Origin of the sequence: Reyranella humidisoli (assembly GCF_019039055.1) — a bacterium.
Lineage (GTDB): Bacteria > Pseudomonadota > Alphaproteobacteria > Reyranellales > Reyranellaceae > Reyranella > Reyranella humidisoli.
On sequence record NZ_JAHOPB010000001.1, the window covers coordinates 1,007,941 to 1,063,070 of the forward strand.

Below are 55,130 nucleotides of genomic sequence, written 5' to 3' on the forward strand. Positions count from 1 at the left end.
CTGGCGGGTGATCACGATCTCTCGCCAGCCCTTCAGTGCGCTGTGCCCCTGGCCGAGCGGCGGCGAGAACCATGTCCAGCTAGACCTCGCCGATCCCGTCGACATCGGCCGCGGCATCGAGCAGATCCGCTCGCGCCTGGCCGGCGGCCGGCTCGATGCGCTGGTGAACAACGCCGCCATCTCGCCCAAGGGCAAGGGCGGCGAGCGGCTCGGCGCGATGGACACGCCGTTCGACCTGTGGCGGCAGGTCTTCAACGTCAATTTCTTCGCGCCCGTCGCGCTGGCGCGCGGCCTGGTCACCGAGTTGTCGACGGCGCAGGGTTGCGTCGTCAACGTCACCTCGATCGCTGGAAGCCGCGTCCATCCCTTCGCAGGATCGGCCTATGCCACGTCCAAGGCAGCACTCGCCGCGCTGACCCGCGAGATGAGCCACGATTTCGGGCCGCGCGGCATTCGCGTCAACGCGATCGCCCCAGGCGAGATCGACACGGCGATCCTGTCGCCCGGCACCGAGAAGATCGTCGAGGAGCAGATTCCGATGCGACGGCTCGGCACGCCCGACGAGGTCGCCGACGTGATTCACTTCCTTTGCGAGAAGGGATCGAGTTACGTTTCCGGGGCCGAGATCCAGATCAACGGCGGCCAGCACGTCTGAGATTCCTCCCCATTCAAATGGGGAGGTGTCGACGTCATACGGCGACGGAGGGGTCATGAGCCGCAGCAGGTTGCCCCTGCCCCCTCCGTCGCGGATTACCGCGCCACCTCCCCATTCGAATGGGGAGGCAGTAAAAGTAACAGGGAGACCGTCATGGACACGATGACCAACCTCAAGGGCGAGACCGGCCGCGACGCGCGCCGCCGCATCCGCGCAGGCGCCGCCCGCCTGCCGACCTCCGGCATGGCGCCGGGCTATGTCCAGGGCAACCTCGCGATCCTGCCCAAGGCGCTCGCCGCCGACTTCGCACGCTTTTGCATGCTCAACCCCAAGCCCTGCCCCCTGCTGGGACAGTCCGAGCCGGGAGACTGGAGGCTGCCGACGCTGGGCGAGGATCTCGATATCCGTACCGACATCCCGCTCTATCGCATCTGGAAGAACGGCGAGATGGTCGAGGAAGTGACCGACCTCAAGGGCGTGTGGCGCGACGACCTCGTCTCCTTCGTGCTGGGCTGCTCCTTCTCCTTCGAGGAAGCGCTGATCGAGAACGGCCTCGAGCTGCGGCACCAGAGCTGCAACAGCAACGTGCCGATGTTCCGCACCAACATCGAATGCGCGCCCGCCGGTCCCTTCCACGGGCCGATGGTCGTCTCGATGCGTCCGTTCAAGCCGGCCGACGCGATCCGCGCCGTGCAGGTGACGACGCGCTTCCCCTCGGTCCACGGCGCGCCGGTGCATCTCGGCAAGCCCGAGATGATCGGCATCAAGGACATCGGCAAGCCCGACTATGGCGACGCGGTGCCGGTGCGCGACGACGAATATCCCGTGTTCTGGGCCTGTGGCGTCACCCCGCAATCGGTCGTGGCGACCGTGAAGCCGGAGTTCTGCATCACTCACGCGCCGGGCTACATGCTGATCACCGATCTGCTCAACTCGCGCCTGGCCGTCCTCTGACGATGGCGCGCCTGGAATTCGAGGGCCACGCCAAGGGCGCGGTCGAGCAGGTCTCCGTCGACATCGACAATCTCGTCATCGCCGGCTGGACCGGGCGCGACGTGACCGCGCTCAACCATCACATCGAGGAGCTGAAGGCGATCGGCGTACAGCCGCCTTCGCGGGTGCCGATCTACTATCGTGCCTCCGCGCAGATGCTGACGCAGGCCGATCGCATCCAGGTACTGGGCGAGGACAGTTCGGGCGAAGTCGAGCCCGTCCTGGTCGGCGCCGCCGACCGTCTCTGGGTCACGGTCGGGGCCGACCATACCGATCGCAAGGTCGAGAGCTACGGCATCGCCGTTTCGAAGCAGATGTGCGCCAAGCCGATCGGCCGCACCGCCTGGCGTTTCGAGGAGGTCGAGCCGCACTGGGACCAGCTGATCCTGCGCAGCTTCGTGCAGGAAGGCGGCAGGAAAATTCTGTATCAGGAAGGTCCGCTGGCCCGGATTCGCGACCCTCGCGAGCTGATCTTCGGATGGAAGGACAACAAGCGCCTGCCCATGGGCAGCGTGATGTTCTGCGGCACCATGCCGGCAATCGGCGCCATCCGGCCCTCCTCGCGCTTCGAGATGGAGCTCGACGACCCGGTGCTCGGCCGCAAGATCACCCACGCCTACGACATCGAGACCCTGCCGGTCATCGCCTGAGGCAGGCTTTGCGCTTTTTAAGGAAGGCGAAGGATCCCTCACTATGTTCGGGATGACACCGCTTTTTGTATCGACGCACTGCGCAAACCCAAGCAGTCGTGTCATCCCGAACATAGTGAGGGATCCTTGCTCATATGCGACCGTCCTCCCGCGGACGCGGGAGGGATACAAATACGACGCATGGCTTTGATGCAGGTCCGGCCTTGCGTGAAAGGCGCCGGTAAACGTACGTTCAGCTCCTTCGGGAGGAACAAGTGACCACGATCAAGGGCGCCTACGACGGCATTACCGTTCTCGACTTCACGCAGGGCATTGCGGGGCCGCACGCCTCCATGCTGCTCGCGCTGCACGGCGCCGACGTCATCAAGGTCGAGCCGCCCGAAGGCGACTGGGGCCGCGCGCTGGGCGAACTGAAGGGCGATCACTGCGCCCATTCCGTCGCCTTCAACCGCGGCAAGCGCTCGATCGCGCTGGACCTCAAGTCGGCCGACGGCATCGCCGTTGCCAGGAAGATCGCCGCCAAGGCGCATGTGGTGATGGAAAGCTTCCGCCCCGGCGTGATCTCGCGGCTCGGCTTCGGCTACGACGACATCAAGAAGATCAATCCGAGCGTCGTGTATTGCTCGGTGTCGGGCTTCGGCCAGACCGGCCCCTACAGCAAGCGTCCGACCGTGGACGGGCTGATTCAGGCGTTCAGCGGCATGATGGTGATGAACAAGATGCCCGATGGCACGCCGTGGCGTCAGGGCATGATCGCCGTCGACGTGACGACCGGCCTCTACACCTTCCAGGCGCTGTCGACCGCGCTGATGCGCCAGTTCCGCTACAACGAAGGTTGCTTCATCGATTCGAGCCTGATGCGCGCCGCAGCCGCCTTCCAGGGCGCCAAGCTGATGGAATGGGTGTTCTCCAAGGGCGCACCGCCGGTGCTCTACATGCCGGCCGGCAGCTACAAGACGTCGAACGGCTACATCATGGTGAGCGCCATGCGGCCGCACCATTTCCGGCTGCTGTTCGAGCTGATCGGCCGCCAGGACATCGCCGACGACCCCGACCTGCAGAGCCACGAGAACCGAATCAAGAATGCGCCGAAGATCATCAAGGCGCTGAACGAGACGATGCCGACCAAGACGACCGAGGAGTGGATCGCGATCCTGCAGCCCAAGGACGTGTTCTGCGAGCGGGTGAACAACTACTCCGACTATCTCGACCATCCGCACGTCAAGGAATCGGGCGCGATCGACTGGATCGAGCAGGACGGATTCGGCCGCATGCCGGTCGCCAACATCGCGGGCCTGCCGCCCGCGTCGGAACACGCGCCGCAGCAGCACGCCCCGCATATCGGCGAGGACGGGCCGGACATCCTGAGCGAGCTGGGCTACGCCGCGTCCGACATCGACGCGATGTTCGCGCGCGGTGGCGTGCGGGCGCCGTTGCCCGCGGTCAAGGCAGCGGACTGAGCGCGAAGCGCTCGACGTCGCGACGGCTGCGCAGCCGCACGACGCGTTTCTCCGCGGCGAGCGCTTCGCATTCCTGCGCGAAGCGCTCGCGATTTCGGTGATGCGTCTTCAGCGCATAGAGCAGGATCGAGTTGCGGCTGAGAAAGGCGTTGCCGAGCGTCTCGCGATTGCCGGTGCCCCACAGTTCCTCGCGGGTCACGGCGCGCTTCACCGTCCGCCGCAGCAGGCGCCCCATGACGACAGGCAGTGGCAGATCGAGCCAGACCAGCGTGTCGGCCGGACGCCACACCAGGTCGCGCACCTGGCCATAGTTGCCGACGACGATCCAGCCGTCCTCGCAGGTCTCGCACTCGACGCGATGGCGGAACAGCTCGGCCGGCGCCGGCTGCCAGTCGCGCCCCCAGAACAGGGCGTCGAGCTCGACCACGCGCAGGCCGGTGCGGTCGGCGAGCCGTTCGGCCAGCCAACTCTTGCCCGATCCTGTCGTTCCGAACACGACCACCCTCTGCATGGTCGAAGTCTAGCGGTCGCGACCACCGTCTAGCAGGGACGCTTTTCGCCACACCCTGCCAACGTCGGGGCTGTTGCCGCGCGGCGGCGGATCGGAGACAGTCGCCCATGCATATCGGACTTATCGCCGGCATCGGACCGGCCGCCACCGACTTCTACTATCGAGGCCTGATCGAACGGCACGTCGCGGCCGGCACTCGGCTCGACCTCACCATGGCGCATGCCGACGTGCGCGAGATGAGCCGTAATCTCGTGGCCAAGAATCCCAGCAAACAGGCGGAGATTTTCGCCGGACTCGTCGGTCGCATGAAGGCCGCTGGCGCGCAGGCCGCCGCCATCACCTCCATGGGCGGCCATTTCTGCGTGAACGAGCTGATGGCGATCTCGCCGCTTCCCATCCTCAACGCCATCCCCGCGGTCGACGCATCGCTGGCCAAGGGGAAGTTCAGGAAGATTGGCATCCTGGGCACGCGCACCGTGATGGAGACGAAGCTCTACGGCGGCATTCCGTCGGTCGAGGTCGTGCCGACCGAAGCGCTCGACCTGGTTCATGACAACTACGTTGCGATGGCCACCGTCGGCCATGTCACCGAAGCGCAGCGGCGTGTCTTCTTCGACGCCGGCCGCGAGCTTTGTTCGCGCGGCGCCGAGGCCATCATGCTGGGCGGCACCGACCTGTTCCTGGCTTTCGCCGGCCACGAGCCCGGCTTCCCCGTGATCGATTGCGCCGACATTCATGTCGACGCGATCTACGCCAAATCGGCCGCCTGAGGGCCGGGAGCATTCAGATGCCCGACGACAATCGCCTACGCCGCTTTGCCGTGCTGATCGATGCCGACAACACCTCGCCGCGCATCGCCGCGGGACTCTTCGAGGAGATCGCCAAGTTCGGCGAAGCGAGCGTGCGGCGCATCTACGGCGACTTCTCGAGCACGCGCCTCAGGTCGTGGGCCGAGATCCTCCAGAAATACGCGATCGATCCCTACCAGCAGTTCGCCTACACGTCGGGCAAGAACGCGTCTGACATCGCCCTCGTGATCGACGCGATGGACCTGCTGCACAGCCGCCGCTTCGACGGCTTCTGCCTCGTCTCTTCCGACAGCGACTTCACCCGCTTGGCCTCCCGCCTGCGCGAGGAGGGCGCCGACGTCTATGGCTTCGGCGCGCAGAAGACACCCGAAAGCTTCCGCCAGGCGTGCCGCCGCTTCATCTATACCGAGAACCTCCTGCCCGAGGCCGCAGTAACGACACCCGAGGAAGGAAGGGCGCCAAACTCCCTGCAATCGACCAGTGCCGCTATTCCGTTCCTGACGAAGGCGATTGCGCAGATGGAGACGGAGGATGGTTGGGTCAGTCTCGGCGCGGTCGGCCAGCGGCTCGCCAATATCGCCTCCGATTTCGACCCGCGCACCTACGGCTTCCGCAAGCTCAGCGACCTGATCCGCAAGACCGGCGCCTTCGACATGGAGCAGCCCGACGGACGGACCGTGCGCATTCGCGCCAAGCCGGTTCAGGCGCCCAAGGAAGGTACCGGACGGAGCACGGGACGAGGCCGCGGACGTCGCAGAGGCACCACTGTCGCCACCCCTCGGTCACAATCGGAGTAATCTCCGAAGATTCGCATCGCTGGGCCATTTCGCTCGTTGCTTTTGCCAGCGACGGCACCTAAGGCCGAAGGGCGGTTAGCCGACGCCCGCACCCTCTCTCAAGGAAATCCACTCGTTTGAGCACCCTTCCGGAAGCCGCCGGGCCGCGCGCGCAGATGGCGAAAGCCGCTCGCGCCTGGACCCAGGTCCTGGCCCGCTATCGCCAGCCCAGCAACAGCCGCAGCATCTTCGAAATCGCCGTGACGGTCGTGCCGCTCGTCGCCCTGTGGGCGCTGGCCTGGGCGACGCTCGACATCGGCTACTGGCTGGCCCTGCCGCTGGCCATCGCCGCCGGCGCCTTCATGGTGCGGCTGTTCGCGATCCAGCACGATTGCGGGCACGGCGCGTTCTTCAGCAAACGCTCGGCCAACGACTGGATCGGCCGCATCGCCAGCGTCCTGACGCTGACCCCCTACGAGGTCTGGCGGCGCATGCATGCGACTCATCACGCCAGCACCGGCAATCTCGACAAGCGCGGTTTCGGCGATGTCGACACGCTGACGGTCGAGGAGTATCGCGCGCGCTCGTTCTGGGGCCGGTTGCGCTATCGCCTTTATCGCCATCCGCTGATCATGTTCGGTCTCGGGCCCGCCTATCTGTTCATCGTGCAGCATCGCCTGCCGATCGGCCTGATGCGCGACGGGTGGCGGCCCTGGGTCAGCACCATGGCGAACAACCTGGCGATCGTGCTGGTCGCCGGCCTCCTGATCTGGCTGGTCGGCATAAAGGCCTTCCTGCTGATCCACCTGCCGGTCCTGCTGCTCTCCGCCTCCGTCGGCGTCTGGCTGTTCTTCGTCCAGCACCAGTTCGAGCACACGAAATGGGACAGCGATCCGGACTGGAACCTGCATGAGGCGGCGCTGCACGGCAGCTCGCACTACGACCTGCCTGCCTTCCTGCGCTGGTTCACCGCCAACATCGGCATTCACCACGTTCATCATCTCAGCAGCCGCATCCCCTACTACCGGCTGCCAAATGTGTTGCGCGACTACCCCGAACTGCGGGACGTCGGGCGGCTGACCCTGATCCAGAGCTTCCGCTGCGTACGCCTCGTCCTGTGGGACGAGACCCAGCGTCGCCTCGTGTCGTTCCGCGAGGCTCGCGCGTCAGCCCGCTGACGCGCGGCTCTTCAACAGGTTCGCCGCCGCGGGGTCGTGCGGACGTCGGTTGAGGCCTCGATGATGTAGTCCTTACCGGGTGGACCGTAATTAAGTGTAGGTCCTGAGCGTACCGGTGACCGACGACAGGTCGACGCCATCGCTCATCACCTTGCCCTTGTCGAACACCGAGTCGAGGAACTCGGTGAAGGACCCCTTGGGGAAGACGAGCCCCCTGTCGGTCGCGAGGTTGGTGTTGAAGACCGTGTGATCGCGATCGATGAAGTAGATGTTCTCGACACCGTACTTTGTCGCCATCGCGTTCAGCTGTTCGACCGTCAGGTCGGCCGGCCGAGGCTCGCCACGTCGGCGTCGATCTGCGGCAGCACCTGCGCCATGGCCGCGGTGTTGCGCTTGTTCTCGCTGCGCAACATCGTCTCGAAGACGTCGAAGCGTTCGCCGAGGCTTGTCTCGATGCGACGCAGGTCCTCGTCCTGCAGGCCCGACACCAGCCTGTACATGGCCAGCGACGCCACGAGCGTCGCGCCGAGGCTCACGGCCACCAGCACCGTGAGCAGGAACAGACCGACCTTTCGCTTCATCGAAAGCCGGTCCTTTCAGCCGATCAGGTGTTCTGCCACAGCCGCGTCGTGTAGGCGCCCTCGACGTTGGCGTCGATCTGGGCTGCGACGGCATCGCTCTCGCCGATGCGCGGGGCGATGATCTTGCCGAACGAGATGCGCCCAGGCGCCGGCCACGCCTTGGGGTCCCACAGCTTGGCGCGCACGATCGAGCGGGCACAGTGGAAGTAGCAATGCTTGATGTGGACGCGGGTCGCCAGCAGCGCCGGCTTGCCCAGCGAGCTCAGAGAGGCGACGAGTTCGGCATCGTCGTGGATTTCCGCGGTGCCGGATATGCGCAGCGTCTCGCCGGTCGCGGGGACCAGGGCGATGATGCCGATCTTCCCGGTCGCGATGATGTTGTTCAGGCCGAAGGCCAGGTTGTTGCCGACACGCTCCGGGATCAGCAGTGTCTTCGGATCCTCGATCCGGATGAAGCCCGGCTCGTCACCCTTCGGCGACACTTCGATGGTGCCATCCGCCGAGGCCGTGCTGACCAGAGCAAAGGGGCAGCGCTTGAGGAAATCGATCGACTGCTCGTCGAGCGCGTCGAGGATCTTGGCGTGTGTGGCCGGCCGCGGCTCGGCGATAGTCCGCCGAAGTTCTTCCTTCGTGGTGATGCGAGCCATTGAGGCAACTCCTTCAAGACGCGTTCCGCGGCACCATCCGTCACTTGCGAACGACTTGCAACCATGCCTGCGGCAAGGATTCTCCAGCCTCGGCAGTATGATCAAGGATCCTTCGCGGCGCTCAGGATGACACCGATTTTTTTATGGACGCACAGCCCTAGTACAAGAAACGGTGTCATCCCGAACGAAGTGAGGGATCCTTCTCTTCCCCCGGTGACTAGGCGAAGTGCGGCGCCACTTCCTGCATGAAGCGCTGCATCTGCTCCTTCACCATCGCGTGCGGCTTCTGGCCATAGTTGAAGTAGAGGATGACCTCGGCGACGCCGGCCGCCTCCACCTGCTTCAGCGTGTCGACGATGTGCTGCGGGCTGCCGCACAGGATCGACTTGTCGGTGAGCTTCTCCGGCCGCATGTCGCGAAGAATGTTCACGATGTCGACGAAGTACTTGTAGGTCGGCGGCACCTTCTCGCCCGACGAGGACGGAAACGCCGCGATCAGCGCGTCCTGGAAATAGCGCACCAGCGCTTCCTTGCCGTAGTTCTCCTCCTCCGGCGTCGAGGCGATGTGCACGAAGTAGGAGCACATGGCCCGCCGCATCGGCCGCTTGAAGCCGGTCTCGCAGGTTTCGCGATAGACCCGCACCGCATCGGCAAGGGAGCCGTAGACCATCGCAGCCGCAAACGGCGCGTAGATCACGTTCCAGTCGTTCTTCGCCGCGAGTTCCATCGACGGCCGCGAGAAGCAGGCCACATAGGGCCGGAGCGGGCTCTGCGCCGGCTTAGGTCGCACCTCGACGTCGTCGAATTGATAGAACCTGCCCTTGTGGGACCACTTGCCGGGCTCGGTCCAGGCGCGCCACACGATCTCCAGCCCCTCGGCGAACAGCTCGGCCGAATCGTCGAAGGGCATCTGGAACGGATCGTACTCCTTGCGGTCGTAGCCGCGCCCGGCAGCGAAATCGACCCGGCCACCCGACAGGAGATCGAGCGTCGCCCATTCCTCCGCGACGTGCAGCGGATGATGCACCGGCAGCAGCGTCACCGCCGGCGCCAGGCGCAGCTTCGTCGTGGCACCCGCCAGTTGCGCCAGCATCGCCAGAGGCGAGGCGTTGACGCCCAGCAGGTTGAAATGATGCTCGCCGATCCAGGCCGAGTTCAGCCCGACCTTCTCCGCCCATATCGCCTCGGCATAGATGTCCTTGATGAAGGACTCCGCCGAACGCGGATTGTTGGGATAGCGATTGTCGGACAGCGTGAAATAGCCAAACTGCATAGCGCTTCTCCGCCTTGTCTTACGTCGGTCGATCAGGTCCGACGCGGTTCCGGAACCTGCTCTTCGAGGGACCGTCGTCTGGGTGAAGTTCAAACAAGAGAAAGCTGAAGGAACTCCTCTCCCGGGTGGCTAAGAGCTGTCGGGATGGAGGCGCCGCTCGAGCAACTCGGCGACATGCCGGCCCAGGCGAACCAGATAGCTGCGGGTCTCGCGCTCCGCCGTCGCACCGTCGCCGGCAACGACCGCCGCAACGAACGCGGCGTGTCCCGCCTTGACGAAAGGCGGCAGGTCGCGATGGCCGAAGGCCACCCTGATGAGGAAGTCGCTCTGGTCCCAGAAAGACTCGGCGATTCCAATGCTCGGACGCGAGCGTGCCAGGTCGTGCAGCAGTTCGTACCGGCGACGATTGCGCTGCCTCAGTTCCATGAACCGGGCAGCCGGGCCGTCCGGGAGTCCGTCCGGCGACGCCAGGGCTGCGCATCGGCGCTCGAAGTGGGCGGCATCGGCGGCCGAGCGCCGCTCCGCGGCGAGACGGGCGATGACCCCCTCGGTGGCGCCGAAGATCTCGTAGAGGTCCTTCACTTCGGCCGGAACGGGGCGGACCACGCGGCAGCCGACCTGGGGCAGGATTTCGAGGAGTCCCTCCACCGTCAGACGGCGGATTGCGTCTGTCACCGGCGCGCGACTGATCGAGAGGACACGGCCCACCGCTTCCGACGAGATCTGGTCGCCCGGATCCAGCCCGCCACCGAGCAGCAACCCCTTCAGGTAGGCATAGGCCAGATCGTGAAGCCGCGGCGTGCCCCGCCACAAGGCTTCAGGGGCATCCGGCAGAACCACGTTGAGGGATGTTCGCATGGTCCCTATACTAACATACTAGTATGAATAACGCAGCGACCAACGCTTTGCGAACCTGTGGAGGACGCGATGTACGACGCCGGAAATGCCCAAAGGATCGTCGAGGCCTTGAAGGAAACCGAGGCCGAGTCGGAGGCCAACCGCCAACTGAGCCCTCGCGCGGTGGCTCTGCTGCATGAGTCCGGCGTCACCCGCATCGTGGCCCCTGCCGCCCATGGCGGTTACGAACTGCCGGTCCGGGCTCTTGTCGAAGCGGAGCGCACCATCGCGCACGGCAGTACGGCCGCGTCATGGGTCCTGATGGTCTGTGCGGCCCACACCTTCATCGCGGGCCGCCTGCCGAGCCTCGGACAGAACGAGATCTTCGGTGGCCATCCCGGCATGTTGATTCCCGGCGTCCCGTCCCTGCGCGGCACCTGCCAGCGCACCCAGGGCGGCTACATACTCAACGGCCGGTGGCCCTATGCCAGCGGGGCCGACCATGGCGACTGGGTACTGGTCGGCTGCAAGGGCATTCGCAACGAAGCCGGTGTCCCCTGTCCGTCCCTGATCGTCGTGATGCCGAAGAAGGACGCTGTCATCGACGACACCTGGTTCACCCTCGGCATGCGCGGAACGGGTTCGAAGGACATCGTGCTCGAAAACACGTTCATCCCCGAACACTACGCGGTGCCCATGCTCGAAGCCCAGCTCGGTACCGTCCCCGGAATAGACATTCCGCTTTATCGTCTTCCGATCCGGCCGACCCTGGCGACCATGCTGCTCGGCACGATCGTGGGAATGGCCGAACGTGGCCTGCAGCTCTTCATCGACAAGACCCGCGGTCGCCGCGACGTCTACACCGGAGCGATGAAGGCCGAGAACGCCGGCGTGCAGCGGCGCGTCGCCGAGGCGAGCGTCGAGATCTCCTGCGCCTGGTCGCTGACGAAGCAGAACTGCGATCTGCTGGAGGAGTCGATGCTGCACGATCCGCCGATGCCCGCGGCGAAGCGGGCGCAAATTCGCTGGAATGCGGCCTACGCCACCGAACTGTGCCGGCGTGCCTGCAACAGGCTCTTCGAAGGCGCAGGCGCGGGCGCAGCGCACGACAGCCACGTCATGCAGATCTTCTTCCGCGACATGAACACGGCATCGCATCACGCGATGCTCGATTTCGATGTGAACGTCGAGATCCAGGGCAAGAGCCTGCTGGGTGTGCATCTCGATGACGCCTGGGTATGACGACAGTCATGGCCGCAGGAGCCTGCTGATCAGGCCGCCTGTTGCGCGACTTCGGAGAGAGACACGACCCAGTCGCGGAACGCCTTGATCTTGCGTCGCCGGATCGCCTCGGGCGGATAGACGAGATAGTAGGCGAAGTCCGAGGAGCGCTTGAACTCGAACGGCACGACCAGCCGCCCGGCCTTGAGGTCGGGCTCGACCAGCGGGTTGCGCCCCAGCGCCACGCCCAGCCCGTCCATCGCCGCCTGATAAGCCGCCAGCGCGAAGTCGAACGAGACGCCGCGCGAGGCATCGACGCCCTTCACGCCCGCGGCGGTCAGCCAGACCTGCCAGTCGTCGGGAAAGTTGCCGATGTGGAGCAGCGTGAAGCGCTTCAAGTCGGCCGGCTTCTTCAGCCCGTTCGGTCCCTTGAGCAGCGACGGCGCGCAGACCGGCATCACGTCCTCGGCGACCAGCCGCTCGGCCATCAGGTTGGGCCACTGGCCGCGGCCGTAGCGGATGCCGATGTCGACGTCCTCGCGCGAGAAATCGACCAGTCCGGTGCCGGTCGAGATGCGCACGTCGATCTCGTTGTTGGCGCGCTGGAAGCCGCCCAGCCGCGGCACCAGCCACTTCATCGCGAAAGAGGCCGTGGTGGTCACGGTGAGATGGCCGCCCTTGTCTTTCTGCAGCAGCTTCTCGGTCGCCTCGTTCAGCTGATCGAACGCGGAACGCACCGCCGGCAGGTAGGCCTGGCCGGCCTCGGACAGAAGCAGCGAGCGATTGCGCCGCACGAACAATTTTAATCCGAGTCTCTGTTCCAGACCGCGCACCTGGTGGCTGATCGCGGCCTGCGTGACGCTCAATTCCTCGGCGGCATCGGTAAAGCTCATGTGGCGCGCGGCTGCTTCGAAGGCACGCAAGCCATTGAGTGGCGGCAGGGATCGTTTCATCGCGTGTCCTTCACATGAGCTATTTTAATCAAAACAGGACAAAGGGTCGTTTGTAAAGGGGCCTCCCCGGGCGCAAATCACCCTCAACAGAGTTCAAACCCCTTCGGGAGAGGTCCCATGGCCAACATATCGCTTCACGACACCTCGCAGGCCACGCTGGCTGGCGCCGTTGCAGCCTTCGCCGCCGTCGGCGAGGTGGTTGCAACCTGGCGGCGCCGCGCCCGGGAGCGCCGCGAACTCGCCAACCTCGACCACCGCACGTTGCGCGACCTCGGCATCAGCCCGACCGACGTCCAGTTCGAGGCCGACAAGCCCTTCTGGCGCGGCTGACCTTTCGAGATCCGGAGGGGTCCCGTCCTTACCCTGCGCGGGACCATCCCACTCCGGTGCCTGGCCGGCGGTCGCTCCTGCCTCCCTTGCGACCGCCGGCTTTTTCTTTGCGCATCTCCGTGGCTCTGCTAGAGCCGCCGCGTGCCCCTTAACGACCAGCAGATCCAGACCCTCGGCCGCGACGCCCTGCAGCGCGCGGCGGCGGGGGATTTCGCGGCGGCCGAGGAGATGTTCGGCCGCATTGTCGAGGCGCGGCCCAACATGGGCCAGGCGCTTCATCTGCTGGGCCAGTTCCGGCTGAAACTCGGACGCTTCGCCGAGGCCCGCGAACCGCTGGAGCGCGCCGCCCAATTCCTGCCGCGCGAGGTCGCGGCCCAGACCAACCTTGCCGGCTGCCTGCTCCAGCTCGGCCAGAACGAACAGGCGCTGGCCGCACTCGTACGAGCGGCGCGCCTCAAGCCCGACGATGCCAGCATCGCCCACAATACCGGCCGCGCCCTCGAAGCGCTGGGACGAGCCGAAGAGGCCGAGCGCGCCTACGACCAGGCCCTGTCGATCGACAACCGGCTGGTGCCCAGCCTCAGCGCGCGGGCAGACCTGCTGGCGGCGCGCGGCGAATGGGCGGGCGCCCTGACCGATCTCGAAACCGCGCTGGTCAGCCATCCGGCCGATCCGCGTCTTCGCCTGCGTCGCGGGAAGCTGCTGCTGCGCCAGGGCGACTGGTGGCGCGGCCTCGGCGATCACGAGGCGCGGCTCGAGATTGCCGGGGAACGCTACGCGCCCGAACTGCCAAATTGGCAGGGCGAACCGCTGACGGGCCGCCTGCTCGTCTATCCCGAACAGGCCGACATCGGCAGCAGCGAGGCGCTGCGCGACACGCTGATGCTGGCGCGCGGTGTCGATGCCATCATCCAGGGCGCCGTCGTGCAATGCGCGGCCCCGCTGGCCGGCTGGTTCGACGGTCCGACCGTGCAGCGCGGCGAACCGCTCGACGGGTTCGCGGCCGCCGCGCCGTTACGCAGCCTGCCGCATCTGCTGAACTGGTCGCTCGACGCGCTGCCGCCGCCCGCGAGATTGCGCCCGCAGGCAGTCCCATCGTCGCGCGTCGGCTGGTTCAGTCTCGTGGAACCGCCGGCGGGCCTCGAGATCACACGCGCGCCGGACGAAATCCCGGCCTGCCGCCTCGTCGTCGGTGACGATGCCTGGCCTGCCCATGCCGCGGCCTCGCTCGGCATTCCCACGGTGATCCTCCTGCCGCGTACCGCAGACTGGCTCTGGGGACCGAGGCTCGGAATATCGCCCTGGTATGCGTCAGCGGAATTGCTGCGCGACGATGATCGCGAAGGGCTGGCGGCGCGGCTCGCCCGGTGCTGATATCCGCGTCCCGCGGATAAACCACTCACCCCAAAGGCCAAACCCATGGGCAAGACCCTTTTCGACAAGATCTGGGACAGCCACGTCATCACCGATCTCGGGAACGGCTTCGTGCTTCTGCACATCGACCGGCTGCTGCTGCACGACATGTCAGGCGGCAAGGCGCTGAAGGAAGCCATCGAGAAGGGCTATCCGCCGTCGCAGCCGCGGCTGATCTACGGCACGCCCGACCACACCATGTCGACCAAGCCCGGCCGCACCGAGCACACCCATCCGCCGGGCCTGCCGCTGATCAAGTCGATGCGCGAGACGACCAGCGCCTACGGCATCAAGCTGTTCGACCTCGGCCAGGACGGCCAGGGCATCGTGCACGTCATGGGTCCCGAGCAGGGGCTCACCCTGCCGGGCACGACACTGGTCTGCGGCGACAGCCACACCTCCACGCATGGCGGCCTGGGCGCATTGGCGTTCGGCATCGGCTCTTCCGAGCTGGTGCATGTGATCGCCACCCAGACGATGGTCCAGCGCAAGCCCAAGCGCATGCGCGCCAGCTTCGAAGGCAAGCTGCTGCCGGGCGTCACGGCCAAGGACATGATCCTTCACCTGATCGGCGAACTCGGCACGGCCGCCGGCACCGGCTACTCGGTCGAATATGCCGGCTCGGGCGTGCGCGCCCTGCCGGCCGAGGCGCGGCTCACGCTCTGCAACCTCACCATCGAGATGGGCGCGCGCACCGGCATGGTCGCGCCCGACGACACGACCTACGAGTATCTCGACGGCCGCGACTATGCGCCGAAGGGCGCGATGTGGGATCGCGCCGTCGCTCACTGGCGCACCCTGCCGAGCGATCCCGATGCCGAATTCGATCGCGAGCACACGATCGACATGAAGAACGTCGCGCCGCAGATCACCTGGGGCACCAGCCCGGAGCACGTGATCGCCGTCGACCGCGCCATCCCCGATCCCGGCAAGGGACCGGAAGAGAAGCGTGGCGCCTGGGAAGCCGCACTCAAGTACCAGGGCCTCGAACCCGGCAAGCCGATCGAAGGCACCAAGGTCGACTGGGTGTTCATCGGCTCCTGCACCAACTCCCGCATCTCCGACCTACGCGCCGCCGCCGAGATCGTGAAGGGCCGGCACAAGGCCGATCATGTCACCGCTTGGGTCGTGCCCGGCTCGGTGCGCATCAAGGCCGAGGCCGAGGCCGAGGGCCTGGACCGCGTGTTCACCGAGGCGGGCTTCGAATGGCGCGAGCCGGGCTGCTCGATGTGTCTCGCCTCCAACGGCGAGCGCGTGCCGCCCGGCCAGCGCAGCGTCTCGACCTCGAACCGCAACTTCGTCGGCCGCCAGGGCCCCGGCGCCCGCACCCATCTCGCGAGCCCCGCCATGGCCGCGGCCGCCGCCATCAAGGGCGCCATCGCCGACGTGAGGAAGATGTAGCGAAAGGCATCGCCCTGAGGAGCGGCCTGCAGGGCCGCGTCTCGAAGGGTGGGAACGAGCACCACATTTGTTGCCCATCCTTCGAGACGCGCTGCGCGCTCCTCAGGATGAGGTGGGAGGAGGAAACGCAAGATGGACAAGTTCACCAAGGTGACGGGTGTCGCGGCGCCGCTGATGCGCCAGAACGTCGATACCGACCTGATCATCCGCATCGAGCGGCTGGTCGACAACGTGACGCGCGAGGGTCTCGGCCCTTACGCCTTCGAGCAGATCCGCTTCAAGCCCGACGGCAGCGAGGACCCGGACTGCATCTTCAACCAGACGCCCTATCGCGACGCGCCGATCATCCTCAGCCGCGAGAATTTCGGCTGCGGCTCCAGCCGCGAGGGCGCGGTGTGGGCGCTGAAGGGCATGGGCATCAAGGCGGTGATCGCGCCGTACTTCGGCGACATCTTCAACAACAACTGCTTCCAGAACGGCCTTCTGCCGGTGGCCCTGCCGATCCACGAGATCGAACAGCTCGCCGACGAGATGAAGGCCTCGCCCGGCAACGCGCGCGTCACCGTCGACCTCGAGAACTGCCAGGTGATCTCGCCGACCGGCCGCACCATCCCGTTCCAGGTCGATGCGCGCCGCCAGCATGCGATGCTGAACGGGCTGGACGACATCGCCCTCACCATGTCGCGCCGCGACGAGATCGAGGCGTGGCAGACGTCGGACAAGAGTGCGCGGCCCTGGATCTGGCTCTAGGCACTTGAGCCCGTGCACCCCGCAGCGGGCATGAGCCCGCTGCATCTCGCGGCGGCCCTCCTCATCGTGGCGATGTGGGGGCTGAACTTCACGGTCATCCGCTTCGGCCTCGACGAGTTCACACCCTTCGCCTTCGCGACCTGGCGCTTCCTGCTGGGCGCACTGCCGGCCCTGTTCATCCCGAAGCCTGCCGTTTCCTGGTCCGTGCTGGCGGGAATCGGCGGCCTGATGTTCGGCGGCCAGTTCATCTTCCTGTTCTTTGCCATGCAGGCCGGCCTGCCTCCCGGTCTCACCTCGGTGCTGGTGCAGCTCCAGGGGCCGCTCACGGTCGTGCTGGCCGCCCTGCTGCTGCGCGAGCATGCGACGCGCGGACAGTGGCTGGGCCTCGCCATCGCGGTCGCCGGCGTCGTGCTGATCGCGCAGTCGATCTCAGGCGATACGCCGCTGCTCGCCTTGGGTCTCGCGCTGATGTCGGCCTTCACATGGGCGCTGGGCAACCTCGTCTTCCGCTCGGCGCGCGGCGTCTCGATGTTCGCCGTCACGGTCTGGGCCAGCGTCCTGCCGCCGATCCCGCTCGGGCTGGCGTCCCTCGTGCTCGATGGGCCGATGGCGCTGGCCGCGCCAATCCTGGCGCCGACCTTGCGCGGCTGGTTCGTGCTCTTCTACACGGTCGTTCCGGTGATGTGGCTGGGTTACCTGATCTGGGGAACCTTGCTGCGCACCTATCCTGCCGCGAAGGTCGGCCCGGTCAGCCTGCTCGTGCCCTGCGCCGCGCTCGCGATCTCCGGCTATCTGACTGGCGAGCCGCTGGAGGGGATGCGCATGGTCGGCGTCGCCGTCGTGCTGGGTGGCGTGGCGCTCGGCGTCTATGCCTCGGCGCGCCGCCTGCGCTGAACCCCTCGCGCGGTCTTGCCGAACACCGAAGGCGGCACGGCGCGGTTCACGACCTCGCGCAGCGCGAAGCTCGATTCGAGCCGGGCCACGCGCGGCAGGCGCGAAAGTTCGGTCCGGTGGATGCGCTCGAAATCCTCGATGTCGCGCGCCAGCACGATGACGACGTAGTCGTCGCTGCCCGACATCAGGAAGCAGCGCACGACCGAGGGACAGTCGAGGACGCCCGCCTCGAACGCCTTGAGCGCCTCGTCGCTCTGGCTGTCCAGGGTGATCCGCACCACCACCGTGGTGGCCAGCCCGAAGCGGCGGAGATCGAGGACGGCCTGGTAGCTCTGGATAAGACCGTTTTCCTCGAGCGCCCGCTGTCGCCGCGCCACCGCCGTGCTGGAAAGGCCGACGCGTGCGGCCAGTTCGACCTGGCTGACACGGGCATTCCCGGTCAACTCCGACAGGATGGTGGCGTCGATCTTGTCGATATCCATGTTTGCAATCCTGCGCGATTCTGCCTTTCAGCGTAGAGTTCAGGCGAGATCGACGCAATTCGCCTTCAGAATGCCGGGAAACGAACCCGCTTTCCTTGGTTTGATGGTCTCCGGAACAGCCTGGAGATTGCCCGCATGCGCGTCGGTGTACCGAAGGAGATCAAGACCCACGAATATCGCGTCGGTCTGACGCCGGGCGCGGTCCGCGAATACGTCCATTCCCGCCATGAAGTCGTGGTCGAGACCGGCGCGGGCGCAGGGATCAACGCCAGCGACGAGGTCTATCGTGCGGCCGGCGCGCACATCGCCGCCACGGCGGGCGAGATCTTCGCGACGGCCGACATGATCGTGAAGGTGAAGGAGCCGCAGCCCGGCGAATGGGTCCAGCTCCGCCCCGGCCAGATACTGTTCACCTATCTCCATCTCGCCGCCGATCCCGAGCAGGCGAAGGGCCTGATCGCCTCGGGCTGCACCGCCATCGCCTATGAGACCGTGACCGATCCTCGCGGCGGCCTGCCATTGCTGGCGCCGATGAGCGAGGTCGCGGGGCGTCTTTCCATCGAGGCGGCGGGCGGTGCCCTGCAGCGCCATCGCGGCGGGCGCGGCCTGTTGCTGGGCGGCGTGCCGGGCGTGCAGCCCGCCCATGTCGTCGTGCTGGGCGGCGGCGTTGTGGGCACGCATGCCGCGCGCATGGCGGCGGGCCTCGGCGCCGACGTCACGGTGCTCGACCGCTCGCTGCCGCGGCTGCGCGAACTCGACGAACTGTTCGGGGGCCGCGTGCGCACGCGCTACTCGACCCTTGCCGCGGTCGAACAGGAGGTCTTCGCGGCCGACGCGGTGATCGGCGCCGTGCTGGTGCCCGGCGCCAGCGCGCCGAAGCTGGTGACGAAGGCGATGCTGAAGTCGATGAAGCCGGGCTCGGTGATCGTCGACGTCGCCATCGACCAGGGCGGCTGCTTCGAAACCTCGCACGCGACGACCCACGCCCAGCCGACCTACGAGGTCGAGGGCATCATCCACTATTGCGTCGCCAATATGCCGGGCGCGGTGCCGCTGACCTCGAGCGAGGCGCTGAACAACGCCACGCTCCCCTTTGGTCTGGCACTCGCGGCCAGGGGCCTCGCCGCCGTCGCCGCGGACCCGCACCTCCGCGCCGGCCTCAACATCCATCGCGGCCGCTTCACCCACAAGGCGGCCGCCGAAAGCCTCGGCTTGCCCTACGCACCGGCGGAGCAGGCGATCGCCGCGTAGTCTTTCACTGTCCTCTCCCCCACTTCGTGGCGGAGAGGACTTAGGAGACGGTCAGGCGTGCTCGACGCTCACGACCACGCTGCCGCGTTTGCGGCCGGTTTCGACGTAGGCGTGCGCTTCGGGCATTTGCGCGAAGCGGTAGCGGCGATCGATCACGGGCTTCAGCGCGCCGGCTTCGGCTAGGGCGGCGATCTCCGGTATGTCGCCGGCCCGTTCCTCGGCAGGGCCGGCGATGACCCGCCGGCTTCCGGTCAACGGCGCCCACACCGACGCCAGCATCTCCGGCAGGCCCGCCGCCACGGCGAGCAGCCGGCCCTTGTCCTTGAGGATACGCATGCAGCGCGCGACCGGCGTCTTGCCGACCGTGTCGACGACGATGTCGTAGGTCTCGCCCCGCGCCGTGAAGTCCTCGCGCGTGTAGTCGATCACCCGGTCGGCGCCGAGCGAAGCGACGAGCGCCAGGTTGTTCGTGCTGGTCACACCCGTCACCTGGGCGCCGAAATGCTTCGCGAGCTGGACCATGGCGCTGCCGACACCGCCGGACGCACCGATCACCAGCACTGCCTCACCCGCCTTGATCTTTGCCTTGCGCAGGTAATGCAGCGAGGTCGAAGCGCCGAACGGCAGAGACGCCGCCTCCTCGAACGACAGGTTTGCGGGTTTGCGCGCGATGCGCCCGTCCTCGGGCATCGTTCGGTACTGCGCATGGCAACCCATCGCGCCGCCGGGAAAGCCGAACACCTCGTCGCCGACCCGAAAGCGCGTGACGTGCTTGCCGACGGACTCGATCGTCCCGGCCATCTCGGAGCCCATGATGGGCTGGCGGGGCCGCGTGAAGCCGATGGCGAGACGCGCCACCAGCCCGAGGCCGGTGGGCACGTGCAGCGTGCGCACGCGCCAGTCGCCCGAGGTGACCGTCGTGGCGTGGATCCTGACGAGCACCTCGTTGTCCCGCGGCACGGGCTTCGGCACCTCGGCAAGCTCGACGACATCGGGACCGCCGTAGCGGCGGTAGACGAAGGCTTTCATGGTCTGGCGCTCTAACGTCCTCTCCGCCAGGCAGTGGGCAGGGCTATCTCATGTGAGGTAAGGGTCCCTCGCTTACGCTCGGGATGACACCGCTTGTTCGATCAGCGCACTGCGCAAATCCCAACAGAATTGTCATCCCGAGCCTAAGCGAGGGACCTTTCGCCTTCCTCTGAACACCAACCATCACGGCCTTCTGAGACATGTGCGATGGCCCTGCCCACTCCGTAGCGAGAGGGTGCTTGAGGTGGATCAGACTTTCTCCAGCCCACACCATTCGGCGATGAACAGCGCCGTCGACTGGGTGATCTTGCGGATCGATTCGATGTTCACCCTCTCGTCGAAGCCGTGGACGTCGTCCGACTGCGGCCCGTAGACCAGCGCCGGCAGGCCGGCATAGAGGCCGAAGAAACGGGCATCGGTCGTACCGGTCGTGCGCCGGTCGTCGAGTTCCGCGCCGAACACCGTCTTGTGCGCGTCCGCGAGGATGTCGCGCACATGCTCGTGGTTCTTGAGCACATAGGGCTCGGCCTGAAAGCCTTCCCAGCTCACGGTCGGCAGGTTGTTGCCGAGGAAGGGATCGTTGGCCGCGGCCTGGCGGATCGTGTCCTCGACCTCCTGCCGGCACTCCTTGAGCGTCTGCGTCGGCAGCACGCCCACGCGCATGTCGAAGGTGCACCAGGACGGCACCGAGCTCGCCCAGTCGCCGCCGGCGATCTTGCCGACGTTGAAGTTCACCGGATGATGATGGTCGCAGTAATGCTTGTCGTGGACCTTGAGCGCGTTCCACTTCTTCTCGAGTTCGCGCAACTGCTGGATCAGGCGATAGGCGGACTCGATCGCGTTCGAGCCGGCATCGGCCTTGTAGACATGGACCGGATGGCCGGTGACCTTGACCTGGAACCACATCACGCCGACCTGCGAGACGGTGAGCGTGCAGCCCGAGGGCTCGGGGATCAGCGCCGCCTCGGCGCGATAGCCGCGCTGCAGGCAGGCCAGCGCGCCGTTGCCCGTGCACTCCTCCTCGACCACCGACTGCTGGTAGACGTCGGCCGCCGGCATGTAGCCAAGCGCGCGCAGGGCCCGCAGGGCGAAGACGTTCAGGATCAGCCCGGCCTTCATGTCGCCCGAGCCGCGGCCGTACATCCAGCCGTCCTTGACGTAGGCGTCGTAGGGATTGCGCGTCCACATCTCGTGCGGCCCCTCGGGCACCACGTCGATGTGTCCGTTGAGGATCAGCGAGCGGCCCTTCGGGTTCGACGGCCGCCAGGCACCAACGACGTTCCAGGCATCGTCATAGTCCAGCGAGTGCGGCGAGTAGCCCGGCAGGTGCTTCAGGTCGTCGATCTTGACCTGCCAGCGGTCGATGCCGAGCCCGTCCTCCTTGAACAGGCGCGCCATCATGTCCTGCGCGGGCGCTTCCTGGAAACGGGTGGAGGGAATGCGGACCAGATCGGCCAGCACGTTGGTCTGATCGTCGAAGCGACGATCGACTTCGTCCATGATTTTGGTCTTGAGCGATGATTCGAGCATGCGCGGACTTTGGCGTAGCCCCGGTACGGCGTCTATAGTTACGGGCGGAGGAAACAAAGATGTACCCGGGCAAACACGCGACGCAGGCGTCCCATCCTGCGGTGATCATGGCCGGCAGCGGCGAGACCGTGACCTACGGCGAACTGGAAGCGCGCAGCAACCGGCTGGCGCACCTGCTGCGGGCACACGGCATCGAGCGGCTCGACCACTATTCGATCTACATGGAGAACAACGCACGCTACGTGGAGTGCTGCACCGCGGGTGAACGCACCGGCACCTACTACACCTGCGTGAACTCGTTCCTGACGGCCGACGAGCTGGCCTACATCCTGAACAACAGCACTTCGAAAGTGCTCATCACCTCGCAGGCCAAGCGGGACGTGGCCCTCGCCGCCCTGCCGCAATGCCCGGGACTCGAACTTTGTATCGTCGTCGACGGACCCGGCGCCGAATCGAAGGGCGGAACGAGGATCGTCAACCTGGAAGAGGCGACCGCCGGCTTGCCCGATACGCCGATCGCCGACGAGTCGCTGGGCACGGCGATGCTCTATTCGTCCGGCACGACGGGGCGACCGAAGGGCATCGTGCGGCCGCTGGCCGAACAGCCGCCGTCGCAGCTCCTGCCGATCTTCTCCTTCCTGCTGAAGCTCTGGCAGTACCGCGAGGGCATGATCTATCTCTCGCCGGCGCCGCTCTATCACTCGGCGCCGCAGGCGGCGGTGAACCTCGCGATCCGCATGGGCGGCACCGTGATCGTCATGGAACGCTTCGATGCCGAGCATTACCTCCAGCTCCTCGAGAAATACCGCGTCACGCACAGCCAGCTGGTGCCGACCATGTTCTCGCGCCTGCTCAAGCTGCCAGAGGAAACGCGCACGCGGTACGACCTCGGTTCGCTGGAGATCGCCATCCATGCGGCGGCGCCCTGCCCCGTCCAGGTGAAGGAACAGATGATCGAATGGTGGGGGCCGATCATCCACGAATATTACGGCGCCACCGAGGGGCTGGGCTTCACCGCCTGCAACTCCGAGGAATGGCTGGCGCACAAGGGCACGGTGGGCCGCGTCCTGCTGGGCGAGCTGCACGTGCTGGACGACGACATGAAGCCGCTCCCCTCCGGCACGCCCGGCACCCTGTGGTTCAAGACCGCGACGCCCTTCGAGTATTTCAATGACCCCGGCAAGACGCGCGAGGCGCGCTCCGAGGACGGCACGATGAGCACGGTCGGCGACGTGGGTTATGTCGACGCCGACGGCTATCTCCACCTGACCGACCGGGCGACCTTCATGATCATCTCCGGTGGCGTGAACATCTATCCGCAGGAATGCGAGAACCTGCTGATCACCCATCCGAAGGTGGCCGATGCGGCGGTGTTCGGCGTGCCCAATGCCGATCTCGGCGAGGAGGTGAAGGCGGTCGTCCAGCTCATGCCGGGCGTGCCGAAGAATGCCGCCACCGCCGAGGAACTGATCACCTTCTGCGGCCAGCACCTCGCACGCCAGAAGGTGCCGCGCTCCGTCGATTTCGAGGACGAGCTGCCGCGCCTGCCGACCGGCAAGCTCTACAAGCGCCTGCTGCGCGACCGTTACTGGGGCGACAAGAAGAGCCGCATCGTCTGATCCCGGAGTCCTTCCATCTCACATTGAACCACTCACCTCATCCTGAGAGGCCGACCGGAAATGAATTGAGTCGATTCAAACACGTACCTAATCCTGAGGAGGCCCGAAGGGCCGTCTCGAAGGATGGGCAACAGGCAAGGTGCGCGTGCCCACCCTTCGAGACACGCTCCTGCGGAGCGTTCCTCAGGGTGAGGTCAGTGTTGGAATGCTCGGCTCGATTAAATCTTGCCCGAGACGCCCTAGCCGCGCGACCGGCGCTGCGAACGCGACAGCATCGCCGCGGGGATCAGGGCAGCCAGCGCCACGACGCCCACCACGATGAAGGTATCGGAGAAGGCCATGATCTGGGCCTTGCTCTGCACGATCGTCGCCAGGTAGTCGATCGCGCCGGCCTTCTGTTGCTGATGCGGCAGTCCGCCGCGCTGCAGGAGCTGCTCGATCTGCGTCAGCATCCGTTCGGTCGTGCGGTTGCCCCAGTCCTGCGTGGCCGTCAGCGCGTCGGCATGGAAGCGCGTGCGGATCTCGAAAAAGGCGACCATCAGGTTGATGCCGAACGCGCCGCCGAGCTGGCGCATGAAGTTGGCGACGCCCGAACCCTGGCGCACCTTGTCGGCCGGCAGCGCCTTCAATGACGAAGCATTGAGGCTCGGATTGATGAAGCCCAGGCCCAGCCGCGACACCATCACCATGCTGACCAGCGTCCAGAACGTGGTGTCCACGTCGGCGGCCGTCATCCAGGCGAAGCCCAGCGCGAACAGCAGCAGCCCACCGATGATCATGGTCGAGGCCGGCATGGCGTCCGAGAGGCGCCCCGCGAGCGGGAAGATAAAGGCCAGCATGATGCCCGCCGGCATCATCATCAGCCCGGCCAGCAAGGGCGTGAAGCCGATGATAGTCTGCACGAAGACCGGGATGATGTAGGTCGAGCCCATCATGCCGGCACCGAAGATGAAGGCAATGAGGGCCGCGGCGGAGAATTCGACGTTGCCGAAGATGCGCACGTCGAGCAGCGCGCGCGGCGTGTAGAGCTCCCAGCAGACGAAGGCCACCGTGGCCACGGCGCCGAGGACCAGCCGGAACACGATGGCATCAGAGCCCCAGCCCTCGCGCTGGCCGTCGGCGATGCCGGTCATGAGACCGAACAGCGCCGTGCAGAGGAGCGCGAAGCCCAGCCAGTCGAAGGGCGGAACCACCTTCGGGATCGGCCGGTGCGGCATGAACACGAGGCCCATCACGGCGGCGACGACGCAGAAGGGCAGAGAGATGAAAAAGACGTAACGCCAGGAGAAGTATTCGATCATCAGCCCGCCCAGGGTCGGGCCGATCGCCGGCGCGAACACGACGCCGAGGCCGAACACGCCCATCGCCATGCCGCGGCGCTCCGGCGGAAACACCGTGAAGATGGTGGCCATGACCAGCGGCTGGGCGACGCCGGCGCTGAAGCCCTGCAGCACGCGGGCGAAGATCAGCGCATCCTCGGTCGGCGCCATGCCGCCCATCAGCGCGCCCACCGAGAAGAAGAACAGCGCCCCCACGAAGGTCCGGCGCTCGCCCAGGATGCCGCTCAGCCAGGCGTTGATCAGCATGCCGGCGGTCATCGTCGCCATGTAGGCCGACGACATCCACTGCGCCTTGTCCTGGCCGATGCCGAAGGCGCCCATGACGTCGGGCACCGCGACGTTGACCGTGGTCATCGCCAGCACCATCGACACCACACCCATCATGCCGGTGATGGTGACCAGCCAGCGATACGAAGGCCCGTAGCGCTCGGTGAGCGCCGCGGCCGTCTGCAGGGGAACGGCGGCGGTCGTCATGCTGCCGGGGATGTCGTCACGCGACGATCATGACCCCATCGCCCCGTAAGACGGGGCACTTCCCCATTTGAATGGGCAAGAAAGCATTCGAGTGCCTCCCCATTCAAATGGGGAGGTGTCGGCGTCTTCGCCGACGGAGGGGTCATGGCCCTACCGAATATCAATTTCGACTTCGACCATCATGCCGGGCGTGAGCGGCTTCGGCATCTGGACCATGTCGATCTTGACCGGCATTCGCTGGGTGATCTTGGTGAAATTGCCTGAGGGATTGGGCGTCGGCAGCAGCGCGAAGCGCGCCGTCGTGGCGCTGCCGATGCGTGCCACGCGGCCCACGAACGTGTCGTTGGGATAGGCGTCGACCGAGACGCGCACCGTCTGGCCGAGCTTCAGCTTGCCGATCTGCGTCTCCTTGATGTTGGCCTCGACCCAGACCTCGTCGGGATTGTGCAGCAGCAGGATGCGCTGGCCCGCCGCCACATATTCGCCCGGCAGCGTGAAGGTGCGGTCGATCACGGCCGGGATCGGGCTCTTGATCGTGCGGTCCTCGACATCGACCTGCTGCTGGCGCATCTGCGCCGCCAGCACCGCCACCTGGTGGGTCAGCGCCTCGATCTGGGCGTCGATCACGCCGAGCCGATCATGGCCCACTTTCGCTTCAGCCAGGCTACCCTCGGCCTGCTCATGCTCGGCCTGGAGCTGCAGGATCTGGATCTCGAGCTTCGTCACCAGCGCCTGCGCCACCTGGAGTTGCCGCTCGTTGACGACACGGCTGGCGAACAGCGTCTTGCTGCGGTCGAGCTCCAGCTTGGCGAAATCGAGATCGGCGCGCAGGGCGGCCAGCGCCTTCTCGCGGACCGTGATGATGGACGTGCGCGTGCGCATCGAGGCATCGGCCTGGTTCTGATCGAGCTTGCGCTCGGCGCGCAGCCGCGCCCGCTCCACCCGCACGCCTTCGATCTGCGCTTTCAGGCCATCGACCCGCAGCTTGGCCGCGCGGTCGTCGATCCTGACCAGCGTCTGGCCCGCCTCGACCCTCTGGCCCTCGCGCACCGCGAGGTCGACGATCCAGCCCTCGGCGCGGCTCGACACCGTCACGATGTCGGCGGTCACTCGGGCGTCGTACTCGTAGACATGCGTCAGCCGCAGATGGAGTTCTCGGCCGCCATAGATCAGCGCGCAGAGCAGCACCAGGCCGACGGCGATGAAGCGCGGTCGCAGAAGGACGCGGACGAGGCCGGACGCCCGACTCACACGCTCGCGCGGCATCACGCCGATCGCGGGGGAGGCAGGAGACGATTTCAGGGCGGGCGGCGGCACCGACTGATCCACGACTTACCGTGCCGTTCTCAACCGGGGATTCGCGCTGCTGTCATGAAAAAAGCATACGGCCGAAACAATCGGCGGGCCAACGATCTTCACGCGGGAAGCCGACAGGCTGCACCGCGCCGGACGCATGACGGCTCGCCGTTCCGCATCCGTGCTCGCCGCCCTTGCCAAAACGGACCGTCGGGCGGACGCTGGAAAGACAGCCTGCCCGTCGCCATTCGCAGAGCAAAAATCCAACCAGGACCGCCCCATGCCCGATGCTTCCCACGCCTCCTCACCGCGCCAGCTCGACGTCGCCATCGTCGGCGGCGGTCTCGGCGGTCTCTATGCCATTCATCGCCTGCGCAAGCTCGGGCTCAAGGTCCGGGCCTACGAAGCCGGTTCGGGCATCGGCGGCACATGGTTCTGGAACCGCTATCCGGGCGCGCGCTGCGACGTGGAGAGCCTCGAATATTCCTACAGCTTTTCAGACGAGCTGCAGCAGGAGTGGAAATGGCCGGAGCGTTACGGCACCCAGCCCGAGATCCTGAAATACATCAACCATGTCGCCGACCGCTTCGACCTGCGCCGTGACGTGCAGCTCAACACCCGCATAAAGACCGCCACCTTCGACGGCGCGACCAACGAATGGACGCTGCGCACCGAAGGCGGCGAGGATATCCGCGCGCGCTACTGCATCATGGCGGCGGGCAATCTCTCGACGCCGCGCGTTCCGAACTTCAAGGGCATCGGGAGCTTCAAGGGCAAATGGTACCATTCGGGCCTGTGGCCGCATGAGGGCGTCGACTTCACCGGCCTGAGGGTCGGCGTCATCGGCACTGGGTCCTCGGGCGTGCAGATGATCCCGCTGATCGCCCGGCAGGCCAAACACCTGCATGTCTTCCAGCGCACCGCCAACTTCAGCCTGCCGGCGCGCAACGCACCGATGGAGGAAGAGCGCGAGAGCCGCCACAAGGCCGAATATCCTGCGCGCCGGCGTGCTGCCTACGACACGCCCTTCGCGATCGGCGGCTATCCGCGCCCGACCCAATCGGCGCTCGACGTCACCGAGGAGGAGCGCAACGCCGCCTACGAGGCCAAGTGGCAAGAGGGCGGCAGTATCAGCTACCTCTATACCTACACCGATCTGCTGGTGAACAAGGAGGCCAACGACACGGCGTCCGAATTCGCGCGCAACAAGATCCGCGGCATCGTGAAGGACAAGAGGACGGCCGAGCTGCTGGCGCCCAAGGACCACCCGATCGGCACCAAGCGCCTCTGCCTCGATACGAATTATTACGAGACCTACAATCGCGACAACGTGGTGCTGGTCGACGTGCGCTCCGCTCCGATCCAGGAGATCACCGAGAAAGGCGTGCGCACGGCCGAGGCCGATTACGAACTCGACGTCATTGTCTTCGCCACCGGCTTCGACGCCATGACCGGCGCGCTGCGCGAGATCGACATCCGCACCAGCGACGGCGCGGTGCTGGCCGATCACTGGGAGGGCGGTCCCCTCACCTATCTCGGCCTGATGGTCTCGGGCTTCCCCAACATGTTCGTCGTCACCGGGCCCGGCAGCCCCGGCGTGAAGACGCAGATGATCGCCTCCATCGAACAGCATGTCGACTGGATCGCCGACGCGATCGACCATCTCGGCAGGCACCAGCTCGACCGCATCGAGCCCTCGCCGCAGGCCGAGAGCGAATGGGTCGGCCACGTCAACGCGGTGGCCGACAGCACGCTCTATCCCCTGGCCAACTCCTGGTACGTCGGCGCCAACATCCCCGGCAAGCCGCGCGTGTTCATGCCCTATGTCGGCGGCTTCGACCGCTACAAGCGGCACTGCGACGAGATCGTGGGCAAGGGCTACGAGGGCTTCACCTTGAGCCGCCACAAAGCAGAAGTGGCGTGAGCGCCACCTACGTCCATCACCGCATCGACGCCGCGCCGCGTCGATGGCAGGCCGTCGCCGCCCGCCTGTCGGGCGACGGCGCGCGCCGCATTGCCGAGGCCGGCGGCCAGCTCTACGGCGCCTGGCGCAGCCAGATCGGCCGGCCGCGCGACGAGGTGCAGGCGATCAGCGTCTGGCCGCACGGCATCACGGCCGCCGCTGCCGAGCACGTCCTGGTGGCGGACAAAGCCGACATTCGCTCCACGACCAGCGAGACCATGGTGCCGACGCTGCGTCCCACCGACACCGTTCCGCCGACGCGCCAGGGCAACTATGCCTTCCGCTGGTTCGCGGTGCCGGAACCGCACTGGCCGGAGTTCCTCGACCTCTGCGCCGCCGCCTGGCCGGGCTTCGAGGGCGCCTACGATTCCCAGGTCGTGGGTCTGTGGCAGGCGACCGGCGACCGCACCGTGACCGCTCCTGACGAGGTCACGGGCGCGGGCCTGCACGGCGGGGTTCGGAGCCTGCTGCTCACGCGGCGGCCGAATCTGGCGATGTGGGAGCGCTCGAAGCTGCCCGAAGGCGAGGCCGAGGCGGCGGTGCGCGACAAGCTCAGTCGCCGCTACGATCTCTGCGACTGGACGGTCGTCTCGACTGCGACGCTTCTCACCGCCATCGACCGTGCGGATACCGCCCGCTGGACTTGAGGGGCGCCGCCCCCTATTTCCCGCCGTCATGCCGACGCTGCGTTCCCTGGACGACCTCGAACGCGAGGGCCTGCTGTCGCCCGATCCGCGGCTGCAGGACGCCGCGCAATCGATGGCGATCGCCGTCACCCCGGAGATGGCGGCGCTGATCGATCGCGCGAATCTCGCGAACGACCCGATCGCGCGGCAGTTCGTGCCGAGCGGGCAAGAGACCGAGATCTCGGCCGCCGAACTGGCAGACCCGATCGGCGACGAGGCCCGCTCGCCCGTAAAAGGCATCGTCCATCGCTATCCCGACCGCGTGCTGCTGAAGCCGCTGCATGTCTGTCCGGTCTATTGCCGTTTCTGCTTCCGACGCGAGAAGGTCGGGCCGGGCGGCGAGGCGCTGTCGGCGGGGGAGCTGGCGGCGGCACTGGCCTATATCCGCGCGCGGCCCGAAATCTGGGAAGTGATCCTGACCGGCGGCGATCCGCTGATGCTGGCGCCGCGGCGGCTGGCCGAGCTGATGAACGCGCTGGCCGCGATCCCGCACGTGGCAATCGTGCGCCTGCACAGCCGCGTGCCGATCGTCGATCCCGAACGGGTGAGCGACGAACTCGTGCGGGCGCTGCGGCCCGGCCGCGTCGGAGTCTGGCTCGCGGTCCATTGCAATCACGCCCGCGAGCTGGCGCCCCCGACCCGCGCGGCGCTGGCGCGGCTGGCCGATGCCGGCCTGCCGCTGATGGGCCAGACGGTCCTGCTGAAGGGCGTGAACGACGATATCGAGACCCTAGAGCAGCTCATGCGCGCTCTGGTGACGGCGCGGGTGAAGCCCTATTACCTGCACCATCCCGACCTGGTGCGCGGCACCGGCCATTTCCGCGTGTCCATCGAGCAGGGGCAGGCCCTGATGCGGGCGCTGCGCGGCCGGCTCTCGGGCCTTGCCCAGCCGACCTACGTCCTCGACGTGCCCGGCGGCCACGGCAAGGTACCGGTCGGCCCCGCCTATCTCGCGGACGATCCCCAGGCGATGACCGTCGAGGACGCGTTCGGCGGGCAGCATCGCTACCCGCCGGCCTGACGTCCCGACATTAGATTTTCTCTAGGTCGTCCTCAGCGACGGCCCGTCGTCGCCAACGCCGGACGCACCGTGCGGGCCTGCGGCGCGGCCAGCTCCTCGATCAGCCACTCCTCGAACGCTTTCGTCTTCGGACGGCTGACCGACGCCGGCGGACAGACGAACCACCAGGCCTTGCCGCTGTCGACGATCTGCTCGAACGGCTGGAACAGGCGACCCTCCGCCAGCTCCTCGCGGAAAAGTTGTGGCGGCCCCACCGCCACACCCGCACCTTCCATCGCCGCTTCCACCGCGATCATCGTCGAGTCGAAGGTGAGCACGCGCTTGGGCTTGAAGTCGCCGAGACCGACGGCGCGCAGCCAGATCGCCCATTCGGGATCGTGCGTCATGTCGATGAACGGCACGCGCTTCAGGTCGTCGAGCGTCTTCAGCTTGTCGCGATAGCGCTTGCCGCACAGCGGCGTCAGCACGTCGCTGAACAGCCTCGTTGCATGCAGATCGGGCTCCGGCTGCACGGTGAACCGAATGGCGCAGTCGACATCCTCGCGGGCGAAGTCGACGCGCTTCTGGCTCGTCGTCATGCGCACCTCGATCTCGGGATGCTTGGCCTGGAAGCGATGCAGGCGCGGCACCAGCCATCCCAGCGCGAAGGTCGTGACGAGGCTGACGTTCAGCGTGCCGGAGTTGGCCTTGCGGCCGACCCTCTCCAGCGCGTTGGTCATGCGATCGAACGCATCGCGCAGGTCGGGCAGCAGCGCCTCGCCTTCGCTGGTGATCTCCAGCCCGCGCGGCCGGCGCACGAACAGGGCGACACCGAGCTTCTCCTCGAGTGCCTTCACCTGATGGCTGACGGCCGCCTGCGTGACGTGAAGCTCCTCGGCGGCATGCGTGAAACTGGCGTGACGGGCAGCGGCCTCGAAGGCGCGCAAGGCGTTGAGCGGCAGTTGCGACCGGCTCATCTTGGACACACGCTCATAGAAATTCTATGCCTCCCCTGAGCTTTCATCCTTTGCAAGTATCCACAGGATACAGCAAATACGGGCTAGAAACGAGGCGCAACTGCCGATCCCCGGCCTCATCGCCTCAAGCGGAGCTAAGTCATGTCGATCGTATCCAGCGCGCGGGTTTCCCACGCGAGCGCCCCTTCCTTCTCGTTTGGCCGCGCCGTCGCGCTGCTGGCGGGCTCGGTCGTGGTCGGGATCGAGAAAGTCATGACCCGAGCCGAGCTTGCCCGTTCGCGAAATCAGCTGGCCCAGCTGGACGAGCGACTGCTGCGGGATATCGGTATCGACCGCGCCACCGCCCGGTTCGAGGCCACCAAGCCTTTCTGGTCCTAGACCGGAATTGCCGGCGGGCGCCGGATAGAGCAGGTTCGGGTCGTGGTGCTTTGATGGCGCCATGACCCAACACCCTCTTTCGTTCCCCGCCGTGGCCCTCGCCACTTCCCTTCTTCCCGACCTGGAAACCTGCTGGCACGCCGTCCAGCGGCGCGACCGCGCCTACAACGGCCGGTTCTGGTTCTCGGTCAGGACGACCGGGGTCTATTGCCTGCCGTCGTGCGCGGCGCGTCCGCCGTTGCGGCGCAACGTCGACTTCCACGCCTCGCCCGAGGCGGCGGAGGCGGCGGGCTTCCGTGCGTGCAAGCGGTGCAAGCCACGCGATTGGCAGGCTGATCTGGGCCTGAGCCAGCCGGTGGCGCGCGCCTGCGAACTGTTCGACGCAGCCGATGCCGACACCCCGCCGTCGCTGGCCGAGGTGGCGCGCAAGGTCGGCCTGTCGAGCGGCGCGCTGGGCAAGCGCTTCCTGGCCGAACTGGGCGTCGCCCCGCGCGACTGGCTGGTGGCGCGTAAGCGCGAACGCTTCCGCAGCGCGCTCCGCGGCGGCGCCAGCGTGGCCGACGCGATCTATGGCGCGGGCTACGGCTCGCCCAGCCGCGTCTACGAAAATAGTGACAAGGCGCTCGGCATGACGCCCGCGACCTACGCCAGGGGCGGGGCCGGTGCGCACATCGACTACACCACCGTGGATTCCGACTACGGCCGCGTGCTGGTGGCGGCGACGCAGAAGGGCATAGCTGCGGTATTCCTGGGCGACGACGATCGATCGCTCGAGAAGAGCCTCAAGCAGGATTTCCCGGCGGCCGAAATCACGCGCAACGACGACGTGCTCGGCCCCCGCGTGAAAGGCGTCCTGTCGCGGCTCTACGGCCGCAAGCCCTCGGCCCTTGATGCGCCCGACGTGCCGCTCGACATCGTGGGCACTGCCTTCCAGTGGAAGGTGTGGAAGGCGCTGACGGAGATCCCGGCCGGCGAGACCCGCACCTACGGCGAGATCGCCCGGCAGATCGGCGCGCCCCAGTCGGCCCGCGCCGTGGGACGCGCCTGCGCCACCAACCAGGCCGCGGTGGTCATTCCGTGTCACCGCGCCGTGGGATCGAGCGGTGCGCTCACCGGCTATCGCTGGGGCGTGGCCCGCAAGGAACGGCTGCTGGCCGAGGAACGTCGGCGCAGCAGCAGGTAGAAAGCACCCGTGCCGCCGTGATGGGCGTGGGCGGCCCGGACCGCCCGCACCCGGTCGCGGTTGTCGCCGCGATTGAGCCAGCCCACGAACTCCGCCCGGATGCGCCCGTCGATCGTGCGCTCGCCTTCGCGGCGCAGGCCCTTGCCCGTCACCACGAGCACCACGCGCAGATCCTGCGACGATACTCTTTCGAGAAACCGCGTCACCGCCCGCTCGGCCGCCGCCAGGGTCATGCCGTGCAGGTCGATCGTCGCTTCCGGCACCAGCTTGCGCCGAGACAGCGCCCGCGACACGTCGCGGTCGAACTGGCGGCCGTCGGGCGACAGGTCGGGCGTGCTCGGCCGGACGGGCAGCGGCCGCGGCTTCGGCGCGGTGGCGACCGCCTGCCGGCCCGCCGCCGGCTTCGAAGCCCCGGCCTTCGCCTGGGACTTCGACTCCACTGCCAACGCGGGCACCCGCGACGCGGCCGCGCGATTGCGCTTGAGCGGCTTCACGCCGGCCATCGCCGCTACGAACAAGTCGAGGTCCTTGACCATGCCATTTCGTCTAGCCTTGGCCGTGGGGCGGGTCTACACAGCCCGGCATGGCGATCGCGCCCCCTTCCCGGCCTTCCGGCCCGCCTCAACCCGACCCTGATCTCCAGACCGGCCTGCAGTATCTGCGCGCCGGCTGGTACGACCGCGCGGAGCCGCACTTCCGCAGCGCCATCGTCCGCTTCGGGGAACGTCCAGACATCCTGCATTACCTCGCCGTCTGCCTGTCGCAGCGCGGCGCGGTGAAGGAAGCCGAAGGGCTTTGGCGCAAGGCGGTCGCGAAAGACCCCAGCGAGCCGATGCTGATCTACAATCTCGGGCTCGCCGCCCGCCGGCTCGGCAATCTCGACGAGGCGGCCCGGCGCTTCCGCGACACGATCCGCCGCGCGCCCACCCATGTCGAGGCGCGCCTGGCGCTGGCCTCCATCCATATGGACATGGGCCGCTTCGCCGCCGCCGAGCGCGAGCTGTCGGAATTCGTGGGCAACGTCGATCGCGCCATCCATGAGCATGGCACCGAGACGCTGAAGCCTCTGCAGGCGCGGGCCCGCAACATGCTGGGCTATGCGCTCTACCGGCTGGGCCAGCATTCCGCGGCCATCGAAGTGTTCGACATGGCGCTGCAGGACGCCGGCGACAATGCCGAGCGCCGCGGCCAGATCCTGGGCGACCGCTCGCTCTCGCTGGCGGCCCTCGGCCACTATGACGAGGCCATCGCCGAGGCCGGCCGGGCGCTCGAACTGGCGCCGAACAGCGCCACCCTGAACCACACGATGGGCTTCGTCCTCTATTTCAGCGGCCGCCCGAGCGACGCCATCCCGCTCATCGAGAAGTCGCTGGAGCTCGATCCGGCTTTCACCGTCGCCCTCAACACGCTGGCACTCGCCCGGACGGCGGCCGGCCAGACGGACCAGGCGACCGACATCCTGAAGAAGGTCCTCGAAAGAGACCCGCACGATCAGGACAGCGTTCTCCAGCTTTCGAACCTGTACGTGCAGCTCGGCCGCTTCGACGAGGCCATCCAGGTCCTCGATCCGTACCTGAAGGCGGTCTCGGGAGATGCCCGCGCCCTGAACAACCAGGGGCTGGCGCTGCTCGGCCTCAAGCGGTTCGACGATGCGCGGCGTATCCTGAAAAAGGCCGCCAGGCTAACCCCCGACGATCCGTTCGTGCAGACCAACTTCGGCCGCGCCCTGATGGGTCTCGGCCGGGCAGCGGAAGCGCGGTCGCATCATGAACACGCGCTGCGCGGCCTGCCGGGCGACAGCCGGCTTCTGGCGCATTACGGCATCTGCCTCGCTGCCTTGGGCGAGCGAGACCGAGCTCGCGAGACGCTCGATGCGGCGCTGGCTGCCGATCCCAACAACGAAGAGGCGTTGCTCGCCCGCGCCGGGCTCGACACATGAGCGACGGCGCCGACCGCCTGGCCGAAGTCTCCGGCCGCATCGCCGAAGCCGCGCGCGCGGCAGGACGTTCACCGTCGGACGTCACCCTGGTCGCCGTTTCCAAGACGCACGGCGCGGACCGGGTCCACGAACTGCTGGAGGTCGGCCATCGCGTGTTCGGCGAGAACCGCGTGCAGGAGGCCGAGGGCAAGTTTCCCGAACTGAAGGCGGCCTGGCCGAATCTGGAGTTGCACCTGATCGGCCCGCTGCAGACCAACAAGGCGCGCGATGCCGTCGCTCTGTTCGATGTCATACAGTCGGTCGACCGCGACCGGCTGGCCGCGGCGCTGGCCAAGGAGATGGAGAAGCTCGGCCGCCGGCCGGACTGCTACATCCAGGTCAATACCGGCGAGGAGCCGCAGAAGGCCGGCATTCTCCCGAAGGACCTCGACACCTTCGTCGCGCTGTGCCGCGACCAGTACAAGCTGCCCGTCGTCGGCCTGATGTGCATCCCGCCGGTCGACGAGGAGCCGGCGCTGCATTTCGCGCTGCTGGCCAAGATGGCGGCCCGCAACGGCCTCGCCAGACTCAGCATGGGCATGAGCGCCGACTACGAGACGGCCGTCCGCCTGGGCGCCACCCATGTCCGGGTCGGCAGCGCCCTCTTCGGTTCGCGGCCTCCACTGCAACCCGCCGCATAGGCCTGCGCCAATCGCGCGGTCAGGGCGCGATCTTCAGATCCAGGATCAGGGGATGGTGGTCGCTGCCGATGTCCGGCCCCACGCGACGACTGACGATGCCGATGCCGGCGCTGACCAGCGCATGGTCGATGGGCAGGCCGATCCCGGTATTTGCCAGCCGCCAGGTCGAGATGGATGGCGAGGTACGCGGGCGCTCGGCGGGCAGGACGTTGGAGTCCCACAATCCGCTTTGCGTTATCAGCCGTTCGAACACCGGCGAGAACGGCGTGAGGTTGAGATCGCCGACCAGCACGACGCGCTCGCCCTTGTCGAGATGCCGGCGCGCCACGGCGGCGGCATGAGCGAGTTGGCGGTCGCGGGCCTCGGTCCACGACCGTCCGGGCCGCCAGGCATGCAGGCCCAGCAAAGTGAAACAGCCTGAGTCCGCCGGACACAGCCGCGCGACCATCAGCGGGGCATGTTCGCCCATCGTCCGGTCGAATGTCAGCGACTCGGGTGGCTTCCTGGCGAGCAGCATCACGCCGAACACGTTGCCGCGCGGCGGCGGGGACTGGAAAGGCAGAAGCTCCCGCACGTCGCGCAGCACCGCGTCGTGTGCGGGGTCGAGTTCCGTGAACACCGCGATATCGGGCTTTTCCGCCTCGATCAGGCGCCGCAGGGCGGCGAGATCGGTGTTGGCATGATGAAGATTGGCCCAGAGGAGGCGCACCACCGGCCCCGGCTGGGGCTGGAGGTCGGTCGGCGGCAGGTGCATATGCGGCCACACGACCGCGAAGCTCGCCGCGGCGACCAGCGCGGACAGCCCGGCGGTCCACCACTGCCGCAGGACCAGCGCCGCCAGGACAAGCAAAAAGCCGATGAGCAGGAAATAGACATTGAAGTGGGTCAGCAGCTCGAACGCCCAGTGCCGTGTCGCCAGCCGGGACAGGGCCGCCACCAGCGCAAGACCGACGACGGACATGGTCACGACCGGTCGCAGGACGTTTAATGCGCGCTGTTGCCCCTTCATCGACCCCACTGTACATGGCCGCCGCGCATGCCCGAACTTCCTGAAGTAGAAACCGTCCGGCGAGGTCTGATGCCGCGCCTGGTCGGCCGTCGCATCGTCCGGCTGCAGCAGCGCCGCCGCGACCTGCGGGTCCCACTCCCCACGAAGTTCGCGTCCCGGGTCGAGGGCCGCACCGTCACCGGCATCGACCGGCGCGCCAAGTACCTGCTGATCCGGCTGGACGACGGCCAGACCCTGATCGTCCATCTCGGCATGTCGGGCCGCATGACCCTGTACGATGCCGAGACCGCGGCCAGCCATCCGCTCGACCGGCACGACCATGTGGTCTTCGACATGGACGATGGCTGGCAGGTCCGGTTCAACGACGCCCGCCGTTTCGGCCTGATGGTGCTGGTGGCCGACGAGGCCGTCCCCTCGCACAAGTATTTCAAGAGCCTGGGGCCGGAGCCGCTGGAAGACACCTTCACCAGCCAGGTGCTGTCGGCACGGCTGGCCGGCCGGAAGACGCCGATCAAGGCGGCGCTTCTGGACCAGAAGACGCTGGTCGGCGTCGGCAACATCTATGCCTGCGAGGCGCTGTTCCTGGCCGGCATCTCGCCGCGCCGCTCCGCGCATACGGTCAAGGGCGAGCGCGCCGACCGGCTCGTCGAGGCGATCAAGCGCGTGCTGCTGCGGTCCATCGAGGATGGCGGCTCGACCTTGCGCGATCACGTCCAGCCCGGTGGCGAGCTGGGCTATTTCCAGACCCGCTTCAACGTCTACGACCGGGCCGGAATTGCCTGCCCGACGCGCGATTGCGGCCAGACCGTCCGGCGGCTGGTGCAGGCGGGCCGTTCGACCTTCTATTGCGCGCGCTGCCAGCGCTAGCTAACCAAGATCGGGGCCGCGATACGGCGCCAGAATTCGACGTGAGGAGGAAGACGTGACGGCTGCCTACGAGAACATCCAGACCGAGACCAGGGGCCGGGTCGGCATCATCCGCCTCAACCGTCCGAAGGCGCTGAACGCGCTCTGCGCCGATCTGGTGCGCGAGCTCGGCCAGGCGCTCGACGCATTCGAAGCCGACGCCAACATCGGCTGCATGGTCCTCACCGGCAGCGACAAGGCCTTCGCCGCCGGCGCCGACATCAAGGAGATGAAGGAGAAGACGTACCAGGACGTCTTCCTGCAGGACTTCATCACCGTCGGCTGGGAGAAGGTCAGCCAGGTCCGCAAGCCGATCGTCGCTGCGGTGGCGGGCTATGCTCTGGGCGGCGGCTGCGAGATGGCCATGATGTGTGATTTCATCATCGCTGCGGACAATGCCAAGTTCGGCCAGCCCGAGATCACGCTCGGCACGATTCCGGGCGCCGGCGGCACGCAGCGCCTGCCGCGCTACGTCGGCAAGTCGAAGGCGATGGACATGGTCCTGACCGGCCGCATGATGGACGCCGCCGAGGCCGAGCGGTGCGGCCTGGTGAGCCGCGTCGTGCCCCTGGCCCAGCTCATGGACGACGCCATCGCGACCGCCGAGAAGATCGCCGGCATGTCGCTGCCCGCGACCATGGTCGCCAAGGAGGCGGTCAATCGGGCCTTCGAAACCACCCTTTCGGAAGGCGTTCGTTTCGAGCGCCGGACGTTTCACGCAACTTTTGCCTTCGACGACCGGTCCGAGGGCATGGCGGCCTTCGCCGAAAAGCGCAAGCCGGGCTGGAAACACCGCTGATTTGGCGGTTTTGGCGCGCTTGACCGGCCCTCATGCGGCCCGTATAAGCGCGCCCTTCGAATAGCGAGGACTATCATGGCTAATCACAAGTCGGCCGAGAAGCGCGCCCGCCAGACCGAGCGCCGCACCGCCGTGAATACGGCGCGCCGCAGCCGCGTGCGCGGTTCGGTGAAGAAGGTCGAGGAGGCGATTGCTTCGGGCGACCAGAAGGCCGCCCAGGAGGCGCTCCGCGCGGCGCAGCCGGAGATCCAGCGCGGCGCGACCAAGCGCATCGTGACCAAGAACGCCGCGGCCCGTCGAGTGTCGCGCCTCTCGGCGCGTATCAAGGCGATGGCCTGATCGCTCTCGCCACCTCGCTGCAGAGTTTGTGAACGCCGCTCCTACGAGCGGCGTTTTCTTTTGTGCGATGACGGACTCGAAAAAAAATCTCGGCGCGATTCGACAATGAATGTTTGGTCGTCGATTGGCCGAACGACATACGATTCGGATTTATCGAACGATGCGCATCGCCAAGCGCTAGATGTTGAGACCCCGTTCGCGATCGACGATGCGCAAAATCGGTTCGACCAACTTGTCAATCGAGCAACGTCGCGAAGTGTATGAATAGCGTGCGGTGTTCGTCGTGTGATTCGTTTGCGCGCTTCGGAGAGTCTGGATAAGAGTCGGGACATCGCGGTGGGCGTGGGGCGCTGGATCGCGAGCCAGATGGAGAAGAGGGGATTCCTCTCCATCGCAACGACGAACGAGGGAGACAGGTACACAACGCTTCGCAAGTTCGACGACAGAAAGAAGATGAAGCGTCCCATAAGCGACGCTCGCTGAAAATCCCTCGTCATCTCTTGCCGTGTTGTGTGTCGCCTTCGAGCGCTGGCTCGCCAGACAACGCCTCGCTTCGACGAATGAAAGCGGGGGCCATGTCGAACGACAACGAGATCGCTGGCGCATACGAAGTGACCCCCGCGGCCGGCTACACCGGCGATGTGACTCCTGCAGTAGCGTGGAAGATTCTCGGCGAACGGAAGGACGCGATCCTGATCGACGTCCGCACACGCGCCGAGTGGAACTATGTCGGCGTTCCCGACCTCGCCGGCCTGGACAAGAAGCCGGGCCTGGTCGAATGGCAGGTCTTCCCGGCCATGCAGGTTAATCCCGAGTTCGTCGCCACCCTGACGGGTGCTGTGGCGGACAAGGCGACTCCTTTGCTTTTCTTGTGTCGGAGTGGCGTTCGTTCGGTCGCGGCGGCGAAAGCCGCAGCCGCAGCCGGCTACAGTACGTGTCTCAATGTGGCAGACGGCTTTGAGGGGCCTCTCGATTCGCACGGCAAGCGCGGTGCGGCGGGCGGTTGGAAGGCAGTGGGGCTTCCCTGGAGACAAACGTGAACAAAATCCAAGCGCCGTTCCAAGGCGACAATAACGCGACATATCAAATGAACACCGTGGCGGGGGCAGATATGGAAGAAATTGCGGGCCGAAAGGAGCTCGAAGCACATTGGGTGCGCGTCTGCGATCGGCTTCGCAAGGAGATTGGGGACAAGGCTTTCAAGACGTGGTTCGGCGAGGTCGAGCTGGGTGAACTGAAGGCCGGCAAGCTGCGCCTCTACGCCCCGACGCGCTTCGTGCGCGACTGGGTTGGCCGCCACTATGGCGACCGCGTGCTCGCCTACTGGCAGTCGGTGAACACCGAGGTGAAGAACGTCGAGGTGAACCTCGTCCCGCCGCCGGCGCCGCGCCGTCCGAACGAGATCATCGCGATGCCGCCCGTGCCCTCGTCGCAGAACAGCCACCAGACGCCGATGCCGCGGATGGGGCCCTCGATCGGCCGCGGCGCCGACGAGATCTCCCAGAATCCGGAGGCGCGCTACACCTTCGCCAACTTCGTGGTCGGCAAGCCCAACGAGTTCGCCTATGCGGCGGCGCGCAACATATCCGAACAGGACATGCCGCTGCCCGAGCGCAATCCGCTCTACATCTTCGGCGGCGTCGGGCTGGGCAAGACCCACCTGATGCATGCGATCTGGCATGTCATCCGCGAGCGCGATCCCAAGACCCGCGTTCTCTACCTGACGGCCGAGAGCTTCGTGAACCGCTTCATCCAGGCGCTGCGCACGAAGAACACCGGCCAGTTCAAGGAACTGTTCCGCAATGTCGACGTGCTGATGGTCGACGACGTTCAGTTCATCTGCGGCAAGGAAGCCAGCCAGGACGAGTTCTTCTTCACCTTCAACTCGCTGGTCGAGCAGAACAAGCAGATCATCCTGTCGTCGGAGAAGCCGCCGAGCGAGCTGCAGGACATCGAGGAGCGCATGCGCTCGCGCCTGGGCAGCGGCCTCGTCGCGGACATCCATTCCTCGACCTACGAGCTGCGCCTGTCGATCCTGCAGACCAAGGCCGAAAATGCCCGCGTGCCGGTGCCGGTCAACGTGCTCGAGTTCCTCGCGCACAAGATCAGCACCAACATCCGCGAGCTGGAGGGCGCGCTGAACCGCGTCGTGGCGCACGGCCAGCTGATCGGCCGCGAGATCACCGTCGAGATGGCGCAGGACGTGCTGCACGACCTGCTGCGCCAGGCCGACCGCAAGGTCACGGTCGACGAGATCCAGCAGCGGGTGGCCGCGCATTACAACATCAAGCTGGCGGAGATGAGCTCGCCGCGGCGCGCCCGCTCGGTCGCCCGGCCCCGACAGGTCGCGATGTACCTCGCCAAGCAGCTCACGACGCTGAGCCTGCCCCAGATCGGCAAGCGCTTCGGCAACCGCGATCACACGACGGTCATGCACGCCGTGCGCAAGATCGAGGAACTCAAGGTTTCCGACCATTCGATCGCCGAGGACGTCGAACTCCTGAAGCGCCAGCTGCAGGGCTGAGCAGAACCACCGACACCAAATGTAGAACAGGCCCCGAATGGGGCCTGTTTTGCGTCGAACCACAGGCCCTAAATGCCTCTAGGAACAGCGAAATCGCTTCCCGCGGGCAGTCGGCGTGATATACTTTTCAACCGTTCCTGCGGCGTCTTTCGCGGCCCCGGGAACGGGCCACAAAAGAGATTTAATCCGGCCCTGACTACGGCGACCAAAACATGAAATTGACGATCGAACGGGCGGCCCTCCTGAAGGCCCTGGCCCATGTCCAGAGTGTCGTCGAGCGTCGGAACACGATCCCGATCCTGTCCAACGTGCTGATCACCGCCCAGAAGGGCCGGTTGAGCCTCGCCGCGACCGACATGGACCTCGCCATCACCGAATCGGTGGAGGCCAGCGCCTCCAAGACCGGCTCGACCACGGCGCCGGCCCACACGCTGTATGAGATCGTCCGCAAGCTGCCCGACGGCGCCCAAGTCGAGCTGGAAGCCGCTTCCGACAACAGCAGCCTGGTCATCCGGGCCGGCCGGTCGCGCTTCACCCTGCAGTGCCTGCCGCCGGCCGACTTCCCGGCGATGACCGAAGGCGACCTGCCGCACCGCTTTCAGCTTCCGGCGACAGACCTCAAGGCCATCATCGACCGGACGCGGTTCGCGATCTCCAACGAGGAGACCCGCTACTACCTGAACGGCATCTATTTCCACGCCGCGACCTCCGGGGCCACCCAGGTGCTGCGCGGCGTGGCGACCGACGGCCACCGCCTGGCCCGGGTCGAGGTGCCGCTGCCCAAGGGCGCCGGCGAGATCCCGGGCGTGATCGTGCCGCGCAAGACCGTGGGCGAGGTCCGCAAGCTGCTGGACGAAAGCGACGGCTCGGTCGACATTGAACTCTCCGACACCCGGATCCGCTTCTCCAGCGGCAACATCACCCTGGTCAGCAAGCTGATCGACGGCACCTTCCCGGACTACGAGCGGGTCATCCCGACCGGCAACGACAAGGTCCTGAACGTGCCGTGCAAGGAGTTCGCGAACGCCGTCGACCGCGTCTCGACGATCTCCACGGAGAAGTCGCGCGCCATCAAGCTGGCGGTCGCCAAGGGCATCGTCACGCTTTCGGCCACCAGCCCGGATGCCGGCAGTGCGACCGAGGAGATCGAGGTCGAGTACAAGGACACGGCCCTCGAAATCGGCTTCAACTCGCGCTACCTGCTCGACATCACCGAGCAGATCGCCGGCAGCGAAGCGCGCTTCCTGATGGCCGATGCCGGCTCGCCTACCCTGGTGCGTGACGGTGCCGACGAGAGCGCGCTCTACGTGCTCATGCCGATGCGGGTATGACGGCACAGGCCATCAGCGCCCTCGCCTACTCTTCCGACGCCGTAGCGGGCGCTGCGCCGGCACTCCTCGCCGTGCGCCAGCTTCGCCTGACCGACTTCCGCAACTACCGTCAGCTGCGCCTCGATTGCGGGATGGAGCCGGTCGTGCTGGTCGGCGAAAACGGCGCCGGCAAGACCAACCTGCTGGAGGCCCTCTCCTTCCTGGCGCCCGGCCGCGGCCTGCGCCGCGCCCGCCTCGACGAAGTCTGCCGCCGCTCGCGCAGCGAAGAGCCCCCGGCCGCCGGCTGGGCGGTCGCAGCCACCCTGGACACGCCGGAGGGCCGCGTCGCCATCGGCACCGGCCTGGAAGCCGGCCGCAGCGAGACCAGCCTGGCGCGCCGCGCCGTGCGCATCGACGGACGCCCCATGCAGAGCCAGACCGCGCTCGGCCGGCATGTCGCGGCGGTGTGGCTCACGCCGCAGCTCGACCGCCTGTTCCTCGACGGCGCGACCGAGCGACGGCGCTTCCTCGACCGGCTGGTGACGGCGCTGCACCCCGAACATGCCGGCGACGTCGCGGCCTACGAGAACGCGCAGCGCCAGCGCAGCCGCCTTCTGGGCGAGGGCAATCGCGATCCGCACTGGTTCACCGCACTAGAAGACACGATGGCCCGCCACGGCGTGGCGCTGGCGGCGGCACGCGCCGATACGGTGCAGCGACTCGATTCAGCCGCGCGGCTGGGCGTCGGCCCCTTTCCGCGCGCCTCGCTGGCGATGGCGGGCGAAGTCGACCGCTGGGTGGCCACGATGGCCGCGATCGACGTCGAGGACCGGCTGCGCGGCGAACTGGCGGCCAGCCGCCCGCGCGACGCCGAGGCCGGCACCACGTCCTGCGGGCCGCATCGCAGCGACCTCGCGGTGCGCCATCTCGACCTCGACCTGCCGGCGGCCGAGGGCTCGACCGGCCAGCAGAAGGCCGTGCTGGTCTCGATCGCGCTGGCGCATGCCAGGCTGGTGGCGCTGTCGCGCGGCCGGCCGCCGTTGCTGCTGCTCGACGAAATCGCCGCCCATCTCGATGCGGAGCGGCGCCTCGCGCTGTTCGACGAGGTGGTGGCGCTGGGCGTCCAGAGCTGGATGACCGGCACCGATGCCGAACTCTTTGCGCCGCTGGCCGGCCGCGCGCAGATCCTGCGCGTGGCAAACGGCTCGATCGCGGCGGTCTGAACTCCTTTCCGAAAGCCAGGACCATGAGCGACAACGACATCACGCCGGGCGCCGAGGACTACGGCGCCGATTCCATCAAGGTGCTGCGCGGCCTCGAAGCCGTCCGCAAGCGGCCGGGCATGTATATCGGCGACACCGACGACGGCACCGGCCTGCACCACATGGTCTACGAGATCGTGGACAACGCGATCGACGAGGCGCTGGCCGGCTATTGCGACAGGGTCGACGTGGTCCTGCACGGCGACGGTTCGGCCACGGTCCGCGACAATGGCCGCGGCGTGCCGACCGACATCCACAAGGAAGAGGGCATTTCGGCCGCCAACGTGATCTTCACGCAGCTCCATGCCGGCGGAAAATTCGACCAGAATTCCTACAAGGTCTCGGGCGGCCTGCACGGCGTTGGCGCGGCAGTGGTGAACGCCCTGTCGGAGCATCTCGACCTGCGCATCTGGCGCAACGGCAAGGAACACCACATCCGCTTCCGTCACGGCGAGCCGGAAGGCGACCTGCAGATCGTGGGCGAGGCAGACCAGGGACAGCACGGCACGGAAGTGACCTTCCTGCCCTCCACAGGGACCTTCACCAAAACCGAGTTCGACTTCGCCACGCTCGAACATCGCCTGCGCGAACTCGCCTTCCTGAACTCCGGTGTACGCGTCGTATTGACCGACGAGCGGGGCGCCGAACACAAGGTTTCGGAACTCTACTACGAGGGCGGCGTCGAGGCCTTCGCCAAGTATCTCGATCGCAACAAGTCGGTGCTGCACGACCCGCCGGTGTCGATCCGCGGCGAAAAGGAAGGCATCTCGGTCGAAGTCGCGATGCAGTGGAACGACAGCTATCACGAGACGATGCTGTGCTTCACCAACAACATCCCGCAGCGCGACGGCGGCACCCATCTCGCGGGCTTCCGCGGCGCGCTGACCCGCACGCTGAACAAGTATGCCGACGAGAGCGGCATCTCCAAGAAGGAGAAAGTCGGCCTCACCGGCGACGACATGCGCGAGGGCCTGACCTGCGTGCTGTCGGTCAAGGTGCCCGATCCCAAGTTCTCCTCGCAGACCAAGGACAAGCTGGTCTCCTCGGAAGTGCGGCCGGTCGTCGAGTCCGTCGTGGCCGACAAGTTCGGCCAGTGGCTGGAGGAACATCCCACCGAGACGAAGAAGATCCTGACCAAGGTCGTCGAGGCCGCGGCCGCCCGCGAGGCCGCGCGAAAGGCCCGCGAGCTCACCCGCCGCAAGGGCGCGCTCGACGTGAGCTCTCTGCCCGGCAAGCTGGCCGACTGCCAGGAGCGCGACCCGGCGCTGTCCGAACTCTTCATCGTCGAGGGCGATTCGGCCGGCGGCTCGGCCAAGCAGGGCCGCAACCGCGCCAACCAGGCGATCCTGCCGCTGCGCGGCAAGATCCTGAACGTCGAGCGTGCGCGCTTCGACAAGATGCTGGGCTCGGCGGAAATCGGCACTTTGATCACGGCGCTGGGCACCGGCATCGGCCACGACGACTTCAACCTCGACAAGCTGCGCTACCACAAGATCATCATCATGACGGACGCCGACGTGGACGGCTCCCACATCCGTACCCTGCTGATGACGTTCTTCTATCGCCAGATGCGCGACCTGATCGAGCGCGGCTACCTCTACATCGCCCAGCCGCCGCTGTTCAAAGCGGCCAAGGGCAAATCGGCGATCTACCTCAAGGACGAACGCGCGCTCGACGATCACCTCATCCAGACCGGTCTCGAAGGCGCCACGCTGGCGCTCGGCAGCGGCAGCGTCCTGGCCAAGGACGACCTGCGCAACACGGTGGACATCGCCCGCTCCGTCACCAATCTCGTGAAGCCGCTGGCGTTGTCGCGCCGCGTCACCAGCCAGGCCGTCATCGAGCAGGCCGCGATTGCGGGCGCTCTCAAGCCCGACGTGCTGGCCGATCCTGAACTTGCCAAGCAGACGGCCGACTACATCGCCAAGCGCCTCGATGTCGTAAGCCCGCTGCTGGAGAAGGGATGGACCGGCGAGCCGATCGCAGACGGCGGGCTGGCCTTCGTGCGCCGGCTGCGCGGCGTCACCGAGCGGCACGTGATCGATGGCCCGCTGACGCGCAGCGCCGAGGCACGCAAGCTCGACGCGCTGGCCGACGAGTTGCAGGCGGTCTACCAGAAGCCCGGCGTGTTCGCGGTGAAGGACAAGGAGACCCGGATCTCCTCGCCCACCGAGCTGTTTGCCGCCGTCCTCGAGGCCGGCCGCAAGGGGGTCACGATCCAGCGCTACAAGGGACTGGGCGAGATGAATCCCGACCAGCTCTGGGAGACCACCCTCGACCCCGAGGCGCGCACCCTGCTGCAGGTCAGGATCAACCATGTCGACGAGGCTGACGAGATCTTCTCGACCCTCATGGGCGACGTGGTCGAACCGCGCCGCGACTTCATCCAGGAGAATGCGCTGAAGGTCGCCAACCTCGATGTCTAGGATCCGCGACGTCCTGCTCGCCGCTGTGCTGCTCACCGGCCTCGCCGGAGCGGCATCCGCCCAGACCCAGTCGTCGACGCCCACGACCAATGCCGGCACCAAGCTCAATTTTGCGTCGAACCTTGGCGGCGCCACCTTCGAGCGCTCGGTCAACTATTCCGCCCCACCGGCCAACAATCCCGGCCTGGGCATGTCGTACTTCTATTCCACGCCCAAGCGGCTCGCGATCAGCGTGCAGGTGTTCGACCTCGGCCGCCGCGTGCCGTCGGGCAGCGACAATCCGACGGTGATCGGCCAGTTCAACAGCGAGCTCGCCTCGGCCGAACAGCAGTTCAAGTATGCCGGCTATACCGCCTTCCAGAAGCCGTCGGTGCCGTCGACCTGCACCTATGGCGCGGTGAGCTTTCGCTGCGTAACCTACAGCGGCGTCACCCAGGCCAACTCGCGGATCTACAGCAAGCTTCTGCTCACGGGCTTTCGCGACCATTTCATCAAGATCCGGATCGACTGGGCGCAGTCGCACCAGCAGACGGCGGCCGACGCCGAAACCTCGCTGCAGTCGTTCATCCCCGCGCTGATGCGCTGACCCGGCCGGCCCGCGCTTTCAGCGCAGGCCGAGTCTCCGAAACAATCCGACCGTCGTCATCAGCCCCAGCGTGACCAGGCAGAGGCCGCCGATCTGCAGTCCACCGGGAATCTCTCCCACGATCGGGATTCCGACCAGCACTGACAAGGCCGGCACGATGGCGGGGAACAGCACGGCGCGGCTCACGCCCAGGAAGATCACGGCCTGGCTGTAGGCGATCATGGTGATGGCTCCCTGCAGGCCGCCCTGCACCAGCCCCTGGAAGGCCAGCATGCCGAGCGGCAGCGCTTCGAGATGTGCCATGCCCATGATCCCAAGATACAGGGGCGTGGTCAGGACGAAGGACAGCACGGCCACGACCGCGGTCGCCTGCAGGGCCGGCAGGCGCCAGTGCCGCAGCAATAGCGTAAATCCCGCCCACAGCACGCTGGACGCGAAGAACAGGAGATCGCCCAGCCACGCGCGCTCGCCGGAAGGCTGGGTGAGGCCGTCCCAGCCGATCAGGAAGATGCCGGCCAGCACGATGGCGGCACCGGCCAGATGGCTGCGGCTCAATCGCTCTCGCAGGAACAGCGCGGCACCGATGGTACTGACGATGGTGACGGTCGAGGGTGCGATGACCGCGCCATGCGCCAAGGGTGCGAAGCCGTAGCCGCCGGTCTGCAGCAGCGCAAAGGGAGCGCCGCCGAGCGCCGTGAGGATGAGAGACCGGCGCAGGCCGATCCCGGCGAAGTCGCGCACGCCGTAGCGCAGGAGCAGAGGCAGCATGATCGCGCCGGCGACGACGTAGCGCGCGAAGATCATGTCGACCGCGCCGAGGCCCCCCAGAATGCCGGCACGCGCCGCCGCGAACGACAGCGATGCGCCCAGCGCCATGATCGAGCCGCACAGGAAGCCCCAATGTTCGCGCGTGACCCGTGGGGGCATGGGATCGGCCATGCAATGGCGCTAGCACGGAGTGGGCCAGCCGCGCACGAATTTTAGTGCGAACGCTCCAAAATCATGGTTCTGATGCCAACCATGGCCCGCCTGAAGGAATTCGACGAGGACAGCGCGCTCGACGCCGCCGTCGACTGCTTCTGGAGTCGCGGCTACGAGGCCACGTCCGTGCGCGACCTCGCGCGCGAGATGGGGATCGGCGGCGCCAGCCTCTACAACACGTTCGGCGGCAAGCGCGCCTTGTTCGAGCGCGTCCTCGAACGCTACGCCAACCGCTCGACACGTGAGCGCATCGCGCGCCTCGAGGCGAACCATCGGCCCCGCGAGGCGATCCGCGCCTTCCTCGCCGAAGTGATCGAGCGTTCGTTGAAGGACTCCGACTGCAAGGGCTGCCTGCTGGTGAACTCCGCACTCGACGTGGCGCCTCACGATCCCCAACTCGGCCGCGCGGTCACGGGCTACCTCGAGGAGATTCGCAGCTTCTTTCAGCGCGCTGTCGAGGCTGCCAACAAGGCCGGCGAGACACCGCCCGGCACCGATGCCAACGCCCTGTCGATCCATCTGCTGGGCGTGCTGATGGGCATGCGCGTGCTGGCACGCACCGGCGCACGGCGGCAGACGCTGGAAGCCGTGGTTCGCCCGGCGCTTGACCTGCTCGGGAGACCGCATTGATCGATCATCTGAACGAGGCCGCCCTGCGCGCGCTGCCCGACGACGTACCTGTCGTCATGCTGAACCTGATGCGTTTCCGCGAGCGCTCGCTCGATGGCAATGGCAGCGGCTGGGACGCCTATCTGCGCTACAGCGCGCTCACCATAAAGCTGATCAAGGCGCAGGGCGGTACCATCATCTGGACCGGCGATGCCGAAACGGTGGCGCTGGGCGAACCGGACCGCCACCGCTGGGATTACGTGGCACTGGTCCGCTATCCCTCTCGCGCCGCGTTCCTCGCCATGATGCATTCGCCCGAGTACGCGGCGGCCAATGTCGAACGCGAGAACGGCTGCAGCGACCACGCCATTGTCGCCACGCGCCAGACCTACAGCAACCTCAGCGAAGCCCGAACCAAGGAGTAGGCAATGTCATTGGCAGACAAACTCTCGGCAATGCGAGCCGCCAGCGCGGGGCGCCTTCCCGCGGACAAGCAGGCCATCATGAACAGGGCCACCGAAGATTTGCGCCGTGCGGGAATTCTCGACCGCATCGTGCCGGTCGGCAGTCGGATGCCAGCCTTCGCACTGGCCGACCACGACGGGCGTCGCGTCGACTCGGACGCTCTTCTCGCCGGTGGGCCGCTGGTCCTGTCCTTCTTCCGAGGATCCTGGTGACCCTACTGCCGACATGAGCTGGATGCTCTGCAAAGCGTGTACGCCGACATCGCGGGACTTGGCGCCAGCCTCGTCGTGATCTCGCCCGAACTGCCGGCGCGCACGGCCGACATGGCGACCAAACAGAAGCTCACCTTTCCGATCGTCTGGGACGAAAAGTCCGTGGTCGCGGAAGCCTTTGGCCTCGCTTTCACCCTCCCCGATGACCTCAGGGAAGTTTACCGGAGCCTCGGCATCGATCTGCCGCTGCGCAATGGCGATGCCTCGTGGCAGCTGCCGGTTCCCGCACGATTCGTCGTCGACGGCGAGGGTATCGTGCGCTCGGTCGAAGCTGACGTGGACTACAAGTACCGGCCCGAACCGGAACCTACCGTCGCGCTCTTGCGCGACATCGTTGCGGGCTGAGGCCAAACGGAAGGAACAGGGGAAACAAGCTCATGGTCAAACGTCTCAGCGACATGCCGGAGGTCGAGGCCCACCATCTCCGGCGCATCGAGTGTCCCACCTTCGACGACACGCCCGCCCTGCCCGGCAAGCCGCTCAACGGGCGCCGCGTCGCGCTGATCTCGACGGCGGGCCTGCACCGTCGTGGCGACCGGCCGTTCCGCCCCGGCGACGGCAGCTATCGTGTCATCCCGGCCGAGACGCCGGCGCGCGACCTAGTCATGAGCCATATCTCCGTGAACTTCGATCGCACCGGCTTCCAGCAGGACCACAACGTCGCGTTTCCCATCGACCGGCTGCGCGAACTGGTCGAAGAGGGCGTCGTCGGCTCGATGGCCTCCATGCACTATTCGTTCATGGGCGCTTTTCCGCCCGATGCGGCCGAGCCGCATGCCCAGCATCTCGCCGGCCTGCTGAAGCAGGATGGAGTCGACGCGGCCCTGCTCGTCCCCGTTTGACCCGCCTGCACGCGCGCCGTGGGCGCGCTGGGCCACTTCCTCGAGCGTCAGGGCATTGCGACCGCCAGCATCAGCCTGGTGCGTGAGCACACCGAAACGATCCGGCCGCCCCGGGCCCTCTGGGTCACCTTCGAGCTGGGCCGGCCGCTCGGCATCCCGGACGATGCCGACTTCCAGCGCCGCGTGCTGCGCGCGACGGCAGAGCTGCTCGAGCGCACCGACGGGCCGTTGATCGCCGACTATCCCGAGGACGTCGCCGAGGAGGCCGACTTCACAGGCTGGGCCTGCCCCATCAACCTCGCCCCGACCGCCGTCGACACCCTGGTGGCCGAGATCGACCGTTTGGCGACCTGGCACGACCAGGCCATCGCGAAGACCGGTCGCACGACCGTCGGCGTCTCCGGCCTCGACATGCCAGCCGCGGGCGCGCTGCTCGCGTCGGCATTGGACGGCGAGCTGCCCCCTGCGCAAGCGCTCAAGGAAGCCATCGACGATCTTCGGGCCTATTACCTCGAAGCGGCGTCGGCCTTTCCCGATCCAGGCACGCCGAAGATGCGCAAGGCCTGGCTGTGGGACGAGACCCTGTTCGGCAAGGCGCTGCTGACGCTACAGCCGAAGCTCGCCGCCAGCACCGATCCGCAGCACAGGATCCTGGCGAACCTGACGTTGATACCCGCGACCGAGCGATACCGGCTGGAAAAAGCCTAGAGCACCATCTGCGTCTGCGTCACCACCGCCACGAGCTTGCCTTCGGCGGTGGTGATGCGCGTCGTCCAGACCATGGTGCGGCGGCCGCGATGCACCGGCGTGGTCTCGCCGATCACCGTGGTGCCGACCGGCGCCGGCCCCACGAAGTTGGTCTTGCTCTCGATCGTCGTGGTGCCCTTGCCCTCGGGCAGGTTCAGCACGGTGGCGGCGGCGCCCAGCGTGTCGGCAAAGGCCATGACGGCGCCGCCATGCAGGATGGCGGGCCGCGTGCAGAGTTCGGGGCGGACGACCATCTCGGCCGTCACGCCCATCTCGCTCGCGGCCGTGAACTTCAGCCCCAGGACCTCGGCGAATGGCAGTTTGATGTCGTTCAGGAGCTGAAGCTTGTCCATGGTCGTTCCTCTCTTCGGCGTCTAGTTGGCGGTGCTGATCCGGCGCAGGCCGAGATACTCGAGGATCGCGAGATCGGCCACGATCAGCGCGACGACCACGATGCCCGCGATCCCCGCCAGGGTCCACGAGGCCGGCAGCATCAGCAGCACGGCGCTGATCGCCACCCAGGAAGCGTCGAGGACGAAGATCGCCCGCGCCCAGCCGAGCGGCATGTCGGTGCGCGAGGCGATCCAGCCGCACACCGCGCCGAAGGCCACGAAGCCGAGGCCGAGCAGTTCCAGAACGATGGCGAGATCGAGCCCCAGCACCTGCACGGGCGCGTGGGTGGCCATCGACGCGAAGGGGGTGGCCAGGGCCGCCAGAATTGCGCCCGAGCCCACCGACAGGATGGCGTTGGCCCAGAGAGTGCGGCGAAGCAGGCGATCGGATGAAGCGTTCATGTCGTCCTCCTTGTGTTGCGGACGCCTTGGAAATCGCATCGCGCCGACCCTTCCTCAATTACCGGACAGGTAATCGGCGCACCGTCGCCGCGATGCTAGGGTCCGACCCATGAGCATCGCCTCCTCGTCCCCGCCCGACATGTTCGGGCCCATGCTGCGCTCGTGGCGCCGTCGTCGCGGCGCCAGCCAGCTCTCACTCGCCCTTCAGTCGGGCGTGTCGCAGCGCCATGTCAGCTTTCTCGAATCGGGCCGCGCGCGTCCCAGCCGCGAGATGGTGGTGCAGCTCTCGACCGCACTCGATGTGCCGCTGCGCCAGCGCAACGAGATGCTGCTGGCAGCGGGCTTCGCGCCGGCCTATCGCGAGAGCAACCTCGCCGCGCCCGAACTCGCGCCGGTGCGCCGGGCTATCGATTTCATGCTGAGGCAGCAGGAGCCCTATCCCGCGGTCGTGATCGACCGGCTGTGGAACCTGCTGCAAGCCAACGAGGCAGCCAACGCCTTCACCCTGTTCCTGTTCGAGGGCATGCCGCCCGCGCCGCCGCCGGGCAAGGGCCCGAACCTGCTGCGCTGGATTCTCGATCCCTCTGCCTTGCGCTCCAAGATCTCCAACTGGGAAGAGGTCGCGCGCTATCTCGTGTCGACGACCTACGCCGAAATCCTGGCGGCCGGCGGCGAGCCCAGGGCGCTGGCTTTCATCGAGGAGATCATGGCCTATCCCGACGTGCCGGCCTCGTTCCGCAAGCTCCGCTTCGAGGAGCGGCCGGCCCCGATGCTGACGGTCGACTACCTGGTGGGCGGCAAGGCCCTGTCGGTGTTCACCACCATCGCCACGCTCGGCACGCCGCAGGACATCACCCTCCAGGAAGTCCGGGTCGAAAGCTTCTTCCCCGCCGACGACCGCAGCGACGCGCTGTTCCGGAGCCTGGCGGCCAAACGCTGAGAGCCGGCCTGCCAGCCGGGCGGGGCGGATGGCGCAACCGCGCCGAAATGCTAAGCACGTTGCCGACCATGGGCGGCCCCGGCATCCTCGTTACGCTCGACATCGCGCTGCGAGGCGCGGGCATTGCGCTGCTCCTGATCGTCGCGGCGGCAACCCTGCGGCAGGCCCGGGGCCGGCCGGCCGCCTGGCTCGGCGCCCTCCTGGCCGTGGGAGCCGCCGCCTACGCGGTCTGCTCGTCGCCGGGACCGCACGATCCGCCCGTCTGGTTCGCCCCCGTCCTGATGCTCTGCACCGGCAACGCCGCCATCTTCTGGCTGTTCGCCCAGGCGATGTTCGACGATTCCTTCCGGCTGAGGCCCTGGCATGCGCTGGTCTGGATGGGCCTGGTCGTCTGGCCGCTGGCCCATCTCCTGGGTGCGGGCTTTACCTCGCATTGGCTGGTGGGTGTGCTCGTACGCGGCGCGGTGATCCTGCTGGCGTTGCTGGCGCTGGCACAAACGGTGCGGGACTGGGGTAGCGATCTTGTGGAAGGCCGGCGGCGCCTGCGCCTGTTCATCCTGATCGCCGTGGCGCTGCATATCGCCGCCACCGTCACGGCCGAACTCGTCATCGGCACCGACCAGGTTCCGATGAGCTTGCACCTGCTGAACTCGGGCGCGTTGGTCGCGATCGCCGCCATCATCGCCATGCTCCTCCTGCAGGCGGACCTCGATTCCGTCCTTGGACCGACTCCGGTCGGGCCGGCCGCCGACGCCGTGTCGCCCACCCTCCAGCCCGCGCGCCCACCGCTCGGTACAGTGGCACCGGAGGACGAACCCGCCGATCCGGCCCTTCTCGCCACGCTCGACCGCCTGATGGCGGTGGACAGGCTCTACCGGCAGGAGGGTCTCACCATCGGCGTCCTGGCCGGCCGGCTCGGCCTGCCGGAGTACCGGCTGCGGCGCGCCATCAACCGCGGGCTGGGCTACCGGAACTTCAACGAGTACCTGAACCGCCACCGCCTGGCCGATGCCAAGCAGGCCCTGGCCGATCCCGGCCAGGCCGAGGTTCCGATTTTGACCATCGCCCTCGATTCCGGCTTCCAGTCGCTCGGCCCCTTCAACCGGGCCTTCAAGGCCGATACCGGCATGACGCCGACCGAGTACAGAAAGGCTGCCGAAGGCCGCAACGGCGCCTGATTTCCTGCCGATTCCGGAATCGGCGAGCCGTTTTTCACCGCAGATCGCCGATTTTCACCTTCGGCGCGATCCCTCCGCCGCGTCCGCCTAGGCATCGGGCACGCCCGTTGGAGGGGCGTCCGATGAACGAACTCTTGCATGTCTACCTGTCGGCCTGGCCCACGGTCTGGGTCATGGACACCGCCCGCTACCTCGTGGCGGCCACGCTGATGGCCTCGATCCTCGCCCTGTTCTGGCGAGCCGGGCTGGGCCGCCGCAAGCTGCAGCCCCGCGACCCCGTCCGCGGCCAGCGGCGGCGCGAATTCCTGGCGTCGCTGCGCACGGCCTTCATCTTCTCCCTGCTGGGGGCGATCGTGGCGGTGGGCGACCACCAGGGCTGGATCACGATCTACAAGAACTTCCGCCAGGCCGGACCGCTCTACCTCTTCCTGTCACTCGCCCTGATGCTGGTGGCCCACGACGCTTATTTCTACTGGGCCCACCGCGCCATGCACCACCGCCGCCTGTTCGCGCTGTTCCATCGCACGCATCACCTGTCGCGGACGCCGACGCCATGGGCTGCCTATTCGTTCGCCATCCCCGAGGCCGTGGTGCACGGCGCCTTCGTCCCGCTCTTCCTGCTCGTCGTTCCGATGCACGGGCTCGGCCTGCTGGCCTTCGGCATCGTGCAGATCCTGCGCAACGTCATGGGGCACGCCGGCGCCGAGGTTCACGGCGCCGTATTCGGTCCCGGCCAGTGGCTGGGCTGGAACAACACCACGACCCATCACGACCTGCACCACGAAGCCGGCCGCTACAATTACGGGCTCTACTTCCGCTGGTGGGACAAGCTGATGGGAACCGAGCATCCCGACTACCGGCGGAAGTTCGAGGCGATCGCTTCGGCCGCCACGGCCGGCCCGACAACGTCCACGTCGGTTCATGCGCTCACACGCACGATCATGGGCATCGTGGCAGGGTCCCTGTTTCTTCTGGCCGCCGACCCGGTCCGAGCCGACTCGGGCCCGGCCGGGCGCTGGATGACGCCCGGCGCGGCGGCTGTCGTAGAGATTACGCCCTGCAACGGAGAACCGGGCCTTTGCGGCACCGTCCGCTGGCTATGGGACAGCGTCGACGACAGGGGCCGGCCGCGCCTCGACACACAGAACTCCGACACATCCCTGCGCACGCGACCGCTCGTCGGTCTGTCCATCCTGTCGGGATTCGCGCGCACGGCGAACGGCGGCTGGGAGGGCCGGATCTACAATCCCGAGGACGGCCAGACCTATCGCGCGACGCTGCGTCGGATGGGCGCCGATACGCTGACGATCGAAGGCTGCGTGCTGTTCATCTGCCAGAAGCAGGTGTGGCGGAGCGCGGCCGCGCTGGCCGCGGCGCTGCACTGAACCCGGATCAGCGCTCGACGCTGATCGACATTGCAAAGGTCTCGGTCGCACCCGGCGCGACCGGGACCATGCCGGGCTTGTCGGCGAAGTCGCCGTCGAACCCCTCGGGACTGGCATAGCCCTGCCAAGGCTCGATGCAGACGTAGCCGGCGCCGGGCTTGGTCCAGATGCCGAGATGGGGCATGCGCGGAAAGTCGACGCGGATCGCCTCGCCGTAGACGACGCTGCGGCTGGCCAGCGTGTCGAAGATCAGCGCGCCATCCTCGAACAGACCGTCGTTCAGCAGGAGATGGCCATCGCGCACCGGCGTCGGAAACTGCGCCGCGCTCAACAGCCCATCGACCGGTCGGCGGATCGGCGCGGGCTCGGCGCGTTCGAAGACGATCTCGTGCTCCGAGCGCGGCTTGCCGTAGGGCAAGGGCCAGCGCAGCGCCGGATGGAAGCCGAACGAGGCTGGCATGACGACCGCGTCGGTGTTCGTGACCTCGGCTTCCATATGCAGCGTCGCGTCGTCGATCCGGTAGGTGACATCGAGACGGAACGCGAACGGATAGCGCTGCCGCGTCGCCTCGCTCGCGTCGAGTCGCCAGGTACACG

58 protein-coding genes and 1 pseudogene (2 of these 59 only partly in view) are annotated in these 55,130 nt (G+C 67.0%); 40 read left to right on the top strand and 19 right to left on the bottom strand.

Going from position 1 to position 55,130, the window contains the following annotated elements:
- From KQ910_RS04895 to KQ910_RS04910, 4 genes are all read left to right on the top strand, one after another.
- On the top strand, positions 1–655 hold the 3' portion of the coding sequence (locus tag KQ910_RS04895) for an SDR family NAD(P)-dependent oxidoreductase (RefSeq protein ID WP_439653316.1). 101 nt of this gene lie to the left of the window's left edge; the window shows 655 of its 756 coding nt (coding positions 102–756); its start codon lies beyond the left edge, outside the window; its stop codon occupies positions 653–655.
- Between the two features lie 153 nt (positions 656–808).
- The gene (locus KQ910_RS04900; protein ID WP_216957355.1) at positions 809–1,609 is read left to right on the top strand and encodes a putative hydro-lyase; all 801 of its coding nucleotides are present in this window, start codon (positions 809–811) and stop codon (positions 1,607–1,609) included.
- 2 nt (positions 1,610–1,611) lie between these two features.
- Complete coding sequence (locus KQ910_RS04905) at positions 1,612–2,298, top strand: DUF2848 domain-containing protein (protein WP_216957356.1); 687 nt, start codon at positions 1,612–1,614, stop codon at positions 2,296–2,298.
- A gap of 254 nt (positions 2,299–2,552) precedes the next feature.
- Positions 2,553–3,758 (top strand): CaiB/BaiF CoA transferase family protein, encoded by a 1,206-nt coding sequence (locus tag KQ910_RS04910; protein WP_216957357.1) that lies wholly within the window; start codon positions 2,553–2,555, stop codon positions 3,756–3,758.
- Here the strand turns inward: KQ910_RS04910 and KQ910_RS04915 are convergent.
- Positions 3,742–4,254, bottom strand: coding sequence for a P-loop NTPase family protein (locus KQ910_RS04915; protein ID WP_216957358.1), 513 nt, complete (start codon positions 4,252–4,254; stop codon positions 3,742–3,744). The two genes, KQ910_RS04910 and KQ910_RS04915, sit on opposite strands and share 17 nt — an antisense overlap.
- A 122-nt stretch (positions 4,255–4,376) precedes the next feature.
- Here KQ910_RS04915 and KQ910_RS04920 point away from each other — a divergent pair, with 122 nt between their 5' ends.
- The 3 genes from KQ910_RS04920 (at position 4,377) to KQ910_RS04930 (ending at position 7,032) form a co-directional block, all read left to right on the top strand.
- Positions 4,377–5,039, top strand: a complete 663-nt coding sequence (locus KQ910_RS04920; protein WP_216957359.1) for an aspartate/glutamate racemase family protein — start codon at positions 4,377–4,379, stop codon at positions 5,037–5,039.
- Between the two features lie 17 nt (positions 5,040–5,056).
- Positions 5,057–5,875 (top strand): NYN domain-containing protein, encoded by an 819-nt coding sequence (locus KQ910_RS04925; RefSeq protein WP_216957360.1) that lies wholly within the window; start codon positions 5,057–5,059, stop codon positions 5,873–5,875.
- 155 nt (positions 5,876–6,030) lie between these two features.
- Positions 6,031–7,032, top strand: coding sequence for a fatty acid desaturase (locus KQ910_RS04930; RefSeq protein WP_216963592.1), 1,002 nt, complete (start codon positions 6,031–6,033; stop codon positions 7,030–7,032).
- A 90-nt stretch (positions 7,033–7,122) separates the two neighbouring features.
- On the opposite strand, the gene KQ910_RS04935 is transcribed toward KQ910_RS04930, so the two are convergent.
- The 5 genes from KQ910_RS04935 to KQ910_RS04955 all read right to left on the bottom strand — a co-directional run bounded on the left by KQ910_RS04935 (position 7,123) and on the right by KQ910_RS04955 (position 10,391).
- Positions 7,123–7,329, bottom strand: coding sequence for a hypothetical protein (locus tag KQ910_RS04935; protein ID WP_216957361.1), 207 nt, complete (start codon positions 7,327–7,329; stop codon positions 7,123–7,125).
- A gap of 20 nt (positions 7,330–7,349) precedes the next feature.
- A complete protein-coding gene (locus KQ910_RS04940) occupies positions 7,350–7,613 on the bottom strand; it encodes a hypothetical protein (protein ID WP_216957362.1) in 264 nt (87 codons plus the stop codon).
- A 23-nt stretch (positions 7,614–7,636) separates the two neighbouring features.
- Entirely contained in the window at positions 7,637–8,260 is a 624-nt protein-coding gene (locus tag KQ910_RS04945; RefSeq protein ID WP_216957363.1) for an MSMEG_1061 family FMN-dependent PPOX-type flavoprotein, read from the bottom strand.
- Between the two features lie 217 nt (positions 8,261–8,477).
- Positions 8,478–9,533, bottom strand: coding sequence for an LLM class flavin-dependent oxidoreductase (locus KQ910_RS04950; protein ID WP_216957364.1), 1,056 nt, complete (start codon positions 9,531–9,533; stop codon positions 8,478–8,480).
- A 129-nt stretch (positions 9,534–9,662) separates the two neighbouring features.
- Positions 9,663–10,391: a GntR family transcriptional regulator gene (locus KQ910_RS04955; RefSeq protein ID WP_216957365.1), complete on the bottom strand. Its 729-nt coding sequence runs from the start codon at positions 10,389–10,391 to the stop codon at positions 9,663–9,665.
- 69 nt (positions 10,392–10,460) lie between these two features.
- On the opposite strand from KQ910_RS04955, the gene KQ910_RS04960 reads away from it, so the two are divergent.
- Positions 10,461–11,612 (top strand): acyl-CoA dehydrogenase family protein, encoded by a 1,152-nt coding sequence (locus KQ910_RS04960; RefSeq protein WP_216957366.1) that lies wholly within the window; start codon positions 10,461–10,463, stop codon positions 11,610–11,612.
- Between the two features lie 29 nt (positions 11,613–11,641).
- Here KQ910_RS04960 and KQ910_RS04965 read toward each other — a convergent pair whose 3' ends face one another.
- Entirely contained in the window at positions 11,642–12,544 is a 903-nt protein-coding gene (locus KQ910_RS04965; RefSeq protein WP_216957367.1) for a transcriptional regulator GcvA, read from the bottom strand.
- A gap of 117 nt (positions 12,545–12,661) precedes the next feature.
- Between KQ910_RS04965 and KQ910_RS04970 the strand changes: the two genes are divergently transcribed.
- From KQ910_RS04970 to KQ910_RS04990, 5 genes are all read left to right on the top strand, one after another.
- Positions 12,662–12,874 carry a DUF1127 domain-containing protein gene (locus KQ910_RS04970; RefSeq protein ID WP_216957368.1) on the top strand — a complete coding sequence of 71 codons (213 nt, stop codon included), beginning with the start codon at positions 12,662–12,664 and terminating at the stop codon, positions 12,872–12,874.
- Positions 12,875–13,015: 141 nt separating this feature from the next.
- Entirely contained in the window at positions 13,016–14,248 is a 1,233-nt protein-coding gene (locus tag KQ910_RS04975; protein WP_216957369.1) for a tetratricopeptide repeat-containing glycosyltransferase family protein, read from the top strand.
- A 45-nt stretch (positions 14,249–14,293) separates the two neighbouring features.
- On the top strand, positions 14,294–15,688 hold the full coding sequence (gene leuC / locus KQ910_RS04980) for a 3-isopropylmalate dehydratase large subunit (RefSeq protein WP_216957370.1): 1,395 nt from the start codon (positions 14,294–14,296) through the stop codon (positions 15,686–15,688).
- Positions 15,689–15,820: 132 nt separating this feature from the next.
- Entirely contained in the window at positions 15,821–16,438 is a 618-nt protein-coding gene (gene leuD, locus KQ910_RS04985; RefSeq protein WP_216957371.1) for a 3-isopropylmalate dehydratase small subunit, read from the top strand.
- Between the two features lie 30 nt (positions 16,439–16,468).
- Positions 16,469–17,332 (top strand): EamA family transporter, encoded by an 864-nt coding sequence (locus KQ910_RS04990; RefSeq protein ID WP_216957372.1) that lies wholly within the window; start codon positions 16,469–16,471, stop codon positions 17,330–17,332.
- On the opposite strand, the gene KQ910_RS04995 is transcribed toward KQ910_RS04990, so the two are convergent.
- Positions 17,305–17,814 (bottom strand): Lrp/AsnC family transcriptional regulator, encoded by a 510-nt coding sequence (locus KQ910_RS04995; protein ID WP_216957373.1) that lies wholly within the window; start codon positions 17,812–17,814, stop codon positions 17,305–17,307. The two genes, KQ910_RS04990 and KQ910_RS04995, sit on opposite strands and share 28 nt — an antisense overlap.
- Before the next feature lie 135 nt (positions 17,815–17,949).
- Here KQ910_RS04995 and ald point away from each other — a divergent pair, with 135 nt between their 5' ends.
- Positions 17,950–19,065 carry an alanine dehydrogenase gene (gene ald / locus KQ910_RS05000; protein WP_216957374.1) on the top strand — a complete coding sequence of 372 codons (1,116 nt, stop codon included), beginning with the start codon at positions 17,950–17,952 and terminating at the stop codon, positions 19,063–19,065.
- Between the two features lie 51 nt (positions 19,066–19,116).
- Here ald and KQ910_RS05005 read toward each other — a convergent pair whose 3' ends face one another.
- Together KQ910_RS05005 and KQ910_RS05010 are read right to left on the bottom strand one after the other, a co-directional pair.
- Positions 19,117–20,094 (bottom strand): NAD(P)-dependent alcohol dehydrogenase, encoded by a 978-nt coding sequence (locus KQ910_RS05005; RefSeq protein ID WP_216957375.1) that lies wholly within the window; start codon positions 20,092–20,094, stop codon positions 19,117–19,119.
- 249 nt (positions 20,095–20,343) lie between these two features.
- Positions 20,344–21,624, bottom strand: a complete 1,281-nt coding sequence (locus KQ910_RS05010) for an ArgE/DapE family deacylase (protein WP_216957376.1) — start codon at positions 21,622–21,624, stop codon at positions 20,344–20,346.
- 59 nt (positions 21,625–21,683) lie between these two features.
- On the opposite strand from KQ910_RS05010, the gene KQ910_RS05015 reads away from it, so the two are divergent.
- Entirely contained in the window at positions 21,684–23,243 is a 1,560-nt protein-coding gene (locus KQ910_RS05015; protein WP_216957377.1) for an AMP-binding protein, read from the top strand.
- Between the two features lie 239 nt (positions 23,244–23,482).
- Here the strand turns inward: KQ910_RS05015 and KQ910_RS05020 are convergent, their stop codons facing one another.
- Complete coding sequence (locus tag KQ910_RS05020; protein WP_216957378.1) at positions 23,483–25,057, bottom strand: DHA2 family efflux MFS transporter permease subunit; 1,575 nt, start codon at positions 25,055–25,057, stop codon at positions 23,483–23,485.
- 150 nt (positions 25,058–25,207) lie between these two features.
- Complete coding sequence (locus tag KQ910_RS05025; protein ID WP_216957379.1) at positions 25,208–26,374, bottom strand: HlyD family secretion protein; 1,167 nt, start codon at positions 26,372–26,374, stop codon at positions 25,208–25,210.
- A 259-nt stretch (positions 26,375–26,633) separates the two neighbouring features.
- Between KQ910_RS05025 and KQ910_RS05030 the strand changes: the two genes are divergently transcribed.
- Genes KQ910_RS05030 through KQ910_RS05040 form a run of 3 tightly spaced genes read left to right on the top strand, consistent with a single transcriptional unit; the run spans position 26,634 to position 30,023 of the window.
- A complete protein-coding gene (locus KQ910_RS05030; protein WP_216957380.1) occupies positions 26,634–28,277 on the top strand; it encodes a flavin-containing monooxygenase in 1,644 nt (547 codons plus the stop codon).
- Entirely contained in the window at positions 28,274–28,963 is a 690-nt protein-coding gene (locus tag KQ910_RS05035; RefSeq protein WP_216957381.1) for a hypothetical protein, read from the top strand. Before KQ910_RS05030 ends, KQ910_RS05035 begins: the two co-directional genes overlap by 4 nt.
- Before the next feature lie 28 nt (positions 28,964–28,991).
- The gene (locus tag KQ910_RS05040) at positions 28,992–30,023 is read left to right on the top strand and encodes a lysine-2,3-aminomutase-like protein (protein ID WP_216957382.1); all 1,032 of its coding nucleotides are present in this window, start codon (positions 28,992–28,994) and stop codon (positions 30,021–30,023) included.
- Positions 30,024–30,055: 32 nt separating this feature from the next.
- Here the strand turns inward: KQ910_RS05040 and gcvA are convergent, their stop codons facing one another.
- Entirely contained in the window at positions 30,056–30,979 is a 924-nt protein-coding gene (gene gcvA, locus KQ910_RS05045) for a transcriptional regulator GcvA (RefSeq protein WP_216957383.1), read from the bottom strand.
- Positions 30,980–31,120: 141 nt separating this feature from the next.
- Between gcvA and KQ910_RS26665 the strand changes: the two genes are divergently transcribed.
- Together KQ910_RS26665 and ada are read left to right on the top strand one after the other, a co-directional pair.
- On the top strand, positions 31,121–31,357 hold the full coding sequence (locus KQ910_RS26665; protein WP_229600325.1) for a DUF1127 domain-containing protein: 237 nt from the start codon (positions 31,121–31,123) through the stop codon (positions 31,355–31,357).
- Positions 31,358–31,418: 61 nt separating this feature from the next.
- Entirely contained in the window at positions 31,419–32,540 is a 1,122-nt protein-coding gene (gene ada / locus KQ910_RS05055) for a bifunctional DNA-binding transcriptional regulator/O6-methylguanine-DNA methyltransferase Ada (protein ID WP_216957384.1), read from the top strand.
- Here ada and KQ910_RS05060 read toward each other — a convergent pair.
- Positions 32,474–33,076 carry a Smr/MutS family protein gene (locus tag KQ910_RS05060; protein ID WP_216957385.1) on the bottom strand — a complete coding sequence of 201 codons (603 nt, stop codon included), beginning with the start codon at positions 33,074–33,076 and terminating at the stop codon, positions 32,474–32,476. The two genes, ada and KQ910_RS05060, sit on opposite strands and share 67 nt — an antisense overlap.
- 47 nt (positions 33,077–33,123) lie before the next feature.
- Here KQ910_RS05060 and KQ910_RS05065 point away from each other — a divergent pair, with 47 nt between their 5' ends.
- Positions 33,124–34,479 (top strand): tetratricopeptide repeat protein, encoded by a 1,356-nt coding sequence (locus KQ910_RS05065; RefSeq protein ID WP_216957386.1) that lies wholly within the window; start codon positions 33,124–33,126, stop codon positions 34,477–34,479.
- Positions 34,476–35,159 carry a YggS family pyridoxal phosphate-dependent enzyme gene (locus tag KQ910_RS05070; RefSeq protein ID WP_216957387.1) on the top strand — a complete coding sequence of 228 codons (684 nt, stop codon included), beginning with the start codon at positions 34,476–34,478 and terminating at the stop codon, positions 35,157–35,159. The genes KQ910_RS05065 and KQ910_RS05070 overlap by 4 nt, the downstream gene beginning before the upstream one ends.
- A gap of 19 nt (positions 35,160–35,178) precedes the next feature.
- Here the strand turns inward: KQ910_RS05070 and KQ910_RS05075 are convergent, their stop codons facing one another.
- On the bottom strand, positions 35,179–36,120 hold the full coding sequence (locus tag KQ910_RS05075; protein ID WP_229600593.1) for an endonuclease/exonuclease/phosphatase family protein: 942 nt from the start codon (positions 36,118–36,120) through the stop codon (positions 35,179–35,181).
- Between the two features lie 75 nt (positions 36,121–36,195).
- On the opposite strand from KQ910_RS05075, the gene mutM reads away from it, so the two are divergent.
- The 9 genes from mutM to KQ910_RS05120 all read left to right on the top strand — a co-directional run bounded on the left by mutM (position 36,196) and on the right by KQ910_RS05120 (position 46,320).
- A complete protein-coding gene (mutM, locus tag KQ910_RS05080; RefSeq protein WP_216957389.1) occupies positions 36,196–37,035 on the top strand; it encodes a bifunctional DNA-formamidopyrimidine glycosylase/DNA-(apurinic or apyrimidinic site) lyase in 840 nt (279 codons plus the stop codon).
- 55 nt (positions 37,036–37,090) lie between these two features.
- Positions 37,091–37,873, top strand: coding sequence for an enoyl-CoA hydratase (locus tag KQ910_RS05085; RefSeq protein WP_216957390.1), 783 nt, complete (start codon positions 37,091–37,093; stop codon positions 37,871–37,873).
- A gap of 75 nt (positions 37,874–37,948) precedes the next feature.
- On the top strand, positions 37,949–38,212 hold the full coding sequence (rpsT, locus tag KQ910_RS05090) for a 30S ribosomal protein S20 (protein ID WP_216957391.1): 264 nt from the start codon (positions 37,949–37,951) through the stop codon (positions 38,210–38,212).
- A 575-nt stretch (positions 38,213–38,787) separates the two neighbouring features.
- A complete protein-coding gene (locus tag KQ910_RS05095) occupies positions 38,788–39,252 on the top strand; it encodes a rhodanese-like domain-containing protein (protein WP_216957392.1) in 465 nt (154 codons plus the stop codon).
- 113 nt (positions 39,253–39,365) lie between these two features.
- Positions 39,366–40,736 (top strand): chromosomal replication initiator protein DnaA, encoded by a 1,371-nt coding sequence (dnaA, locus tag KQ910_RS05100; protein WP_216957393.1) that lies wholly within the window; start codon positions 39,366–39,368, stop codon positions 40,734–40,736.
- A gap of 212 nt (positions 40,737–40,948) precedes the next feature.
- On the top strand, positions 40,949–42,067 hold the full coding sequence (gene dnaN / locus KQ910_RS05105) for a DNA polymerase III subunit beta (RefSeq protein ID WP_216957394.1): 1,119 nt from the start codon (positions 40,949–40,951) through the stop codon (positions 42,065–42,067).
- On the top strand, positions 42,064–43,269 hold the full coding sequence (gene recF / locus KQ910_RS05110; protein WP_216957395.1) for a DNA replication/repair protein RecF: 1,206 nt from the start codon (positions 42,064–42,066) through the stop codon (positions 43,267–43,269). The genes dnaN and recF overlap by 4 nt, the downstream gene beginning before the upstream one ends.
- Before the next feature lie 23 nt (positions 43,270–43,292).
- Positions 43,293–45,734 carry a DNA topoisomerase (ATP-hydrolyzing) subunit B gene (gene gyrB, locus KQ910_RS05115; RefSeq protein WP_216957396.1) on the top strand — a complete coding sequence of 814 codons (2,442 nt, stop codon included), beginning with the start codon at positions 43,293–43,295 and terminating at the stop codon, positions 45,732–45,734.
- Positions 45,727–46,320: a hypothetical protein gene (locus KQ910_RS05120; protein ID WP_216957397.1), complete on the top strand. Its 594-nt coding sequence runs from the start codon at positions 45,727–45,729 to the stop codon at positions 46,318–46,320. Before gyrB ends, KQ910_RS05120 begins: the two co-directional genes overlap by 8 nt.
- Before the next feature lie 18 nt (positions 46,321–46,338).
- On the opposite strand, the gene KQ910_RS05125 is transcribed toward KQ910_RS05120, so the two are convergent.
- The gene (locus KQ910_RS05125) at positions 46,339–47,259 is read right to left on the bottom strand and encodes a DMT family transporter (RefSeq protein ID WP_216957398.1); all 921 of its coding nucleotides are present in this window, start codon (positions 47,257–47,259) and stop codon (positions 46,339–46,341) included.
- Positions 47,260–47,322: 63 nt separating this feature from the next.
- Between KQ910_RS05125 and KQ910_RS05130 the strand changes: the two genes are divergently transcribed.
- The 6 genes and pseudogenes from KQ910_RS05130 to KQ910_RS05155 all read left to right on the top strand — a co-directional run bounded on the left by KQ910_RS05130 (position 47,323) and on the right by KQ910_RS05155 (position 50,197).
- On the top strand, positions 47,323–47,931 hold the full coding sequence (locus KQ910_RS05130) for a TetR/AcrR family transcriptional regulator (protein WP_229600327.1): 609 nt from the start codon (positions 47,323–47,325) through the stop codon (positions 47,929–47,931).
- Positions 47,928–48,335, top strand: a complete 408-nt coding sequence (locus KQ910_RS05135; protein WP_439653317.1) for a DUF1330 domain-containing protein — start codon at positions 47,928–47,930, stop codon at positions 48,333–48,335. Before KQ910_RS05130 ends, KQ910_RS05135 begins: the two co-directional genes overlap by 4 nt.
- A 78-nt stretch (positions 48,336–48,413) precedes the next feature.
- Entirely contained in the window at positions 48,414–48,587 is a 174-nt protein-coding gene (locus KQ910_RS05140) for a thioredoxin domain-containing protein (protein ID WP_216957399.1), read from the top strand.
- 12 nt (positions 48,588–48,599) lie between these two features.
- Positions 48,600–48,992, top strand: a pseudogene (locus tag KQ910_RS05145) (redoxin domain-containing protein); the annotation flags it as partial.
- Positions 48,989–49,489: a glycine/sarcosine/betaine reductase selenoprotein B family protein gene (locus tag KQ910_RS05150; RefSeq protein WP_216963603.1), complete on the top strand. Its 501-nt coding sequence runs from the start codon at positions 48,989–48,991 to the stop codon at positions 49,487–49,489. The pseudogene KQ910_RS05145 and the gene KQ910_RS05150, both read left to right, overlap by 4 nt.
- An 18-nt stretch (positions 49,490–49,507) precedes the next feature.
- The gene (locus tag KQ910_RS05155; RefSeq protein WP_216957401.1) at positions 49,508–50,197 is read left to right on the top strand and encodes a hypothetical protein; all 690 of its coding nucleotides are present in this window, start codon (positions 49,508–49,510) and stop codon (positions 50,195–50,197) included.
- Here KQ910_RS05155 and KQ910_RS05160 read toward each other — a convergent pair.
- Positions 50,194–50,589 carry a PaaI family thioesterase gene (locus KQ910_RS05160; RefSeq protein ID WP_216957402.1) on the bottom strand — a complete coding sequence of 132 codons (396 nt, stop codon included), beginning with the start codon at positions 50,587–50,589 and terminating at the stop codon, positions 50,194–50,196. The two genes, KQ910_RS05155 and KQ910_RS05160, sit on opposite strands and share 4 nt — an antisense overlap.
- Before the next feature lie 21 nt (positions 50,590–50,610).
- On the bottom strand, positions 50,611–51,030 hold the full coding sequence (locus tag KQ910_RS05165) for a hypothetical protein (RefSeq protein WP_216957403.1): 420 nt from the start codon (positions 51,028–51,030) through the stop codon (positions 50,611–50,613).
- 109 nt (positions 51,031–51,139) lie between these two features.
- Between KQ910_RS05165 and KQ910_RS05170 the strand changes: the two genes are divergently transcribed.
- From KQ910_RS05170 to KQ910_RS05180, 3 genes are all read left to right on the top strand, one after another.
- On the top strand, positions 51,140–51,970 hold the full coding sequence (locus KQ910_RS05170) for a helix-turn-helix domain-containing protein (protein WP_216957404.1): 831 nt from the start codon (positions 51,140–51,142) through the stop codon (positions 51,968–51,970).
- Between the two features lie 47 nt (positions 51,971–52,017).
- Positions 52,018–53,148 carry an AraC family transcriptional regulator gene (locus KQ910_RS05175; RefSeq protein WP_229600328.1) on the top strand — a complete coding sequence of 377 codons (1,131 nt, stop codon included), beginning with the start codon at positions 52,018–52,020 and terminating at the stop codon, positions 53,146–53,148.
- Positions 53,149–53,270: 122 nt separating this feature from the next.
- The gene (locus KQ910_RS05180; RefSeq protein WP_216957405.1) at positions 53,271–54,533 is read left to right on the top strand and encodes a DUF2147 domain-containing protein; all 1,263 of its coding nucleotides are present in this window, start codon (positions 53,271–53,273) and stop codon (positions 54,531–54,533) included.
- A 7-nt stretch (positions 54,534–54,540) separates the two neighbouring features.
- Here KQ910_RS05180 and KQ910_RS05185 read toward each other — a convergent pair whose 3' ends face one another.
- A protein-coding gene (locus tag KQ910_RS05185) for an aldose 1-epimerase family protein (protein ID WP_216957406.1) crosses the window boundary here: on the bottom strand, positions 54,541–55,130 show its 3' portion. The gene runs 271 nt beyond the window's last position; only the last 590 of its 861 coding nucleotides appear in the window; its start codon lies off the right edge, out of view — the gene reads right to left on this strand; the stop codon is at positions 54,541–54,543.

Excerpts from the sequence above, each read along its gene's own strand:
- gcvA (WP_216957383.1), bottom strand. The coding sequence starts at position 30,979 with ATGAGCCGGTCGCAACTGCCGCTCAACGCCTTGCGCGCCTTCGAGGCC.
- KQ910_RS05160 (WP_216957402.1), bottom strand. The coding sequence starts at position 50,589 with ATGGACAAGCTTCAGCTCCTGAACGACATCAAACTGCCATTCGCCGAG.
- leuD (WP_216957371.1), top strand. The coding sequence starts at position 15,821 with ATGGACAAGTTCACCAAGGTGACGGGTGTCGCGGCGCCGCTGATGCGC.
- KQ910_RS04920 (WP_216957359.1), top strand. The coding sequence starts at position 4,377 with ATGCATATCGGACTTATCGCCGGCATCGGACCGGCCGCCACCGACTTC.
- KQ910_RS05020 (WP_216957378.1), bottom strand. The coding sequence starts at position 25,057 with ATGACGACCGCCGCCGTTCCCCTGCAGACGGCCGCGGCGCTCACCGAG.
- KQ910_RS04970 (WP_216957368.1), top strand. The coding sequence starts at position 12,662 with ATGGCCAACATATCGCTTCACGACACCTCGCAGGCCACGCTGGCTGGC.
- KQ910_RS05120 (WP_216957397.1), top strand. The coding sequence starts at position 45,727 with ATGTCTAGGATCCGCGACGTCCTGCTCGCCGCTGTGCTGCTCACCGGC.
- KQ910_RS05130 (WP_229600327.1), top strand. The coding sequence starts at position 47,323 with ATGGTTCTGATGCCAACCATGGCCCGCCTGAAGGAATTCGACGAGGAC.
- KQ910_RS04905 (WP_216957356.1), top strand. The coding sequence starts at position 1,612 with ATGGCGCGCCTGGAATTCGAGGGCCACGCCAAGGGCGCGGTCGAGCAG.
- gyrB (WP_216957396.1), top strand. The coding sequence starts at position 43,293 with ATGAGCGACAACGACATCACGCCGGGCGCCGAGGACTACGGCGCCGAT.
- KQ910_RS05060 (WP_216957385.1), bottom strand. The coding sequence starts at position 33,076 with ATGGTCAAGGACCTCGACTTGTTCGTAGCGGCGATGGCCGGCGTGAAG.
- mutM (WP_216957389.1), top strand. The coding sequence starts at position 36,196 with ATGCCCGAACTTCCTGAAGTAGAAACCGTCCGGCGAGGTCTGATGCCG.
- KQ910_RS04960 (WP_216957366.1), top strand. The coding sequence starts at position 10,461 with ATGTACGACGCCGGAAATGCCCAAAGGATCGTCGAGGCCTTGAAGGAA.
- KQ910_RS05030 (WP_216957380.1), top strand. The coding sequence starts at position 26,634 with ATGCCCGATGCTTCCCACGCCTCCTCACCGCGCCAGCTCGACGTCGCC.
- dnaN (WP_216957394.1), top strand. The coding sequence starts at position 40,949 with ATGAAATTGACGATCGAACGGGCGGCCCTCCTGAAGGCCCTGGCCCAT.
- KQ910_RS05140 (WP_216957399.1), top strand. The coding sequence starts at position 48,414 with ATGAACAGGGCCACCGAAGATTTGCGCCGTGCGGGAATTCTCGACCGC.
- KQ910_RS04925 (WP_216957360.1), top strand. The coding sequence starts at position 5,057 with ATGCCCGACGACAATCGCCTACGCCGCTTTGCCGTGCTGATCGATGCC.
- KQ910_RS05070 (WP_216957387.1), top strand. The coding sequence starts at position 34,476 with ATGAGCGACGGCGCCGACCGCCTGGCCGAAGTCTCCGGCCGCATCGCC.
- ald (WP_216957374.1), top strand. The coding sequence starts at position 17,950 with ATGCGCGTCGGTGTACCGAAGGAGATCAAGACCCACGAATATCGCGTC.
- KQ910_RS26665 (WP_229600325.1), top strand. The coding sequence starts at position 31,121 with ATGTCGATCGTATCCAGCGCGCGGGTTTCCCACGCGAGCGCCCCTTCC.
- KQ910_RS05095 (WP_216957392.1), top strand. The coding sequence starts at position 38,788 with ATGTCGAACGACAACGAGATCGCTGGCGCATACGAAGTGACCCCCGCG.
- KQ910_RS05065 (WP_216957386.1), top strand. The coding sequence starts at position 33,124 with ATGGCGATCGCGCCCCCTTCCCGGCCTTCCGGCCCGCCTCAACCCGAC.
- rpsT (WP_216957391.1), top strand. The coding sequence starts at position 37,949 with ATGGCTAATCACAAGTCGGCCGAGAAGCGCGCCCGCCAGACCGAGCGC.
- KQ910_RS05010 (WP_216957376.1), bottom strand. The coding sequence starts at position 21,624 with ATGCTCGAATCATCGCTCAAGACCAAAATCATGGACGAAGTCGATCGT.
- KQ910_RS04945 (WP_216957363.1), bottom strand. The coding sequence starts at position 8,260 with ATGGCTCGCATCACCACGAAGGAAGAACTTCGGCGGACTATCGCCGAG.
- KQ910_RS04940 (WP_216957362.1), bottom strand. The coding sequence starts at position 7,613 with ATGAAGCGAAAGGTCGGTCTGTTCCTGCTCACGGTGCTGGTGGCCGTG.
- KQ910_RS05165 (WP_216957403.1), bottom strand. The coding sequence starts at position 51,030 with ATGAACGCTTCATCCGATCGCCTGCTTCGCCGCACTCTCTGGGCCAAC.
- KQ910_RS04955 (WP_216957365.1), bottom strand. The coding sequence starts at position 10,391 with ATGCGAACATCCCTCAACGTGGTTCTGCCGGATGCCCCTGAAGCCTTG.
- KQ910_RS05180 (WP_216957405.1), top strand. The coding sequence starts at position 53,271 with ATGAACGAACTCTTGCATGTCTACCTGTCGGCCTGGCCCACGGTCTGG.
- KQ910_RS05170 (WP_216957404.1), top strand. The coding sequence starts at position 51,140 with ATGAGCATCGCCTCCTCGTCCCCGCCCGACATGTTCGGGCCCATGCTG.
- KQ910_RS04950 (WP_216957364.1), bottom strand. The coding sequence starts at position 9,533 with ATGCAGTTTGGCTATTTCACGCTGTCCGACAATCGCTATCCCAACAAT.
- KQ910_RS04995 (WP_216957373.1), bottom strand. The coding sequence starts at position 17,814 with ATGGATATCGACAAGATCGACGCCACCATCCTGTCGGAGTTGACCGGG.
- ada (WP_216957384.1), top strand. The coding sequence starts at position 31,419 with ATGACCCAACACCCTCTTTCGTTCCCCGCCGTGGCCCTCGCCACTTCC.
- KQ910_RS05075 (WP_229600593.1), bottom strand. The coding sequence starts at position 36,120 with ATGTCCGTCGTCGGTCTTGCGCTGGTGGCGGCCCTGTCCCGGCTGGCG.
- KQ910_RS04900 (WP_216957355.1), top strand. The coding sequence starts at position 809 with ATGGACACGATGACCAACCTCAAGGGCGAGACCGGCCGCGACGCGCGC.
- KQ910_RS05175 (WP_229600328.1), top strand. The coding sequence starts at position 52,018 with ATGCTAAGCACGTTGCCGACCATGGGCGGCCCCGGCATCCTCGTTACG.
- KQ910_RS04935 (WP_216957361.1), bottom strand. The coding sequence starts at position 7,329 with ATGGCGACAAAGTACGGTGTCGAGAACATCTACTTCATCGATCGCGAT.
- leuC (WP_216957370.1), top strand. The coding sequence starts at position 14,294 with ATGGGCAAGACCCTTTTCGACAAGATCTGGGACAGCCACGTCATCACC.
- KQ910_RS05040 (WP_216957382.1), top strand. The coding sequence starts at position 28,992 with ATGCCGACGCTGCGTTCCCTGGACGACCTCGAACGCGAGGGCCTGCTG.
- KQ910_RS04990 (WP_216957372.1), top strand. The coding sequence starts at position 16,469 with ATGAGCCCGCTGCATCTCGCGGCGGCCCTCCTCATCGTGGCGATGTGG.
- recF (WP_216957395.1), top strand. The coding sequence starts at position 42,064 with ATGACGGCACAGGCCATCAGCGCCCTCGCCTACTCTTCCGACGCCGTA.
- KQ910_RS05015 (WP_216957377.1), top strand. The coding sequence starts at position 21,684 with ATGTACCCGGGCAAACACGCGACGCAGGCGTCCCATCCTGCGGTGATC.
- KQ910_RS04965 (WP_216957367.1), bottom strand. The coding sequence starts at position 12,544 with ATGAAACGATCCCTGCCGCCACTCAATGGCTTGCGTGCCTTCGAAGCA.
- KQ910_RS04930 (WP_216963592.1), top strand. The coding sequence starts at position 6,031 with ATGGCGAAAGCCGCTCGCGCCTGGACCCAGGTCCTGGCCCGCTATCGC.
- KQ910_RS05125 (WP_216957398.1), bottom strand. The coding sequence starts at position 47,259 with ATGGCCGATCCCATGCCCCCACGGGTCACGCGCGAACATTGGGGCTTC.
- KQ910_RS05005 (WP_216957375.1), bottom strand. The coding sequence starts at position 20,094 with ATGAAAGCCTTCGTCTACCGCCGCTACGGCGGTCCCGATGTCGTCGAG.